This is a genomic window from Allorhizobium sonneratiae (assembly GCF_023700755.1).
GTDB classification, from domain to species: Bacteria; Pseudomonadota; Alphaproteobacteria; order Rhizobiales; family Rhizobiaceae; genus Allorhizobium; species Allorhizobium sonneratiae.
Genome location: NZ_JAMKOJ010000002.1, coordinates 401184 through 457802, shown reverse-complemented (window position 1 = coordinate 457802; position 56619 = coordinate 401184). Strand labels below are relative to the sequence as shown.

At 57.2% G+C, this 56619-nt stretch carries 55 protein-coding genes and 2 tRNA genes (2 of these 57 running past the window's edge); 28 read left to right on the top strand and 29 right to left on the bottom strand.

Annotation, left to right across the window (positions count from 1 at the left end; genetic code table 11):
- The 4 genes from ugpC to pyrF all read left to right on the top strand — a co-directional run.
- Nucleotides 1–613, top strand: partial view of a sn-glycerol-3-phosphate ABC transporter ATP-binding protein UgpC gene (gene ugpC / locus NAC44_RS05120; RefSeq protein WP_250938522.1) — the 3' portion only. Its footprint begins 488 nt before the window's first position; the window shows 613 of its 1101 coding nt (coding positions 489–1101); its start codon lies off the left edge, out of view; its stop codon occupies nt 611–613.
- Between the two features lie 133 nt (nt 614–746).
- Nucleotides 747–1382, top strand: a complete 636-nt coding sequence (locus tag NAC44_RS05115; protein WP_250938519.1) for a hypothetical protein — start codon at nt 747–749, stop codon at nt 1380–1382.
- A 240-nt stretch (nt 1383–1622) separates the two neighbouring features.
- Nucleotides 1623–2210: a phospholipid N-methyltransferase PmtA gene (gene pmtA / locus NAC44_RS05110; RefSeq protein ID WP_250938517.1), complete on the top strand. Its 588-nt coding sequence runs from the start codon at nt 1623–1625 to the stop codon at nt 2208–2210.
- A gap of 83 nt (nt 2211–2293) precedes the next feature.
- Nucleotides 2294–3001 (top strand): orotidine-5'-phosphate decarboxylase, encoded by a 708-nt coding sequence (gene pyrF / locus NAC44_RS05105; protein WP_250938515.1) that lies wholly within the window; start codon nt 2294–2296, stop codon nt 2999–3001.
- Here the strand turns inward: pyrF and NAC44_RS05100 are convergent.
- The gene (locus tag NAC44_RS05100) at nt 2991–4097 is read right to left on the bottom strand and encodes a right-handed parallel beta-helix repeat-containing protein (RefSeq protein ID WP_250938498.1); all 1107 of its coding nucleotides are present in this window, start codon (nt 4095–4097) and stop codon (nt 2991–2993) included. The two genes, pyrF and NAC44_RS05100, sit on opposite strands and share 11 nt — an antisense overlap.
- Nucleotides 4098–4340: 243 nt before the next feature.
- Here NAC44_RS05100 and NAC44_RS05095 point away from each other — a divergent pair, with 243 nt between their 5' ends.
- Nucleotides 4341–4631: a DUF1330 domain-containing protein gene (locus tag NAC44_RS05095; RefSeq protein WP_250938496.1), complete on the top strand. Its 291-nt coding sequence runs from the start codon at nt 4341–4343 to the stop codon at nt 4629–4631.
- Nucleotides 4632–4851: 220 nt separating this feature from the next.
- Here the strand turns inward: NAC44_RS05095 and NAC44_RS05090 are convergent, their stop codons facing one another.
- Both NAC44_RS05090 and NAC44_RS05085 read right to left on the bottom strand, forming a co-directional pair.
- Complete coding sequence (locus NAC44_RS05090) at nt 4852–7356, bottom strand: methyl-accepting chemotaxis protein (RefSeq protein WP_250938495.1); 2505 nt, start codon at nt 7354–7356, stop codon at nt 4852–4854.
- Between the two features lie 466 nt (nt 7357–7822).
- Nucleotides 7823–7912, bottom strand: a tRNA-Ser gene (locus NAC44_RS05085).
- 258 nt (nt 7913–8170) lie between these two features.
- Between NAC44_RS05085 and msrA the strand changes: the two genes are divergently transcribed.
- From msrA to NAC44_RS05035, 10 genes are all read left to right on the top strand, one after another.
- Nucleotides 8171–8821, top strand: coding sequence for a peptide-methionine (S)-S-oxide reductase MsrA (msrA, locus tag NAC44_RS05080; RefSeq protein ID WP_250938493.1), 651 nt, complete (start codon nt 8171–8173; stop codon nt 8819–8821).
- A 394-nt stretch (nt 8822–9215) separates the two neighbouring features.
- Entirely contained in the window at nt 9216–10211 is a 996-nt protein-coding gene (locus NAC44_RS05075; protein ID WP_250938491.1) for a BMP family lipoprotein, read from the top strand.
- Nucleotides 10212–10386: 175 nt separating this feature from the next.
- On the top strand, nt 10387–11913 hold the full coding sequence (locus tag NAC44_RS05070; protein ID WP_250938488.1) for an ABC transporter ATP-binding protein: 1527 nt from the start codon (nt 10387–10389) through the stop codon (nt 11911–11913).
- Between the two features lie 7 nt (nt 11914–11920).
- Nucleotides 11921–13024 carry an ABC transporter permease gene (locus tag NAC44_RS05065; protein WP_250938485.1) on the top strand — a complete coding sequence of 368 codons (1104 nt, stop codon included), beginning with the start codon at nt 11921–11923 and terminating at the stop codon, nt 13022–13024.
- A gap of 11 nt (nt 13025–13035) precedes the next feature.
- Complete coding sequence (locus tag NAC44_RS05060; RefSeq protein ID WP_250938483.1) at nt 13036–14007, top strand: ABC transporter permease; 972 nt, start codon at nt 13036–13038, stop codon at nt 14005–14007.
- Between the two features lie 3 nt (nt 14008–14010).
- The gene (locus NAC44_RS05055; protein ID WP_250938481.1) at nt 14011–14403 is read left to right on the top strand and encodes a cytidine deaminase; all 393 of its coding nucleotides are present in this window, start codon (nt 14011–14013) and stop codon (nt 14401–14403) included.
- Nucleotides 14404–14514: 111 nt separating this feature from the next.
- A complete protein-coding gene (gene deoC / locus NAC44_RS05050) occupies nt 14515–15288 on the top strand; it encodes a deoxyribose-phosphate aldolase (RefSeq protein WP_250938479.1) in 774 nt (257 codons plus the stop codon).
- Nucleotides 15289–15292: 4 nt separating this feature from the next.
- Nucleotides 15293–16603 carry a thymidine phosphorylase gene (gene deoA / locus NAC44_RS05045; RefSeq protein WP_250938477.1) on the top strand — a complete coding sequence of 437 codons (1311 nt, stop codon included), beginning with the start codon at nt 15293–15295 and terminating at the stop codon, nt 16601–16603.
- A gap of 65 nt (nt 16604–16668) precedes the next feature.
- Nucleotides 16669–17619 carry an aldo/keto reductase gene (locus NAC44_RS05040; protein WP_250938475.1) on the top strand — a complete coding sequence of 317 codons (951 nt, stop codon included), beginning with the start codon at nt 16669–16671 and terminating at the stop codon, nt 17617–17619.
- A gap of 2 nt (nt 17620–17621) precedes the next feature.
- Nucleotides 17622–18626 carry an aldo/keto reductase gene (locus NAC44_RS05035; RefSeq protein ID WP_250938473.1) on the top strand — a complete coding sequence of 335 codons (1005 nt, stop codon included), beginning with the start codon at nt 17622–17624 and terminating at the stop codon, nt 18624–18626.
- 79 nt (nt 18627–18705) lie between these two features.
- On the opposite strand, the gene NAC44_RS05030 is transcribed toward NAC44_RS05035, so the two are convergent.
- Nucleotides 18706–19626, bottom strand: a complete 921-nt coding sequence (locus NAC44_RS05030) for an AraC family transcriptional regulator (protein WP_250938471.1) — start codon at nt 19624–19626, stop codon at nt 18706–18708.
- A 268-nt stretch (nt 19627–19894) separates the two neighbouring features.
- On the opposite strand from NAC44_RS05030, the gene NAC44_RS05025 reads away from it, so the two are divergent.
- Nucleotides 19895–20599 (top strand): SDR family oxidoreductase, encoded by a 705-nt coding sequence (locus NAC44_RS05025; protein ID WP_250938469.1) that lies wholly within the window; start codon nt 19895–19897, stop codon nt 20597–20599.
- Between the two features lie 116 nt (nt 20600–20715).
- Here NAC44_RS05025 and NAC44_RS05020 read toward each other — a convergent pair whose 3' ends face one another.
- On the bottom strand, nt 20716–21585 hold the full coding sequence (locus tag NAC44_RS05020) for a helix-turn-helix domain-containing protein (protein WP_250938458.1): 870 nt from the start codon (nt 21583–21585) through the stop codon (nt 20716–20718).
- A gap of 148 nt (nt 21586–21733) precedes the next feature.
- On the opposite strand from NAC44_RS05020, the gene NAC44_RS05015 reads away from it, so the two are divergent.
- A complete protein-coding gene (locus NAC44_RS05015; protein ID WP_250938456.1) occupies nt 21734–22642 on the top strand; it encodes a DMT family transporter in 909 nt (302 codons plus the stop codon).
- 154 nt (nt 22643–22796) lie between these two features.
- Here NAC44_RS05015 and pheT read toward each other — a convergent pair whose 3' ends face one another.
- The 11 genes from pheT to infC form a co-directional block, all read right to left on the bottom strand.
- Nucleotides 22797–25220 carry a phenylalanine--tRNA ligase subunit beta gene (gene pheT, locus NAC44_RS05010; protein ID WP_250938454.1) on the bottom strand — a complete coding sequence of 808 codons (2424 nt, stop codon included), beginning with the start codon at nt 25218–25220 and terminating at the stop codon, nt 22797–22799.
- Nucleotides 25217–25657 (bottom strand): hypothetical protein, encoded by a 441-nt coding sequence (locus NAC44_RS05005; protein WP_250938453.1) that lies wholly within the window; start codon nt 25655–25657, stop codon nt 25217–25219. Before NAC44_RS05005 ends, pheT begins: the two co-directional genes overlap by 4 nt.
- Nucleotides 25654–26016 carry a BrnA antitoxin family protein gene (locus NAC44_RS05000; protein ID WP_250938451.1) on the bottom strand — a complete coding sequence of 121 codons (363 nt, stop codon included), beginning with the start codon at nt 26014–26016 and terminating at the stop codon, nt 25654–25656. The genes NAC44_RS05005 and NAC44_RS05000 overlap by 4 nt, the downstream gene beginning before the upstream one ends.
- Nucleotides 25952–26248: a BrnT family toxin gene (locus NAC44_RS21410; RefSeq protein ID WP_420839874.1), complete on the bottom strand. Its 297-nt coding sequence runs from the start codon at nt 26246–26248 to the stop codon at nt 25952–25954. The genes NAC44_RS05000 and NAC44_RS21410 overlap by 65 nt, the downstream gene beginning before the upstream one ends.
- 36 nt (nt 26249–26284) lie before the next feature.
- Complete coding sequence (pheS, locus tag NAC44_RS04995; protein ID WP_250938449.1) at nt 26285–27370, bottom strand: phenylalanine--tRNA ligase subunit alpha; 1086 nt, start codon at nt 27368–27370, stop codon at nt 26285–26287.
- Nucleotides 27371–27493: 123 nt separating this feature from the next.
- The gene (rplT, locus tag NAC44_RS04990) at nt 27494–27898 is read right to left on the bottom strand and encodes a 50S ribosomal protein L20 (RefSeq protein ID WP_250938448.1); all 405 of its coding nucleotides are present in this window, start codon (nt 27896–27898) and stop codon (nt 27494–27496) included.
- A gap of 41 nt (nt 27899–27939) precedes the next feature.
- Nucleotides 27940–28140: a 50S ribosomal protein L35 gene (rpmI, locus tag NAC44_RS04985; RefSeq protein ID WP_250938446.1), complete on the bottom strand. Its 201-nt coding sequence runs from the start codon at nt 28138–28140 to the stop codon at nt 27940–27942.
- 167 nt (nt 28141–28307) lie between these two features.
- Nucleotides 28308–29735: an ATP-binding protein gene (locus NAC44_RS04980; RefSeq protein ID WP_250938444.1), complete on the bottom strand. Its 1428-nt coding sequence runs from the start codon at nt 29733–29735 to the stop codon at nt 28308–28310.
- Between the two features lie 344 nt (nt 29736–30079).
- Nucleotides 30080–30742, bottom strand: coding sequence for a response regulator transcription factor (locus tag NAC44_RS04975; RefSeq protein ID WP_250938442.1), 663 nt, complete (start codon nt 30740–30742; stop codon nt 30080–30082).
- A 189-nt stretch (nt 30743–30931) separates the two neighbouring features.
- Nucleotides 30932–31366, bottom strand: coding sequence for a PepSY domain-containing protein (locus NAC44_RS04970; RefSeq protein ID WP_250938440.1), 435 nt, complete (start codon nt 31364–31366; stop codon nt 30932–30934).
- Between the two features lie 945 nt (nt 31367–32311).
- Nucleotides 32312–32848, bottom strand: coding sequence for a translation initiation factor IF-3 (gene infC / locus NAC44_RS04965; protein ID WP_250938772.1), 537 nt, complete (start codon nt 32846–32848; stop codon nt 32312–32314).
- Nucleotides 32849–33065: 217 nt separating this feature from the next.
- Between infC and NAC44_RS04960 the strand changes: the two genes are divergently transcribed.
- Nucleotides 33066–33863 carry an alpha/beta hydrolase gene (locus tag NAC44_RS04960; RefSeq protein WP_420839873.1) on the top strand — a complete coding sequence of 266 codons (798 nt, stop codon included), beginning with the start codon at nt 33066–33068 and terminating at the stop codon, nt 33861–33863.
- Nucleotides 33864–34037: 174 nt separating this feature from the next.
- The gene (locus tag NAC44_RS04955) at nt 34038–34670 is read left to right on the top strand and encodes a transglutaminase-like cysteine peptidase (RefSeq protein WP_250938438.1); all 633 of its coding nucleotides are present in this window, start codon (nt 34038–34040) and stop codon (nt 34668–34670) included.
- Between the two features lie 41 nt (nt 34671–34711).
- Here the strand turns inward: NAC44_RS04955 and mbfA are convergent, their stop codons facing one another.
- Nucleotides 34712–35695: an iron exporter MbfA gene (gene mbfA, locus NAC44_RS04950; protein WP_250938428.1), complete on the bottom strand. Its 984-nt coding sequence runs from the start codon at nt 35693–35695 to the stop codon at nt 34712–34714.
- Nucleotides 35696–36022: 327 nt separating this feature from the next.
- Here mbfA and NAC44_RS04945 point away from each other — a divergent pair, with 327 nt between their 5' ends.
- On the top strand, nt 36023–37426 hold the full coding sequence (locus NAC44_RS04945; RefSeq protein ID WP_250938426.1) for a nicotinate phosphoribosyltransferase: 1404 nt from the start codon (nt 36023–36025) through the stop codon (nt 37424–37426).
- Here NAC44_RS04945 and NAC44_RS04940 read toward each other — a convergent pair whose 3' ends face one another.
- The 3 genes from NAC44_RS04940 to NAC44_RS04930 form a co-directional block, all read right to left on the bottom strand.
- Nucleotides 37427–37780 (bottom strand): hypothetical protein, encoded by a 354-nt coding sequence (locus NAC44_RS04940; protein ID WP_250938424.1) that lies wholly within the window; start codon nt 37778–37780, stop codon nt 37427–37429.
- Between the two features lie 237 nt (nt 37781–38017).
- Entirely contained in the window at nt 38018–38644 is a 627-nt protein-coding gene (locus NAC44_RS04935) for a ribonuclease D (RefSeq protein WP_250938421.1), read from the bottom strand.
- Nucleotides 38645–38789: 145 nt separating this feature from the next.
- Nucleotides 38790–40304: an alkaline phosphatase family protein gene (locus NAC44_RS04930; RefSeq protein ID WP_250938419.1), complete on the bottom strand. Its 1515-nt coding sequence runs from the start codon at nt 40302–40304 to the stop codon at nt 38790–38792.
- A gap of 340 nt (nt 40305–40644) precedes the next feature.
- Here NAC44_RS04930 and NAC44_RS04925 point away from each other — a divergent pair, with 340 nt between their 5' ends.
- The gene (locus tag NAC44_RS04925; RefSeq protein WP_250938417.1) at nt 40645–41103 is read left to right on the top strand and encodes a YbaK/EbsC family protein; all 459 of its coding nucleotides are present in this window, start codon (nt 40645–40647) and stop codon (nt 41101–41103) included.
- A gap of 126 nt (nt 41104–41229) precedes the next feature.
- Here the strand turns inward: NAC44_RS04925 and NAC44_RS04920 are convergent, their stop codons facing one another.
- Entirely contained in the window at nt 41230–41547 is a 318-nt protein-coding gene (locus NAC44_RS04920; RefSeq protein ID WP_250938416.1) for a hypothetical protein, read from the bottom strand.
- Nucleotides 41548–42204: 657 nt separating this feature from the next.
- Between NAC44_RS04920 and NAC44_RS04915 the strand changes: the two genes are divergently transcribed.
- From NAC44_RS04915 to dnaJ, 4 genes are all read left to right on the top strand, one after another.
- Complete coding sequence (locus tag NAC44_RS04915) at nt 42205–44700, top strand: transglycosylase domain-containing protein (RefSeq protein WP_250938414.1); 2496 nt, start codon at nt 42205–42207, stop codon at nt 44698–44700.
- Between the two features lie 226 nt (nt 44701–44926).
- Nucleotides 44927–46843, top strand: coding sequence for a molecular chaperone DnaK (gene dnaK / locus NAC44_RS04910; RefSeq protein WP_250938412.1), 1917 nt, complete (start codon nt 44927–44929; stop codon nt 46841–46843).
- Nucleotides 46843–47304, top strand: coding sequence for a hypothetical protein (locus NAC44_RS04905; RefSeq protein WP_250938410.1), 462 nt, complete (start codon nt 46843–46845; stop codon nt 47302–47304). Before dnaK ends, NAC44_RS04905 begins: the two co-directional genes overlap by 1 nt.
- Nucleotides 47305–47308: 4 nt before the next feature.
- Nucleotides 47309–48451 carry a molecular chaperone DnaJ gene (gene dnaJ / locus NAC44_RS04900; RefSeq protein WP_250938409.1) on the top strand — a complete coding sequence of 381 codons (1143 nt, stop codon included), beginning with the start codon at nt 47309–47311 and terminating at the stop codon, nt 48449–48451.
- A 305-nt stretch (nt 48452–48756) separates the two neighbouring features.
- Here dnaJ and NAC44_RS04895 read toward each other — a convergent pair whose 3' ends face one another.
- The 5 genes from NAC44_RS04895 to NAC44_RS04875 all read right to left on the bottom strand — a co-directional run bounded on the left by NAC44_RS04895 (nt 48757) and on the right by NAC44_RS04875 (nt 50986).
- The gene (locus tag NAC44_RS04895; RefSeq protein ID WP_250938408.1) at nt 48757–48966 is read right to left on the bottom strand and encodes a SlyX family protein; all 210 of its coding nucleotides are present in this window, start codon (nt 48964–48966) and stop codon (nt 48757–48759) included.
- A gap of 61 nt (nt 48967–49027) precedes the next feature.
- Nucleotides 49028–49104 (bottom strand) — tRNA-Arg (locus tag NAC44_RS04890).
- 87 nt (nt 49105–49191) lie between these two features.
- On the bottom strand, nt 49192–49497 hold the full coding sequence (locus NAC44_RS04885) for an ETC complex I subunit (RefSeq protein ID WP_250938406.1): 306 nt from the start codon (nt 49495–49497) through the stop codon (nt 49192–49194).
- Nucleotides 49498–49651: 154 nt separating this feature from the next.
- Nucleotides 49652–50281: a CoA transferase subunit B gene (locus tag NAC44_RS04880; protein WP_250938404.1), complete on the bottom strand. Its 630-nt coding sequence runs from the start codon at nt 50279–50281 to the stop codon at nt 49652–49654.
- A gap of 3 nt (nt 50282–50284) precedes the next feature.
- Nucleotides 50285–50986: a CoA transferase subunit A gene (locus tag NAC44_RS04875; protein WP_250938403.1), complete on the bottom strand. Its 702-nt coding sequence runs from the start codon at nt 50984–50986 to the stop codon at nt 50285–50287.
- 381 nt (nt 50987–51367) lie between these two features.
- On the opposite strand from NAC44_RS04875, the gene NAC44_RS04870 reads away from it, so the two are divergent.
- Both NAC44_RS04870 and NAC44_RS04865 read left to right on the top strand, forming a co-directional pair.
- On the top strand, nt 51368–52933 hold the full coding sequence (locus NAC44_RS04870) for a putative bifunctional diguanylate cyclase/phosphodiesterase (protein WP_250938401.1): 1566 nt from the start codon (nt 51368–51370) through the stop codon (nt 52931–52933).
- A gap of 235 nt (nt 52934–53168) precedes the next feature.
- Nucleotides 53169–54161 carry an adenosine kinase gene (locus NAC44_RS04865; protein ID WP_250938399.1) on the top strand — a complete coding sequence of 331 codons (993 nt, stop codon included), beginning with the start codon at nt 53169–53171 and terminating at the stop codon, nt 54159–54161.
- Here NAC44_RS04865 and NAC44_RS04860 read toward each other — a convergent pair.
- A complete protein-coding gene (locus NAC44_RS04860) occupies nt 54154–54693 on the bottom strand; it encodes an SH3 domain-containing protein (RefSeq protein ID WP_250938396.1) in 540 nt (179 codons plus the stop codon). The two genes, NAC44_RS04865 and NAC44_RS04860, sit on opposite strands and share 8 nt — an antisense overlap.
- A 317-nt stretch (nt 54694–55010) precedes the next feature.
- On the opposite strand from NAC44_RS04860, the gene NAC44_RS04855 reads away from it, so the two are divergent.
- On the top strand, nt 55011–56015 hold the full coding sequence (locus NAC44_RS04855) for a 2-hydroxyacid dehydrogenase (protein WP_250938394.1): 1005 nt from the start codon (nt 55011–55013) through the stop codon (nt 56013–56015).
- Here the strand turns inward: NAC44_RS04855 and NAC44_RS04850 are convergent, their stop codons facing one another.
- Both NAC44_RS04850 and NAC44_RS04845 read right to left on the bottom strand, forming a co-directional pair.
- Nucleotides 56016–56492, bottom strand: a complete 477-nt coding sequence (locus NAC44_RS04850) for a GNAT family N-acetyltransferase (protein WP_250938392.1) — start codon at nt 56490–56492, stop codon at nt 56016–56018.
- A gap of 43 nt (nt 56493–56535) precedes the next feature.
- A protein-coding gene (locus NAC44_RS04845; protein WP_250938391.1) for a molybdopterin-synthase adenylyltransferase MoeB crosses the window boundary here: on the bottom strand, nt 56536–56619 show its final stretch. The gene runs 693 nt beyond the window's last position; 84 of the gene's 777 nt are visible here — the last part of the coding sequence; the start codon falls outside the window, past its right edge; its stop codon occupies nt 56536–56538.

Sequence of the window (56619 nt, the reverse complement as noted above, 5' to 3'; positions counted from 1 at the left end):
CAACCTCGACGCCAAGCTGCGCGTCTCCATGCGCGCCGAAATCCGCAAATTGCAGCGTCGCCTTGGCACCACCTCGATCTATGTCACCCATGACCAGCTCGAAGCCATGACACTGGCCGACCGGCTGGTCGTGCTGTCTGCCGGACGCATCGAACAGATCGGCACGCCGCTCGAGGTCTATCACCGCCCGGCCTCGACCTTCGTTGCCAGTTTTATCGGTTCTCCGGCAATGAACCTGATCACCGCCCGGCTCGAAGGCAGCCGTCTGACCATCTGGCCGACCACCTTCACTCTGCCGGTTGCTCCTGATTATTCCGGGGAAGTCACTATTGGCATCCGTGCCGAAGATCTGGCGCTGGCATCAGACGGTGATCCGGCAATCGATTTCAGAACCGATTATGTCGAGGAACTCGGTTCGACCCGGCTTGTGCACGGCTTTGTCGGTGATCAGGCCCTTTCCGTGTCGCTGCCTGTCGGCATGGCGATTTTGCCAGAGATGAAACTGGCGATCAGGCTGGAAAAATTGCATTTCTTCGGCAAGGACGGTCGCCGCCTTCCCATGCCGTTGACGGACAGCGCGGATGTCAAGGTTCTGGCGACAGAACAGGTCTGAAGCCATTCGGACACAGGGTGCAAACCCTGTGTAATTGCTAATAGGTTTGGCGCTGTACCAGTTGATACAGCGTCTTTGAACAGAAAATGCATCATCCGCAAGGTCCTGATTATTGAAAAAGGAGATTTGCAGGATGATGCGTTTTTTGATGAAAGCCCGGCTCTTTTTTGCCCTGATCGGCCTCTTATGTGCCGCACTTACCCAGAATGCTTATGCGGAAAAACGCCCGACCTATCCGTGGAAATCAGATTACCCGGTGGCATTGCCCGGTAACACGTCCAGGCATCATATGATCCCGTGGGATCAGTTGGTTCAGTTCGGCCTTTCCGCGATTGACACCGAAGAAAAAGCAAAAGCCTTTCTGAAAACCTATTCCGGCTTTGATGCGGCCAATCTCGGCACGTACGGTCAAGGCACCAAGGAAGAAAAAATCACGGCCTTATCAGAAGCCTATATTCAGAAGGTGCCGGATGCTGTCGAAACGATGAAGTCCTTGTTTGCCTGGATGCAGGGAAATCTGGTCGTCGGACCCAACCGTGGCACATCCGATCCCGGTGAAAAATTCGATGATGAGGCGTTTAACTGCCACCAGCATTATGCGGCACCAGCGGAGGCCGAAAAGTTTGAATATTTGAAGCAGAGATGGGATAAAAATTCGACAAAACCGGATGTTTTTGCAGTGTTATCAAAAACCCCTATGCTCGGACCTGACACCAGAACAGATCATCCTGCACCCCCCGAGCCTGCTTGCGTCTGGACCTTGCCATAAGGATAAAGGCAAAAAGCCGAAACCGTTGAATTGAACTGGAGGGTGAAATACGCTTCAGCCATCATGGCGCGCAAAGCCGCACGCGGCATCGCGCCGTGATATTTATTGCAGATGCATCCCATCTATCCACACAGGAAATCCTCGCTCGTCGTGGGAAATTTTCATAATCACGCCATTTTCTCTTGTTTTTGCGACAGTTGTTGCCAAATTGAATCGCAAGGCAATGAGGAGAGGGGCGCCATGACTCTGAAGAAACGGCTTGAAAAGAAGTTCGATGAGGAAATCCGTTTCTTCAAGGGCGTGATGCGGGGACCCAAGCTGGTTGGAGCAATCGTTCCGACCTCGACGATTACCGCCCGCAAGATGGCAAGTGTGGTCAATCCAGCCTCGGGACTCAAGGTTCTGGAACTGGGGCCGGGCACCGGTGTGATCACCAAGGCCATTCTGGCGCGCGGTCTCAAGCCGCAAAATCTTGTTTCCGTCGAATATTCCGAGGATTTTCATCGCCATCTCACCCAGACCATTCCGGGCGTGAATTTTATAAAGGGTGATGCTTTCAATCTGGGCGAAACGCTTGGCGATCTTGCCGGAGAAACTTTTGACAGCGTTATCTCCGCAGTGCCGCTGTTGAATTTCCCGATGGAGGCCCGCATCCGTCTGCTGGAAGACCTGCTGGATCGCCTTCCGCGCGGGCGACCTGTCGTGCAGATTTCCTATGGTCCGGTCTCGCCGATCATCGCCAAAGGTGGCAGCTACCATATCCGCCATCTGGATTTCATTGTACGTAATATTCCGCCCGCCCAGCTCTGGGTCTATAGCCGTCCCTGAACCTGTCTTTTCGTCCTTGACCCTTGCAGATTGGCCGTAGAAATGCCACTCCAGCACCGGTGATCATGGACAGGAGAGGGCACATGAAAGCACGCAACAGGCTGATCGTGGGACTGGATGTTCCAACCGTTGGCGATGCCGAGCATCTTGTCGACAGGCTGGGCGATACCGTGTCTTTTTACAAAATCGGCTATCAGCTGGCTTTTGCCGGCGGTTTTGCTCTGGCTGGAGAGCTGGCAAAAAGCGGCAAGCAAGTCTTTCTCGACATGAAGCTGCTTGATATCGACAATACTGTGGCCTCTGCCGTGGAAAACATCGTCCGCATGGGCATGACCATGCTGACGCTGCATGCCTATCCCAAGGCGATGCGTGCTGCTGTCGAGGCCGCAAGGGGATCGGGGCTCTGTCTGCTCGGCGTGACGGTGCTGACATCGATGGACGATGCCGATCTTCACGAGGCCGGTTATGACCGAACGGCGGAAAACCTTGTGCGGCTAAGGGCGCAGCAGGCGCGGGAAGCCGGCATGGGCGGCATCGTCTGCTCGGCGCAGGAAGCTGAAGCCGTGCGCTCCATCCTGGGGCCCGACATGGCGGTCGTCACGCCCGGTATACGCCCGGCAGGCGCCGACAAGGGCGATCAGAAACGGGTGATGACCCCGGCAGACGCGCTGAGCGCGGGGGCCAGCCATCTGGTCGTGGGCCGTCCGATCATTCGCGCCGAAGACCCGAAAGCGGCGGCTCTCGCCATTCTTCAGGAAATGGAGGCGGTCTCAGCGCCCGCTAAGGCTTGACCACTGTGCCGCTGATCTGGTTATGCGCGCCATTGTCGCGGATCAGGCTGGCGGTTCCGTCATCGATGACGGTGTTGGTTACGATATTGTTGTCGGCGAAATTGCCGTTATTGGCACCGCTGCCGAAAGGGGCAGGCGGATCGTCATAGCAATACAGCGACATGAAAGGCTCGTGCGCCCCAAGCCAGATAGCGGGATAAGGGCTTGTACCTTTGTCATAATCGAAGCGATTGTTGAGAAAACGGTTATATCTGGGCTCCTGATGCCGGATCGTGCCGCCCTCACCGCAATTGCGGAATACATAGATGCCGCCATGATCGGCATTGATGAAACTGTTGCCCTGAATGAGGTTGTTCGCCGATCCGTCAATCGCCATCATTTCCCGGTGTCCGTTACGGGTTTCAAACCGGGTATCGACAATGCTGTTATGTGCCGATTCGGCGTCCATATAGACGGCATGGGTTTTGACCGTACCGCCGATCACCGAATGGCTCAGCGTCACGTGGGTGACGCCGGGGGCGATGTAAAGCGCTTCCGGCCCTGCGGCGATAATCGTCACCTTGTCCAGTACAATGGACGTTGGGGCCACAGACTGGGCAAATTGCGTATGATTTCGGTTAAGTGAGGATTGACGCACTTCGTCTGCCTCGGCATTGGCCCCAAGGCCCATGATATGAACCGAGCCGTAAATGCGGCAGTTTTTGATGGAAATATCGTGGGGAACACTCCAGGCGCCGTTATCCTGATGCACGGAAGCGATCAGAATGGTGGGAGGCGCATCGCGTGGAGCCTTGCCCGGAATGCCAATCGTCCCGCCATGGCAGTCGATGGACGCGCCGCTGGCGCCCGCCCCGAAGAAAGCCAGATCCTGCGTCACCAGATCGTCCCTGTCGAGCGAAATCCGGCAGGTCACTGGAAATTGCACGGTCGGATCATCCGGTATATCGCGCAAAGTGGTGTAGACTGAGGCCGAGCAGGCCTGCGCTGCCGGAAGGCGCGACGCGGCATGGCTGCTATCGTCACAATAGCAAGCCGCAGACAGGGCCATCGCCAAAGCCCAACCTGCTGCATATCGTGCTTTTGCTTTTTCGCTCACACCCGTTTCCTTGCCGTTTCGATGCCGTCCTGCACGAGACCCTGGCAAATCAGCATCCTTTGCACCATGCACGAAAGACGCCGTAACATTTTAAATTTTGTGCAAAATTCCTTAAATCGACAGGGATTGAAGGGATCAGGCAGCCACTCCACGTTTTCATCCATGCCGTTGTCGCAAAACCGTTCCATGTTTTTGCGTGACATGCTTTATAATCGACAGGAAGAAACAGAAAGAGGTAATTTCATGGCGAAAGGCTATTGGATCGCGCGGGTCGATGTGCGCGATACGGAACGATACAAAGATTATGTTGCGACGGCCAAACCGGCTTTCGAGCGTTACGGTGCTGTTTTTCTGGCGCGGGGTGGGGAAACGAAGGCTGTGGAAGGGCAGGCGCGGGCGCGCAATGTCGTGATCGAATTCCCGTCCTTTCAGGCCGCTTATGATTGCTACCATTCACCGGAGTATCAGGCTGCCGTCAAAATACGCCAGGAGGTCGCCGATGGTGAAATCGTACTGGTTGAGGGCGTTGAATAAGCAGGAACATGCGAGGTCTTTACAGCGCCGTGCGCCAAATATGGCGCACAAAACTCGCTGTAACGCTTTTTATCTGCGGCATCATTTTCACCTCAAATCTCACCCGATTTAAGGAATGATGCAGTAAGCCGCCTCAGCTGTGACGCTCTGATATGAATGAAGTATCGCCTGCCGGGACTGGCTCGTGTGAGCCGTCAGGCGGGCGATGTTTCCTGCAAGCTTATGCAGCGGCCCAGGTTTGACGCCTGTGTGACTGAGCGTTCCCAGTCTGGCTGGTGATGAAATGGCTGACGACCTGATCGAGGTTTTCCGTTTCCTGTTCCAGTGAGTTGCAGGCAGCGGTTGCCTCTTCGGCCATGGCGGCATTCTGCTGGGTAAACTGATCCATCGAATTGGCCGCACCGGAGACTTCACGAAGCGAGAGGGACTGCTGGCGATTGTCCTCGGCAATATTGCGCACCAGATCTGACATGGCGGCAATTTCGGTGAGGATATCCTGGAAGGCTGAGCCGGTTGCCTGAACCAGTTCGCTGCCCAGATTGACCTGCTGGCGCGAGGCCGAGATCAGGCCACGGATATCCTGGGCGGCGGCGGCAGAGCGCTGGGCCAGATCGCGCACTTCCTGTGCAACGACGGTAAATCCCTTTCCGGCTTCGCCGGCGCGTGCCGCTTCGACACCCGCATTGAGCGCCAGAAGATTGGTCTGGAAAGATATCTCGTCGATCAGCACGATGATCTTGTCAATCCGCGATGCGGATTCCGCGATCTTTTTCATGGCATCGATGGCGGTTGAGACAACTGCGCCACCCTTTTCGGCCTTGCCATGAGCGTCGCGCGCTTTGTTCAGCGCTGTTTCTGCCTGGCTGGCGGTCTGGTCTACCCCATGTGAGACGACGGAGAGCGAACCGACGGTTTCCTCAAGGCTGGCGGCCTGCTGTTCCGTGCGCCGTGACAGGTCTGAGGCGGCCTGCACGATTTCCCGAAGGCCGTGACGGATCATGTTGGAACTGCTGACAACCGAACTCAGCGCCTCTTCGAGGTGGCCGACCGAGGTGTTGAAGCCCTGCCGGATCGGTTCATATTTGGCGGCAACCGGGCGCAGGCGGATGGTCAGATCGCCCTCTGCCAGTGCGTTAAGGCCCTTGGTTATCTCGCCGAAAGCCTGTTCCATGGCTTCCGCCTCCTGGGCGCGTTCTTCTTCACGTTCCAGACGCTGGCTTTCGGCCAATTTGCGTTCGCGTTCGGCAGCGGCTTCAGCCTGCATTTTGGCTTTGCCGGTTTCCCTGAAGACACGCAGAGCCCGCACCATGTCGCCGATTTCGTTCTTGCGCTCTTGCAGTGTCACATCTTCATCGGTTTCGCCGCGGGCCAGCCGGGTCATCGCCTGAGCGATCTGCAGCATGGGTCTGGCCACCGCACGGATGACGAAGAGGGCAATGCCGATGGCGAGAACGAGGCTGATGCCGCCGGCTCCCCACATCCAGCTACTGCCCTGACTGCCCTGACTGGAGGCTTTGGAAGCCGTTTCGCCGGCAATCTTGACGATGGATTCTGTGACATCGGTTGATGTCGAAACGGCGAGCGAGGCCTGTTTGTCGAAGGTGGCGACATTCGTCTTCAGCACGTCGAAGCTGGCATTGAGCTTTTGCAGACCATCTGAGAGATCGATCTCTGTCAGCCGGGTCAGCATTTTTCCAAACCCGGTGGCCTTTTTGAGACCGGTGGTGACGACGTCGGCCGTCTTGTCGGATGGCTCGAGCCGGTACCGCTCGACATTGACCAGCGCATCCTTCAAAATGTTGCTGACATTGCGCGAGGCGCCGAGAATGATACGGGCCTTGGAGCGCTCATTGTCGGTCTTTTCCTTGGTGGCAAGCTCGGCCTCTGCCGATTTGCGCAGCACAGCACCCAGTTGGCGTGATGACTGCGTCAGGGACTGAAACAGAGGCAGGCTATCCATCAATCCCGTTGCACCGCTGCCGGCTTCCTGCTTGAGAGCGGTCTGCAGGGCGTTGTAATCCGCTGAGATTTTCGCAGCGGTCGGCTGCACATCCGGCGTTCCGCCGAGACGCTGTATGACTTCCATGCCGGAGCTTGCCAGTTTCATGGCATCCTTCATCCGGCTCTGGGATACGGCCTCTGGCTTGCCGCCTGCCTGCAGGATGGTCATCTCCATCTCGTGAATGCCATCGCTGAACTGGCTGGCGCCCTGGGTCAGTTCCCGGATCCGGTTGAGCGAGATCAGGGCATAGTTAGAGTTGTTTTCGGCCTGGCTCACCATGTCGGTCGCCATTTTCTCGGCCTTGTCGGATAGCGTTAACAGCGAAGCTGTGGCTTTCTGCACATCGCTGCCTGCTGACTGGACCGCGGAATAGGAACTGGCCAGCGATCGCACCGCCGCAGACATGTTGGTGATGCCGCTTGTGACCTGTTCTTTTTCGGATGCCCCCAGACTAAGGGTGTTCAGCGTGCTCTGTGCCGATGCAAGTGCATTGACGGCGGCGTCGATCTGGGTCGTGTCCTTGGCGATCAGATACTGGATGATGGCGCCTTCGGCCTTGTTTGCCCCAATCAGCACGCGCGAGACATCCACGGTCTGGGAAACAGCGCCGGTCAGAGTATCAATACCGCGCAATCCCACACCGGCAACCACAAGAACGGAGGCGACAAGCAGTGTCATGCCTGTTGCCGCCCTGAAGCCTATCGAGTTCGCCTTGATGGCCATGTCTCCCCCGTATCCGCCGTGAACAGGCAGTCAAACCGTTTAAAGTGTTGGGGGGATTATAATGTGGGGCCATGAACAAAGTGTTTTCAAATGATGCCAGGGATGGGGCATGGGGACCGCCATCATCGTCTTCTTTGTGTTTTGAGAGATTGCTTGTCACTCTGGCCAGGATCCGACAAAAGCTCCGCCAAGTTGGGGAATACTGCATCATGGCTTAAAGCATGTCGGGTTTCATTGTCCTCAATGAAACGATAACGTATATGCGGCAAATCAAATATTTAAAGCGCGTTGCATGACGATGATAAGCCGCAACGTGCTTTAAATGGATCGATCGTTACATTGCCATTCAGTCGTCAGTCGTCAGTCGTCACTGACACACAAGGAATATATTTTAGACCAACCTGAGAGGAAATTTGAACCTGATGTGACTGAATTATTTTAAAAATCAATTGCTTGCTGGATTTGATGGCGGACAGGGAGGGATTCGAACCCTCGGTACGCTTTCACGCACACACGCGTTCCAGGCGTGCGCCTTAAACCACTCGGCCACCTGTCCATTCCGCCGCCCGTGATGCTTATCCGGGTCGGTTGGGCGCGACATATACCAAGGTTTCGGCAGCGATCAACCGAAATCTGACAGTTTTTCAACAATCCTGCTGAAAACTTTTGCTCGGTCATTTTTGCCTGGTCTCGTCGCAGGTTTTGCGATGTCGGCATGGCCCTTACAAGGCGGCACTTCGATGCTTAAATAGAACGGCATCAATCGTGCGGCGTCTGAAACGGTCGTCCGCCAACCGCACAGGGAGTGGAAATCATGCTGCTGAACGCTCTGCTTGGCAAGAAAACCATCATGCCGACTGTGGAAACCGCACTGCCCGGGCGCGCTGAGCCTCTCGCCACGGAGCGGGAGCATTATGTCACCGGCAGGCCGTTGAAAGGCCCTTATCCGGATGGATTGCGCACGATTTATCTCGGTATGGGTTGTTTCTGGGGGGCAGAGCGGCTTTTCTGGACAATGGAAGGGGTCTGGGTCACGGCTGTCGGCTATCAGGGCGGCATCACGCCCAATCCCACCTATGAGGAAACCTGCACCGGTCTGACGGGCCATGCGGAAGTGGTCAAGGTGGTTTACGATCCTGAGAAAGTGACGCTCGAAAAACTGTTGAAGCGGTTTTTTGAGGAGCACGATCCGACCCAGGGCATGCGTCAGGGCAATGATATCGGCACCACCTACCGCTCCGTGATCTATACGGAAAGCGCTGATGATCTGGACGCGGCCAGACGCATGGCCGAGGCTTTCGCCAGGGCGCTTGTCGAGGCGGGAGCGCCAAGATCCGTCACCACCGAGATCGCCGAAGCCGGTCCATTCTATTATGCCGAGGACTATCATCAGCAATATCTTGCCAAAAATCCTGGCGGTTATTGCGGTTTGCGTGGCACCGGCGTGTCCTGCCCGATCGTTTGATCAACGCAATACCAAGGTCAATCTATGTCCTACAGTCTCCGTCTCTCGCAGAGGCGGTGGATGTGGACTTTTGACGGAAAATCGGGGTTTTGCCTGAAAATTGACCAGTTGAAAAAAATTGGATGAATTTTACCCGCAGCCATGCAAGGATATTGTCTTGCCAGACCTTAAAAAAAGGGGGCGGGAACCCGTTCAGGGCGAAAAACAAGACAGGGGGAGCGCGTGGCCCACAAGGTTCATCGGCTGGATGGGCCTGAGTGCCACGCCTGCACAGCAATGTGAACGGCCGGTTTGCCTGCATGGCAGGCTAAGATGGCCGTGTTCCGGTTTTGGCATGAAATTCGCTTTATGACCGGGGACCTTGAACAGGATACGAGCAACACAGGGCTGCACAATGAAAAAATCCCTTCTGACGCTGTTTGCCATGGCTGCCATGGCTGCCACTGCCCACGCCGCCGACATCAAGCCGGCGCTGGTTTATGGAACGGGCGGTAAATTCGACAAATCCTTCAACGAAGCAGCGTTTCACGGGGCGGAGAAATTCACCAAGGAAACCGGCATCAAGTTCCGTGATTTCGAGCCGACCAGCGATACGCAGGGCGAGCAGGCAATCCGCAATTTTGCCCAGCGCGGCTATAATCCGGTTGTCGCCGTCTCCTTCGCCTGGACATCTGCCATGGAAAAGGTCGCCGCCGAATATCCAAAGACTGATTTCGTCATCATCGATGCCGAGGTCAAGCAGCCGAATGTTCGCTCCGTTCTCTTCCGTGAAGAGCAGGGCTCCTATCTCGTTGGCCTGCTTGCGGGCATGGCCTCGAAAACCGGTACGGTCAGCTTCGTCGGCGGCATGGATATTCCGCTGATCCGCAAGTTTGAATGCGGTTACGAACAGGGTGCCCGTGCGGCCAATCCCAAGATCAACGTGTTGCAGAACATGGTTGGAACCACCGGCGCTGCATGGAACGATCCGGTGCGCGGTGGCGAACTGGCGAAAAACCAGATCGATCAGGGCTCGGATGTGGTCTATGCTGCAGCCGGTGCGTCCGGTCTCGGCGCTCTTCAGACGGCGGCCGACAACAAGAAATACGGCATCGGCGTCGATTCCAACCAGAATTATCTGCATCCCGGTTACATGCTGACCTCCATGGTCAAGCGTGTCGATCTGGCGGTCTACAATGCCTATGAAGACACCAAGAACGGCAAATTCACCGCGGGCATCAATGTTCTTGGCGTCAAGGAAGGTGGTGTCGATGCTGCTATGGACCAGTATAACGCCAAGCTGATTACGCCTGAGATGAAGGCGGCCGTTGAAAAGGCCAAGGCGGGCATGATCGCCGGAACCTTGAAGGTTCACGATTATATGTCCGACAATTCCTGCCCGAAGGGCTAAAATCAATGGCGCAGACCGCTTGGCCGGTTTGCGCCCTTTTTCTGTCTGGCATAAGAAGATCGGGAAACGGGTGGAGAAAGCGTGAAACGCGGTCTTACTCGTATCCGGTTGATGTAAGCCGCCATGATCTGAATATGTGACAGCCCTGTGCAGCGGAGTCTGCCTTTCTGTCCTTGTGGAGACGCCTGTTTTGGACCAACCGCTTGCTATCGAACTCATCGGCATCGACAAGAAATTCGGCCCGGTTCATGCCAATAAATCCATCGATCTCAAGGTGAAGCGTGGCTCCATTCACGGCATCATCGGAGAAAACGGTGCCGGTAAATCGACGCTGATGTCCATTCTCTACGGCTTTTATCAGGCCGATGAGGGCGAAATCCTGATTGGCGGCAAGCCAACAGCTATCCGTGACAGTCAGGCGGCGATTGCCGCAGGCATCGGCATGGTGCACCAGCACTTCATGCTGGTTGAAAATTTTACCGTTCTTGAAAATATCATTCTCGGGGCCGAAGGCGGTGCCATTTTGGGGCAGGGCGTGCAAAAGGCGCGTGCGGCGCTGAAAAAGCTGGAAGAGGATTACGGTCTTGAGGTCGACCCCGATGCGGTGATCGAGGAATTGCCGGTGGGGCTGCAACAGCGGGTGGAAATTCTCAAAGCGCTTTATCGCGGCTGCGATATTCTGATTCTCGACGAGCCGACCGGCGTGCTGACGCCTGCCGAAGCCGACCATCTGTTCCGGATACTCGATGCGCTTCGCGCCGAGGGCAAGACGGTGCTGCTGATCACTCACAAGCTCAGGGAGATCATGGCGATCACCGATACGGTGTCGGTGATGCGGCGTGGCGAAATGGTGGCGACCCGCAAGACCGCAGACACCACGGTCGAGGAGCTGGCAGAGCTGATGGTGGGCCGCCGCGTGCTGTTGCGGGTGGACAAGAAACCGGCGGAGCCGAAGGATGTGGTTCTGTCGGTGCGCAACCTGACGGTCAAGGACAATCGCGGCGTCACCATGGTGGAGAATGTCTCCTTCGATGTCCGCGCCGGAGAGATCGTCGGCATTGCCGGCGTGGCCGGCAATGGCCAGAGCGAGTTGCTGGAGGCGATCACCGGCATTCGAAAACCTGTTTCAGGCGATATTCTGTTCGAGGGCAAGCCGATCAACGGTTTCGATCCTGCCCGTCTGCGGGCGCTCGGCATTGCCCATATCCCGGAAGACCGCCATCATATGGGGCTTGTGCTGGCGTTTGAGGAAAGCCAGAATGCGATCCTGGGTTATCATCGCGACCGGCGTTACAGCCGCGGCTTGTTCATGAACCAGAAGGCAATCCGCGCGAGCGCCGAGGCAGAGATTGCCAAATATGATATTCGCCCGCCCAATCCGCGATTGAAGACGGCGAATTTTTCCGGTGGCAACCAGCAGAAAATCGTCGTCGCGCGCGAAATCGAGCGCGATCCGAGCCTTCTGGTGATCGGTCAGCCGACCCGCGGCGTCGATATCGGCGCCATTGAATTCATTCATCGCCGTATCATCGAAACCCGCGATGCGGGCAAGGCGCTGCTGCTGGTCTCCGTCGAGCTGGATGAGATCCGGGCGCTGTCGGACCGGGTTCTGGTGATGTTTGCCGGTCAGGTCGTCGGCGAAAAACAGCCGGATGCCGATGAACAGACACTTGGCCTGATGATGGCCGGTATTGCCGCTTGAGGTTTTGATGAGTACCGCTTCCGTTCCCTTGCCTAACTGGATCACCTACGGGCTTCTGCCGCTGATCAACCTGATCCTGGCGTTCCTCGTCTCGGGCCTTGTGGTCTGGATCATTGGCGAGAACCCCTGGGAGGCGCTGAAACTGATGCTGACCGGGGCGCTGGGCCGCGGTGAAGGCATCGGTTTCACCCTCTATTATGCGACGAATTTCATTTTCACCGGCCTTTCCGTGGCTGTGGCCTATCATGCGGGCCTGTTCAACATCGGCTCGGAAGGTCAGGCCTATGTCGGGGGGCTTGGCGCGACGCTGGTGGCTCTGGCGCTCGATCATTATTGTCCATGGTATGTGACCATGCCCTTTGCCATTGCCGGTGCTGCCCTGTTCGGCGCGGCCTGGGCCTTTATCCCGGCCTGGCTTCAGGCCAAACGCGGCAGCCATATCGTCATCACCACCATCATGTTCAATTTCATCGGTTCGGCGCTGATGGTCTATCTTTTGGTGCATGTGCTGATCGTTCCGGGCAGCATGGCGCCGGAAAGCCGTGGCTTCCTGCCCGGCGGGATGTTGCCCGATATGAGCTGGTTCATGTCTCTCTTCGGTCTGAGCCTTGGTGCGGCCCCCTTCAACGTCTCTTTCCTGATTGCGCTCGTCATGTGCTATCTGGTCTGGCTGCTGATCTGGCGCACGCGCTTCGGTTATGAAATGCGCACGCTGGGCCTCAGCCGCTCGGCGGCAAGCTATGCCGGCATCTCCTATACGCGCATCGTCATTGTGACCATGCTGATGTCCGGCGCGCTGGCTGGAATGACGGCGCTCAACATCGTCATGGGTGCAACGGGGCGTCTTCAGGTGGAATTTGTCGGCGGTGCTGGCTTTGTCGGCATTGCCGTCAGCCTCATGGGGCGCAACACGCCGCTTGGCATCCTGCTTGCCGCCATTCTGTTCGGCGTGCTCTATCAGGGCGGTGCGGAACTGTCTTTCGACATGCCCAATATCAACCGTGATATGATCATCGTCATTCAGGGGCTGGTCATCCTGTTTGCCGGTGCGCTGGAATTCATGTTCCGGCCGCTGATCGTGAAGGCCTATCTGGCCATGAAAAAAGCCTGAGGAGTGTCGGCATGGATTATTTCGATATCTTTGTCAGCATGCTCGGCTCCACGGTCAGGCTGTCCATTCCGCTGATCTTCACCGCGCTGGCGGGCATGTTTTCCGAACGCGCCGGCATTTTCGACATCGGGCTGGAAGGCAAGATGCTGGCATCGGCCTTTGCTGCAGCCACGGTCGCCGCCCTGACCGGCTCGGCCTGGGCCGGGCTTTTCGGTGGTATTGCGGTGTCGATTGTCCTGTCTCTGGTGCATGGTTTTGCCTCGATCACCTGCCGCGGCAATCAGATCATTTCCGGGGTGGCGCTGAATTTTGTCGCTGCCGGCTTGACCGCCGTGCTGGGCCAGGCCTGGTTCAGCCAGGGCGGGCGCACGCCGCAATTGCCGCGCACGGCCCGTTTCGATTCCATCACGCTGCCCGGTGCCGAGGCTCTTCATAACGTGCCGGTGATCGGTCGGATTTATGCGGAAGTGATTTCCGGCAACAATCTTCTGGCCTATCTTGCTTTTCTCGCAGTTCCGCTCAGCTGGTGGGTGCTCTACCGCAGCCGCTTTGGCCTCAGATTGCGCGCTGTGGGGGAAAACCCCGGTGCTGTCGATACGGCCGGCATTTCGGTGACCTGGCTGCGCTATCGCTCGGTCATCCTTGCCGGTTTCCTCTGCGGTTTTTCCGGCACCTATCTTTCGATTGCCCAGTCGGCAGCCTTCATTCGCGACATGTCGGCGGGCAAAGGCTATATTGCGCTGGCCGCGCTGATCTTTGCCAAATGGAAGCCGGTGCCGGTGTTGTTTGCCTGCCTTCTGTTCGGTTTTCTCGATGCCAGCGGCAATTTCATGCAAGGCAAATCCCTGCCGCTGATTGGTGAAGTGCCGGTGCAGATTTTTCAGGCACTGCCCTATATTCTAACCTGCATTCTTCTGGCAGGATTTATCGGCTCGGCCAGATCGCCGAAGGCTGGTGGCGTGCCCTATGTGAAGGAGCGTTGATCCATGGCCCATGACCTGTTCGAAGCCGCCCGCGACGCCATGGTCTTTGCCCATGCGCCCTATTCAAAATTTCCGGTGGGGGCGGCGATCCGTGCCGATGACGGCAGGATCTATACCGGGGCCAATATCGAAAACCTCTCCTTCCCGCAGGGCTGGTGCGCGGAGCCGACGGCTATCGGCTGCATGATCATGGGCGGGGGCCGGAAAATTGTCGAAATCGCCGTGATTGCTGAAAAACTGGCGCTGTGCCCGCCCTGTGGCGGCTGCCGACAGAAAATCCGCGAGTTTGCCGTCGCAGAGACGAAAATCTATCTCTGCGACGAGGTTGGCGTGCAGAAAACCATGACCATGGATGAACTTCTGCCCTTCAGTTTTGACACGGATGTCATCGGCTGATCAACTCCACGCGATAAGCCTTTTGTTTGGGATCGGCGGGTGCCTTGAAAAATCATGGCCAGCCCTGCCCATCCCTGTTTATAAAGAAGCGGCAAAATGGAGGAGAAGATCTTGGATAGTCGTGAATTGCGCGAATGCGCTGCGCTCGCCCTGTCGGTTCTGGACCTGACCAATCTGAAAGATGACTGCACGCCGGAGGAGATCGAGGCCCTGTGCGAGAAGGCCCACGGTCCTTATGGACACACGGCTGCCATCTGCATCTGGCCGCGTTTCGTTGCGCAGGCGCGCAGCCTTCTGGGCGATGGCAATGTGGTGAAGATCGCCACCGTCGTCAATTTTCCCGCGGGCGACATGGATGTTGCCGCCGTGGTGAACGAGACGAAACAGGCACTTGCCGATGGCGCCGACGAGATCGATCTTGTCATTCCCTATCGAAAATTCATCGCGGGCGACGAGCAGGCGGTGGTTCAGATGATCCGTGCCGTGCGGGCGGCCATCCCGTCTCCGGCGGTGCTCAAGGTCATTCTGGAAACCGGCGAACTCAAGAGCCAGGCGCTGATCCGTCGTGCCAGTGACATTGCAATTGCCGAAGGGGCGGATTTCATCAAGACCTCCACCGGCAAGGTTGCCGTCAACGCCACGCTGGAAGCGGCAGACACGATGCTGCAGGCCATTCGCGACAGCGGCGGCAAGGTTGGCTTCAAACCCGCGGGCGGCATTTCCTCGGTTCGCGATGCCATTCTTTATTTCCGCCATGTCAGCGCCATTATGGATGAAAACTGGATCATGCCCTCCACCTTCCGCTTCGGCGCTTCCAGCCTGCTCAACGACATTGCCGCCGTGCTGAGCGGTCAGGACTCGACCCGACAGGCCAGCGGATACTAAAAAGATGCTGCCGCAGGAAATCATCCGGAAAAAACGCGACGGTCTCATTCTGTCCGCTGATGAGATTGCCGGTTTTATCCGGGCCTTGGCTGAGGACAGGCTGTCCGAAGGACAGATTGCCGCCTTTGCCATGGCGGTTTACCTGCGCGGCATGAGCGATGCAGAAACCGTGGCGCTGACGCTGGCCATGCGGGACAGCGGCACGGTGTTGACATGGCCGGGCGTGGAGCGCCCGATTGCCGACAAGCATTCCACCGGCGGCGTTGGCGATGGCGTGTCGCTCATTCTCGCGCCGGTGGCTGCCGCCTGCGGTTTGGCGGTGCCGATGATTTCCGGTCGCGGCCTTGGCCATACGGGCGGCACGCTGGACAAGCTGGAATCGATACCCGGCTACAATATTGCCCCGGATGCCGAACACTTGCGTGCGCTGGTGCGCAGCGTTGGAGCCGCCATCATCGGCCAGACCGCCGATCTCGCCCCCGCCGACAAGCGGCTTTATGCCGTGCGCGATGTGACGGCGACGGTGGAATCTGTGCCTCTGATTACGGCCTCCATCCTGTCGAAAAAACTCGCTGCCGGGCTTGAAAGCCTGGTGATGGATGTGAAGCTCGGCAACGGGGCTTTCATGACCGATCTTGCCGAGGCCCGCGTGCTTGCTGCCTCGCTGGTGGCGGTGGGCAATGGTGCGGGCATGAAAACTTCGGCGCTGATCACCGATATGAACGCGCCCTTGTCGAATGTGGCTGGCAATGCGCTGGAAGTGGCCTATGCGCTTTCCATCCTCAGGCGGGAGGTGAAAGATAGCCGGCTAGAGAAGGTTACGCTGGCGCTTGTGGCGGAGATGTTGGTCAATGCCGGTGTGGAACACGATTACGATCAGGCGTTGGCCCGTAGCCGTCAGGCGCTGGACAGCGGCACTGCCGCCGATCTCTTTGCCCGCATGGTGCATGGTCTGGGTGGTCCTGCGGATTTTCTTGAGCGGGCAGGGCATTATCTGCCGCATGCTCCGGTTATTCTGCCGGTCGTCGCAGACGAAAGCGGTTTTCTTGCTGATGTCGCCACCCGCGATCTCGGGCTTGCGGTGATCGGCCTTGGTGGCGGACGGCTGCGGCCGGATGATGCCATCGATCACGCCGTGGGCCTGAGCGACCTTTTGCCATTGGGCAGCGCGGTCAAGGCGGGCGATGTGCTGGCCCGCGTTCATGCGCGTGATGCATCAAGCGGAGAACGCGCAGTTCGGGATGTGTTGGCGGCTTATCACATCGCGGCGACAGCGGCTGATGCACGAGATCACATTCTGGAGCATATTCGATAGGTCGCTTGCCATCTGCGTCTCTGGCGTTAGTTTCTTTGCAAAGGATCAATCATCGGGAGATCTTCATGCAAAACCGTGCCCTTGGCCGCAGCGGCCTTTCCATCGCGCCCGTTGTCTTTGGTGGCAATGTGTTTGGCTGGACGGCGGATGGGGCCACCTCGTTCCGTCTGCTCGATGCCTTTTTCGATGCCGGTTACAATGCCATCGACACGGCGGATGTCTATTCGCGCTGGGTGCCCGGCCATTCCGGCGGCGAATCGGAAACGGTGATCGGCAACTGGCTGAAGCGCGGTTCCGTCGCCCGCGACAAGATGGTGATCGTCACCAAGGTCGGTATGGATATGGGCAAGGGCAGGCCGGATCTCTCGGCAAAATGGATCATTGAGGAGGTGGAAAATTCCCTTCGCCGGCTCAAGACGGATTATATCGATCTCTACCTCTCCCACACTTTCGACCCTGAAACGCCGCATGAAGAAACGCTCGGTGCCTATGCCAAGCTGAAGGAGGCAGGAAAAATCCGCGCCCTCGGCTCCTCCAATTTCACCGCTGAGCAATTGCAGGCCTCTTTCGATGCTGCCAAGGCGAATGGCCTGCCCGCCTATGACGTGATCCAGCCGGAATATAATCTCTACACCCGCGAGAGGTTTGAAGGCGCGCTGGCCGACCTTTGCATTCGCGACAATATCGGCGTGATCAGCTATTATGCGCTGGCGGCCGGTTTCCTCTCCGGCAAATATCGCACAAAGGCTGATACCGAAGGCAAGGCGCGCAGCTACCGGGTGGGGGATTACCTCAACGACAAGGGCTTCAAGATCCTCGCAGCCCTTGAACAGGTGGCGAAAGAAGCCGGCACCACGCCCGCAACCATCGCCATTGCCTGGGTCGCAGCCCGTCCCGGCATTACCGCGCCGATCGCTTCCGCCACCAGCCTCAGCCAGTTGGAGAGCATGATCGAGGCGGGCAGGCTGACCCTGACGGAAGCCCAGATGAACGTGCTGAACGCGGTAGGAGAATGACCATGAAACATCGCAGTCTCGGCAGCCTCACCGTTTCCAGCCTCGGCTTGGGCTGCATGGGCATGAGCCATGCCTATGGCACACCTCTGGCAGAGCAGGATGCCTTCGCGCTGATCGACCGTGCGGTCGAGCTTGGCGTGACCTTTTTCGATACGGCGGAGGTCTATGGCCCCTTCACCAACGAGGTTCTGGTGGGCAAGGGGTTGAAAAAACACCGCGACAAGGTGGTGATTGCCACCAAATTCGGCTTCAGGATCGACCCGACGAAAACAGACCGCAACGCCATGAACGGCACCGACAGCCGCCCGGAACATGTGAAAGAGGTGGCCGAAGCCTCGCTGAAACGGCTGGGTGTGGAGGTGATCGATCTGTTTTACCAGCACCGGGTGGACCCGAACGTGCCGATTGAAGACACGGTGGGAGCCATGGCCGATCTGGTGAAGCAGGGCAAAGTGCGCGCCCTTGGCCTCTCGGAAGCCAGCGCCGAGACTTTACGCCGCGCCCATGCGGTGCATCCCATTGCCGCCATTCAAAGCGAATATTCGCTCTGGACCCGCGAGGTGGAAGAAAACGGCGTGCTGGACACCTGCCGCGAGTTGGGCATCGGCTTTGTGCCCTTCAGCCCCTTGGGCCGCGGTGCCCTAACAGGTGCCTTGAAAAACCTCGATGGCCTGTCTGAAAACGATTTCCGCCGCGCCCTGCCGCGTTTTCAAGCCGAGAATTTCGAGGCCAATCTGGCCCTGATCACCGCACTGGAAGAGATGGCAAAAGCGAAAAACACCACCGCCGCCCAACTGGCGCTGGCCTGGGTGCTGGCCCAAGGCGATTTCATCGTCCCCATTCCCGGCACCACCAAAATTGCCAATCTGGAAAAGAATGTTGCAGCAGCCGAGATTGGGTTGACGAAAGAGGAAGCGACCGCGCTTGGGGATTTGCTGTCACCGGCCAAGGTGGCGGGTGGACGATATCCTGAGGCTATGGCGAAGATGGCGGGGCGGAGAGATTGAACTGATATTCATGATCTTGGACTCAGGGCGAGAGCATCGTGCTTTCCCCCTGTCATTGGCGGCGAACCGCTCCCGAAATCTAATATTCCAGTGAAGAACCATAAAGCAGCGACGGGTCCGAAGATACATTTGCCCGCAGCCCCCGAACATCGCGAGCGGGAGGAGTGCCAAATAGGCGTGCGTATTCGCGGGTAAATTGCGATAGGCTTTCATAGCCAACAGCAAGCGCAACGGAAGCAACATCACCTGATTTGGCAAAGAGAATCCTGCGGGCCTCATAGAGCCTGAGATGCTTTTGATACTGGAGCGGCGACAGACCCGTGCTGGCTTTAAAACCACGGTGGAAAGCTGACGGGCTCATGTTTGCGACATCTGCTAGGTGCTCTATACGAAAGGCTGTCGCATAGTTGGTTCTAATCCAGACCAACGCATTTCTGATTTGGTCAAATCGGCTGTCGATGCTTGCGACTTGTCGCAAAACAGCGCCATGTGGGCTGCGCAGCAATCGGAACAGAATTTCACGCTCCAAAAGTGGGGCCATGACCGCAATCTCCTCCGGCTGCTCTAGCAGTTGCAACATCCTCAACCAGGCATCGGCAAGTTTATCACTTGCCTGATTGACACAGAAGCTTCGAGTGTCAGCGGATTTTATCGGGCCTGATACATCGCGCAACAGGTCGGCGACAACGGCACGATCAAAGGTCAGGCGCAGGGCAAGGTATGGAGCGGTTGCGCTCGCTTGGGTGATCTCTCCAATGACGGGAAGCTCGACAGACGCAATGAAGATATGTCCCGCAGTGTAGTTCAGAATATGTTTGCCAATGGTGAGACGTTTCTCCCCTTGCAGGATCAGGCTAACCAAAGGCTGATAGATTTCGGGGAAAAGCTCCGTCGGCTCAGAGACTTTGAGTATATCAAACCGCGGTATTTTGGTCCGAGTTAAAACGTTTCTTGCACGTTCCTCTACCAAAAGTCTCATGGTGTCGATTGTGTTGTTCATAACACTACCTCTCGCATGATCTGACGTTACAATCAACGCATGAGCAGGAATGTGCAAACAATCGACCGGATCGGGCACGCGATGCGATCAACAACGGCTTATGAGTGCTTCATCGGAATTTCTTCGTGCGCCACACCGTAGCGGGTCGCAACAAGCTGCCCATTGGCTTGCACCGGAGTACCGACAGATCAATGACCGCAATCGTGAGGTCATAGGGTATCCAAACAAAGGAACATGTCTAATGGAAATAAGAAACGCAGTTGTGGTCGTGACCGGCGCATCGTCAGGTATTGGCAGAGCGACAGCACGCGCAGCGGCACAATCAGGCGCGCGTGTGGTCTTACTGGCGCGCCGGAAAGACCACATAGAGGCGCTGGCAGGCGAGATGGAAGATGCACTTGCGGTGGTTTGCGATGTCACCCGCCCCGAACAGGTGAAACAAGCCGTGCAGGAAACGATAGAAAAATTTGGGCGCATCGACGTGTTGGTGAACAATGCGGGGCAAGGGCTGCATGCCACTATTGAGAACATCAGCATTGATGATTTTCGAGAGTTGCTTGATATTAACAGTGTGGCTCCACTTGTTATGATGCAGGCAGTCATCCCATACATGCGAAAGCAAGGTGCTGGAAGCATTGTCAATATCAGCTCGGGCGCAACGCTTGCCACATATCCAGGCTCAGCAGCATATACCAGTTCCAAATCTGCGCTTAACATGCTTTCAAGCGTCGCACGTCTGGAGCTTGCGGATGCGGGTATTGTCGTGTCCACACTGCACCCGTTCATCACTGCGACCGAGTTTTACGGTTCTGTAAAGTCAGGTTTGGAATCAGCAAGGGCACAGGAAGCTGATACCGTGTCGTTCGCGCACTCACCCAAATTGGTAGCAAACACAATACTTCGTCTGATCAGGAGTGGCGAAGCGCAAGCCGATCTTGTTCCGAAGGAATACGGGGGCAGTTTCGAAGGTTAAACTATTGTCTGGTTCAATATGAACCTGCCAATAGTTTAAGCTCTGAGTGTTACACCCATCGTCTTCTCAATATTTCAAAGACAATCGACCTCTTACCGTCAAGAACGCTCGCCTCCTCAAACATCCCTCACCCGCCCACGGTAAACCGAGGGCGTACACCCCGTTGCCTCCTTAAACACCCGGGTCATATGGCTTTGGCTGCTAAAGCCGCAGGCCGAGGCGATTTGGGCGATGGGGTCTTGGGTGTAAAGCAGGGTTTTGGCTTTGGCGAGGCGGCGGCGCAGGAGCCAGTCGGCGGGGGAGAGACCGCAACTGAGGAGGAACATGCGTTGCAGGTGGAAGGGGCTGAGACCTGCGATATCTGCCAGTGTTTGCAGGGTGATGGGCAGGTGCAGGTGGTTTTCGATATAATCAATCAGCCGGTTGCGCATCAAAGGGGAAAGCCCGCCCTTGATGGTGATATTTGCAGCGCCGCCATAGCGGGGGTGGACAAACAGCTGGGTGAGGGCGGTGGCGGTGGCCTGTTCGGCGGCCAGGCTATCGCCGTTTTGCACGGCACAGGCCAGCCCTCGCAAAGAGCGCTCCAAGGCCGGGGCATTGTCAAAGGTCACTTCGGGCATGACCATCAGGCGGCAATCCTGATCAAAGGTTTCGGTATAGGCCCGGCGCAATTCCTGATCTTGCAGGTAAAGATGCACAAACCGGAAGGTTTCGGTGATTTCCCATTCCGATGAGGCTCCCTGTGGCATCACGCAGAGCGCACCCGGCCAGCCGTTTTTGGCCGCGCCATCCACGCGGCGCGTGCCCGTGCCGCCCTCAAGATAGAGGCTGATGGTATGGCCGTCGGGTCTGGAATAGCTGACCCGGTCATTGGCATTGCTCCAGGTTGCCGCGGATTGGCCAAAGCCCAGATCGAGCGATGCCGAAATTTTGGCACAGGGCGAGGCTCTGAGCGAACTGAAAACGGAAAACTGCGCAATCGACATGGGTGTATCCTGGAGCCTGATTGTCAGTTTAACGCAGGCGCTATGCACCGCAATCTGAGAATGCAACGGATACGTATTTCACCGCAAGAATCTGCAAGAAGACATAGAGCATTCAGTTCTAACTCGCGGGCAGACATGCGAGGTTTCTATGATCAATATTCTGCTTTTTGCCTCTACCGTTTTGATCTGGGGCACCACCTGGATTGCCATTACCATGCAGGTTGGCCCTGTGCCGGTGCTGGTGTCGGTGTTTTATCGTTTTGCCACGGCGGGGATTATCATGCTGGTGGCGCTGGCGCTGATGGGCAAGCTCAAGCGCCCGGCCCTGAAACATCAGCCTTTCATTGTGGCGCAGGCGCTGTGTCTGTTTAGCTGCAATTTCATCTGCTTTTACAATGCATCCAGCTATGTGCATTCCGGGCTGATCTCGGTGATTTTTTCGCTGGCGACTATCTATAATGCCATCAATGGGCGGATTTTCTTTGGCGAGCGCGTCAAGCCACGCACCTTTGTGGCCGGGGCCATTGGCGTAACGGGTCTTTTGCTGCTGTTTGGGCCGGATATTCTGGGCAAATTCGATGCCCATAGCTGGAAGGGTTTGGGGTTGGCTGCCCTTGGCACGCTGTTTTTCTCGCTGGGCAATATGGTGTCGCGGCGCAACAGCGCAGCGGGCATTTCGCCCGTCACCGCCAATGCCTGGGGCATGGGCTATGGAGCGCTGTTTCTGCTGGTGCTGATTGGGATTACCGGCACGCCCATCGTGGCACCGCCGGATGCGCGTTATATTTCTGCCATGCTGTATCTGGCTGTGTTTGGCTCGGTGGTTGGTTTTACCACCTATCTGATGGCGGTGTCGCGCATCGGCTCGGCCAAAGCCGCTTATATGACTGTGCTGTTTCCCGTGGTGGCGCTCACACTGTCCACCCTCTATGAGGGCTATCAGTGGACGCCGATGGCCATGATTGGTCTATGCCTGACGCTGCTCGGAAATCTTGTGATGTTCGCGCCGTCTTTGCGGCGGGAGAGTGCGGCGGTGTTACCGGTCGCGAAAGCCTGATAGCTTGATAAGGCCCTCTTCCCACGGATGTGGGAAGAGGGATTTCTAGAGCATTTCAGTGTTTCACCGAAACACTGAAATGCTCTAACTCTTTGTTTCTACGCATTTCCGGACGGAAAACCGCTTCACACTTTTCCTGGAAATGCTCTCATGCTTACGCCCGCAAGGCACCGCCAGTGGTTTTTTCCACATTGCCGACGATCTTCTTGGTCAGTGCGTCAAAATCCTCATCGGTCAGGGTCTTGTCCGATGGCTGGATCAGCACTTCGATGGCAACCGATTTCTTGCCTTCGCCCAGCGAGGTGCCCTCGAACACGTCGAAGACGTTGACGCCGGTGATCAGCTTGCGGTCGGCGCTGGTGGCGGCCTTGATGATTGCGCCAGCTTCCACCTGCTTTTCCACCACAAAGGCGAAATCGCGCTTGACCATCTGGAAGGGCGAGAGATCAAGTGCCGGCTTGGTGCGGGTGGGTTTTTTCTTCGGCTCCTGCATGGCGTCGAGATAGATTTCAAAGCCGCAGAGCACACCGGAGACATCGAGGGCTGCCAGTGTTTTGGGGTGGAACTCGCCGAAAGTGCCAAGCACAACCTTTGGCCCCATCTTGATGGTGCCGGAGCGGCCCGGATGGTACCATTCCGGCCCACCCTGCTCGATCTGCACATTGCCCATCGGCAGGCCACAGGCTTCCAGCACGGCCAGCGCATCGGCCTTGGCGTCATAGACATCCACCGGCTTGCCGCCGCCCTTGGTGGCGTTCGACCACATGCGACCAGCCCCTGCCAGCGATGCCGTGCCACGGCGCACGCCGCCTGCGACGCGGCGCTGACCTTCCGGCGTATCGCCTTCATAGGTGCCGGAGACTTCAAAAATCGCCACATCGCCAAAGCCACGGTCGGCATTGCGCTGGGCTGCCGTCAAAAGGCCCGGCAGCAGCGAGGGGCGCATGTCCGACATATCAGCGGCAATCGGGTTGGCAAGCTTCAGCGCTGCACTGCCGCCGCCGAAGAGCTTGGCCTGATCTTCCGGAATGAACGACCAGGTGACGGCTTCCAGCATGCCGCGCGCGGCCAGCGCACGTTTGGCCGTGCGGGTGCGGATTTGCAGCGTGGTGAGAATCCGGCCATTGACGCTGCCGGTCGGCGGCAGCGGCTCGGGCTTGATCTTATCCACGCCGTGAATGCGCATGACCTCTTCAACAAGATCGGCCTTGCCATCCACATCCGGCCGCCAGGAGGGAACGGCAACCTTGACTACCTCGCCATCGCCCTCAACCTCAAAGCCAAGGCCGGTGAGGATGGTGCGGGCTTCCGTATTGGAGACCGTCAGACCCGTCAGGCGCTTCACCTCCGAGAAGGGGAAGCTGACCACCTTCTTCTCATGGCCCTTGTAACCGACCACTTTGGATGCCGCCGCCGTGCCGCCGCACATATCGACGATCAGTTGCGTGGTAAGATCCAGTCCGGGGATCATGTATTCGGGATCGACACCGCGCTCGAAACGGTAACGCGCATCGGTGATGATGCCGAGGCTGCGGCCGCTTTTCGCAATATTGATCGGGTCCCACAGGGCCGATTCCACCAGCACGTTGGTGGTGTTTTCATCGCAGCCGGAATGCTCGCCGCCCATGATGCCGCCAATGGATTCGACGCCATTGTCATCGGCAATAACGACCGTATTCGGCGTCAGCTTATAGGTGCGGGTATCGAGCGCGAGGATTTCCTCGCCATCCTTGGCGCGACGAACCATGAGCGCACCCTTAACCTTATCGGCATCAAACACATGCATGGGCCGACCTTGATCAAAGGTCATGTAATTGGTCACATCCACCAGCGCCGAAATGGGGCGCAGGCCGATGGCCTTGAGGCGCTGCTGCATCCATTTCGGGCTCGGGCCGTTTTTCACACCGCGCACAAGGCGATAGGCAAAGCCGGGGCAAAGGCGGGCGTCATCCAGCTCTATGCGCACCTCCTGCGCTGTCTCGCCTTCCACCGCGAAGGACGGAGCCTTCGGCGTTTTCAGCTTGCCGAGGCCGGAGGCGGCAAGATCGCGGGCAATGCCGTAAATGCTGGTGCAATCCGGACGGTTCGGCGTCAGGTTGATCTCGATAACCGGATCGTCCAGCCCGATATAGGTGGCAAACGAGGTGCCGACCGGCGCATCCTCCGGCAGGTCGATGATGCCGTTATGATCCTCGGAGATGTTCAGCTCTTTTTCAGAGCACATCATGCCATGGCTCTCGACGCCCCGGATCTTGCCGACCGACAGCGTCACATCGATGCCCGGAACATAGGTGCCGGGCCGCGCCAGGGCACCGACCAGACCCGCCCGCGCATTCGGTGCGCCGCAGACGATCTGCACTGGTTTGCCATCGCCAGCGTCAACGGTCAAAACCTTCAGCCGGTCGGCCTCCGGGTGCTTTTCGGCAGTGAGGATTTTGGCGATGCTGAAGGGCTTATAGGCCGCACGGTCATCGACATCCTCGACCTCGAGGCCAATGGCCGTCAGCCGTTCGCAGATTTCGTCCAGCGTAGCATCGGTGTCCAGATGATCCTTCAGCCAGGAGAGTGTGAATTTCATTTCTGTTTGTCCCTATACACACGCAGATGAAAATTTTCACCTACCGCACCCTTTAGACCTAACTCACGTCTAATACTTGATTTGAGGCCCTTCAAAAGCAAATCTACCGATACACCCTTACCACTGCTAAAATCCCTACAGACTTCTTCCGCTAGCTTTACCTCGTTTGAGTGACCTAAGAGAATGATGCTTGCGATTGCTCCTTCAATCCCATCGGAAATGGAGTTCATATCTCTATAAGAGGTATCGTTGGGTGGTATTACTGAAGCCTCGATTTTACGCCACGCATCAATAAGTGTTTGAATGCGCAAATCCGCTAATTTACGGCTCCGCTCACGCCGAGCTGTCAACAAGTGATTCACTAATGCAACGACACCACCACCAATGAGCGCGCTTAAAAGTGACATTATTAAAGGTGTAATCTGTTCTGTAGTCACTTCCCATCCGCCTTCACATACCCCGCCAACACATCATTGATCCGGCTTTGCCAGCCCGGTCCCATCTTGCGAAAATGTTCGACAATCTCGTGATCGAGCCGAAGCCCGATCCGTTCTTTCACCGGGGCTTTCTGCTGGCCCCGCTGGCCCCGGGCGCGTTCAAACATGGCTTTCAGTTCGGGCACCTCCGACACGGAGAGCGCGCTCTTTGCACTGGCTTCGGTCAGTTCGGCAACGTCTTCGCCATGGGCAATCTCGTAATCGTCCAACGAGATCAAGCCCTTGTCCACGTCCTCAAGCGTCGGAAGATGGCTCCGTTGCTTTCCTGCGTTCTTCGTAGATTTTTCTTTCGCGGTCATTGATTTTCCTCAGCGAAATAATCCGAATACGTCCGTTTCTGGGTGTCCAGCAAAAGCAGCATGGCACACCACGCAGAGAGCCATAGGAGTTGAAACGCGGTTCACCGTAATCCGCTCGCTCATCGCGAAGTGTTATCACACTGTCCGGCTCAAACCACTTGACGTCAGCAAAGTCCAGTCCACGCTGTTTCAGATTTCGCTGACGCTTTTCCTCGTCCCATTCCAGTTCCATATTTACCACATATATTTATTTGTGGCCACAAATAAATCAAACGCTCAAGCCGCCAAACAGCGTCGGCACGTCCAGCGGACGAAAACCGTAATGGCTCATCCAGCGCACATCGGCGTTGAAGAAGTCGCGCAGGTCCGGCATGCCGTATTTCAGCATGGCGATGCGGTCGAGACCCATGCCCCAGGCAAAGCCCTGATACTCATCGGGGTCGAGGCCGCCGGCACGCAGCACGTTGGGGTGGACCATGCCGCAGCCGAGGATTTCCATCCAGTCCGTGCCTTCGCCGAATTTGACGATCGGACCGGAGGAGCGGTCGCATTGGATATCCACTTCGAACGAAGGTTCGGTGAAGGGGAAGAAGGAGGGGCGGAAGCGCATGGTGACGCTATCGACCTCGAAGAAGGCCTTGCAGAATTCTTCCAGAATCCAGCGCAGATGGCCAACATTGGCGGTCTTGTCGATCACCAGACCTTCAACCTGATGGAACATCGGCGAATGGGTGGCGTCCGAGTCCTGCCGGTAGGTCTTGCCGGGAATGACGATGCGGATCGGCGGCTTCTGGACTTCCATGGTGCGCACCTGAACCGGCGATGTATGGGTGCGTAGCACTTTGCGCTCGCCGTTTTCGTCCGGCTGGAGGAAGAAGGTATCGTGCATTTCCCGCGCCGGGTGACCTTCCGGGAAGTTCAGTGCGGTGAAGTTATAATAATCGGTTTCGATATCTGGGCCTTCGGCAATGGAGAAGCCCATATCGGCGAAGATCGCAGTGATCTCGTCAATGATCTGGCTGATCGGGTGAATGCGACCGCGCTCGGCGGGGGAGGAACGCACCGGCAACGAGACATCCAGCGTTTCGGCAGCCAGACGCGCGGCAATTGCCGCATCTTTCAACGCCGTCTTCTTGGTGTTCAGCGCTTCGGTGATCTCGTTTTTCAGCGCGTTGATCGCCGCTCCCCGCGTCTGGCGTTCTTCCGGGCTCATCGCGCCCAGCGTTTTCAGAAGCTCGGAGACCGAGCCCTTCTTGCCCATGGCGGCGACGCGCACAGCTTCGATGGAGGCTTCGTCGCCCGCGCCGGCAATATCGGCCAGAAGTGCGCTTTTCAAACTGTCGAGATCGGACATCTTCCGTTTTCCTGCCCAAAAGACGGCCAGCCGTGGCCATGCCGTATGATCACAAAGAAAAACCCGCGCCAGCCCTGCCAGCGCGGGTTTCCCAATACCAAAATTCAGTCTGGGAAGCGCTGGTTAGTTAACCGCGCTTTCAAACTCGTTGGCCGTACCGGCTTCCTTGAGGTATTCGAGAGCCTTCTTGGAGGCTTCGACCAGCTTTGCAAAGGCAGCCGGCTCATGGATGGCCATGTCGGAGAGAACCTTGCGGTCCACTTCGATGCCAGCCTTGTTCAGACCGTCGATGAAACGGCCATAGGTCAGGCCGAATTCGCGGACGGCTGCATTGATACGCTGAATCCACAGGGCGCGGAAATTGCGCTTGTTGTTCTTGCGGTCGCGATAGGCAAACTGCTTGGAACGGTCAACCGCAGCCTTGGCGGCGCGAATGGTGTTCTTGCGGCGGCCGTAGAAACCCTTGGCCTGCTTCAGAACTTTTTTGTGCTTGGCGTGAGCGGTAACGCCGCGTTTTACGCGAGACATGTCATGATCTCCTTAAAATGATCCTGGGGCCGGGCTGTGGATTAGCCGTTCGGCAGGTAGTTCTTGATGACCTTCTTGCCGTCGGGTTCGGCGAGGATCATCGTGCCGCGTGCGTCGCGGATGAACTTGTTGGACCGCTTGATCATGCCATGGCGTTTGCCAGCGGCAGCTGCAACGACCTTACCGGTCGCCGTCACCTTGAACCGCTTCTTGGCGGCCGATTTCGTCTTCATCTTGGGCATTTTGCTACTCCATTGTTTTTTAATCGAGGTCCGTTGACGAGACGGCCTCAAGCATAGAAACGGCCACGGCATGCCCTGCCGGACCGTTCGGACGCGCGCTTATAACCGCGAGCGGGTCAAAGCGCAACCGGATTCGCCGTGAAAGGATAAAATCCTGCCGCATAATCTCAAACCGGCTGTGGCGGAATGCGCCGCCCGCCCTTTAGCGGAAAGGAAAGCCGCACCAGAAGCCCTCCGATCGGGCTGTCATTGAGGAGAAGAGAGCCGCCATAGGCGGTGACGATATCCGAGCAGATGGCAAGGCCAAGACCGGAACCGCCCTGTTCGCTTTCGAGAAACTGGCCACGGCGCAGCACCTGTTGGCGATTTTCCTCCGGCACGCCCGGCCCGTCATCGCTGACGGTGATGATGACGTCGTCCTTCTCGCACCAGGCGGAGACGGCAATCAGGCTATGGGTCCATTTTACCGCATTGTCGAGAATATTGCCGAGCGCTTCGGCAAGATCGGCGGCGTCCGCCTCAAGAGACAAGCCGGGCGTGACGTTAACGGTCCAGTCGATATCCCGGCTGCGTGCGACGGGATCAAGCACATTGACCAGCTTTCGGATCAGGCTTTCGACATCGGTTGCCAGCATCTGCTCCACACCAAGCCGTGCCGCCTGCAATTGTCGGTCGGCGCGCTGACGCACAAGATCGATCTGGACGAAGGCCTCTTCACGCTGTCTGGCCGGAAGCGCCTCTACCAGTTGGGCCAGCACGGTCAGCGGTGTCTTCAGCCCATGGGCAAGATCGCTGGCGCGGCCGCGTGCCTTTTCCAGAGCCTTTTCCCGTTCCCGCAGCAGGAGATTAATCTCCTCGACCAGTGAGAGAACTTCGGTTGGAACGGAATCGTCCAGACGTTTGATCCTGCCATTTCTGACCTGGGCGACCTGTTCCTTGAGCTTGACGAAAGGCCTGAGGATTGCACTTGCCTGCAGCAGGGCGCCGATGAAGAGCAGCGTGGCGGCAATCATCATCACCAGCCGCGAACGCGCACGATGCTTGTCGAGGGGGGCGAGCAAATCGGCTTCGGGAAAGCCGGCATAAACAATGAAGGGATGGACAGTTTTGCCTTCCGTCAAAGACAGCTTGCTTTTGACCAGCAGAATACCATCCCCGCCGGGCCCCTCTAAGCGGATCAGGCCAAATGGTAGCTGAAGTGTTTTGTCATGGGCAGGGATCTCGACATCCCAGAGCGATCGTGAGCGAAAAATCCTTCCGTCATCGGTGATCACCTCCCAGTAACGTCCGCCGCTCATAGCGGTAAATTGCGGACCGGATGGTCGATCCGGCATTTCGAGCCTGCCGTTTTCAACCCGCATTCGCGAGGCGACCAGATCGGTAATCGTTGCCATTTCACCGCGATACTGCTGAACGATGTAATCGATGAACAGATGCCCGACAGCCATCCACAACAGCAGAAGGGCGATGCCGATGGTCAAGACGGAGGCGAGCGTCAGGCGAAAGCGCAAAGAGCGCAAGGTCAGCGGCGTGAGAGCGGGAAGAGAGGCAATGGACCGCTTCAGACGTGTAACGTCCTCTTTTCGCTTCAGCATTCTGTGTCCCGCCTTTGAGCATGGCTGCTGCATCATTCCTTAAACCGGAATCGGTTTAAGGAGAAAATGATGCAGCAAAGTTAAAGCGTTACAGCATCGTGCGTTTGATAAAACACACCTAAGATGCTATAACGCGCGTTTCGGCTTATCCGCCTCAGTCAACGTGCTGTAAGCCTTTGTTTTGTCGCGTGTCCGCTATCGTTTTATGGAGGACGATAAAACGCAACACGCTTTACAACGCCGTGCGCCCAATATGGCGCACAAAACTCGCCCTAACGCTTTTCATCTGCTGCTTCATTTTCATCTTAAATCCTACCTGATTTAAGGAATGATGCAGTAGCCTGTCACGCATCGTCGGGAATGTAATAGCCGAAACCGCGCCGTGTCGCGATCGCGTCGGGATCGGTCTTCTTGCGGATGCGCGCCACCATGGCTTCAACGGCATTTTTGGAGGCGTCGTCATCGCGTCCCTGGATCTGTGAGGCGATTTCATAGGCGGAAAAAACCCGCCCCTTGTTTTCAACAAGAAGCTGGATCAGGCGAAATTCCAGCGGGCTGACATCCAGGGATTGGCCGTCAAAACTGACGAGACGGCTGGTTTCGTCCACTTGAAACCGGCTGCTGGAGCGGATGGGCTGGCTGCGCTTTCCGGCACGACGCAGCAAGGCACGGAGCCGTGCCAGCAATTCTTCGGTGCGGAAGGGCTTTGGCAGGTAATCATCGGCACCGGCATCGAAACCATCCACCCGCTCCATCCAGGAACTGCGTGCCGTCAGAACCAGAACCGGCGTTTCGATATGATCGCGTCGCCAGCGGCGCAGGATTGACAAGCCGTCGAGACCCGGTAATCCCAGATCGAGAATGATGGCGGAAAAGCGCGGTTCTTCCCCCGCTTCGAGAACTTCCGGTCCGTCCTGCAGCGTTACCACCTCGTAGCCCTCGGCCTTCAAGGTATCGGCCACATGGCTACTGATGTTTGCATCGTCCTCTGCCAGTAAAATGCGCAAGTGTGTTTTCTTCCTTCAGCATCTGTCAATCGTCTGCTGCATCAACTCTTGAGCCTGGTGAGATTTCAGGCGGAAATCATGCAGAATATTTAAAGATTTACAGCGAAACCTTGCGTATCGCCTATGGTAACGGGATGTCGTTTTGCAGCACCCGATGCCTCGGCCTCGCATTCCATGTGTCAGTCTTTGTCAGCCCAGAAGATCTCCGGTTGTTGCGTTGATCCGAAATCTTTTAAGGGCACCGGAAGGCTCGCGGATGGTCATGTTATAAACGTCCTGGCCATGATCGGTCTTGATATCGATGCTGATTACGCGTGTTCCTTCGGGCAGGCCAAGATGGGAAATAACGTCTCTCAACGACATGTAGCGCCCGCTTTTCACGCCATCCAAGGCTTTCTGGTAATCGGAATTGGCAATGCCCTCGTCGAAATCTCCCTGCTGCTCCCAGTGGCTTGAGGAATGCGAGCGTCGGTTCTGAGGCACGCCAGGGGCGCTTCGGGGATCGGACGGGGATCTGTCATCAGGTGGGGACGAGCTTGATGGATGAAAGCCCTCCGCGTGTGGCGGCCCAGCAGGCGTGTTGAAGTCACTTGGGCCTGGATGGTCCGGTCTGTCGTCGTCCATGCCGCCGCGCGGAGAATCCGGACCGCCGCCGCCACAGCCGCCACAGCCTCCTCCACCCCCGCCATCAGACGGACCGTGGTCGCCCGGAAAAGCCAGGGCGGCAGACTGCAATGTCGGTACAACGCAAATAAGAAGAGCCAGAAACGATGCTAGGCAAAGACGACGAGACCGGGATTTGCTGTCTGTGTCATCCGCAAACACTTTTTTTGCCGGTGTGAGCGGCAACGACCCGAAACGCCCTTGGCCAAGGCCTGGGCCGGTATGTTTCTGGCATATCGTTTTAACCCATTGCCGCATGATCAACCTTGTGACGCGCCCCCGAACGGCATGTTTAAGGCTTTCAGCCAAAAACCGCAAAGGGGTTCTATCCTGACCACGTCCACCTTTGAAAAATGCAGCCTTTGCGTGTTTTGAACGGCGGCGTTCGGCCCTAACTATGGGGCCGTACCGCCGAAACGACAACTCCGTCGCGACGGCCGGTTGCGACGGAGTCATCAAAGGCTACATGCCTCTTTATCCATCCAGGGGCACAGAATGGATCGACCGAAAGGGACGTTGTGGGGACGTGGGGTTCCCTTTCGGACAGGCTTACTATGGCAAAGATGAGCTGACGGCACACTGATCGAGCTGTCAGGATTTTGTCAGAATGACGACAAGTGTTTTAAAAATTAAATCTATAGTTGTGTTTTGTCGTGAGTTCGACTGGACAGCATTCATGACATGACATGACATGACATGTCATGGAATGGCGTCTGCATAATTTAAAGTGCTAAAGCGTCCTTTGTGCGTGTTATAAAACGCACGGCGCTGTTGGCAAAAGGCAAAAAGCATGTTGCCGGATGTAATCCGGAAACATGATAGAGATGAAACGAAAGGCGTATTTTAAACCAAACAGCTGACGAAGGGCTGCTCTGCCGTGTGGAAACCGGCAGGGGCTTGTGCCGTTTATTTAGGAGCAAGAACCATCATCATCTGACGGCCTTCCAGCTTGGGCTCAGCCTCTACCTTGGCGATCTCAAGCGTGTCTTCCTTAACCTGCATCAGCAGCTTCATGCCCAGTTCCTGGTGCGCCATTTCGCGGCCACGGAACTTCAGCGTGACTTTCACCTTGTCGCCTTCTTCAAAGAAACGGCTCATCGCCTTCATCTTCACGCCATAATCATGCGTGTCGATGTTCGGGCGCATCTTGATTTCTTTGACTTCGACGATCTTCTGCTTCTTGCGTGCTTCAGCCGCTTTTTTCTGGTTCGCGTATTTCAGCTTGCCAAGGTCGAGGATCTTGCACACAGGCGGTTCGGCGTTGGGGGAGATTTCCACCAGATCAAGACCGGATTCTTCCGCAAGGCGGAGCGCCTGGTCTGTCGGCACGATGCCGAGATTCTGGCCTTCCTCATTAATCAACTGCACCCGTGGGATCCGGATTTCCCGGTTGGAGCGCGGCCCATCCTTCACGGGGGCATCGGCTTTGAACGGTCTGCGAATGGTCGTATTCTCCTAGAATGGTTTCGGGGGATGAAATAAGCGTGAAATCGTCTCTTGACAAGGGGAGAAAGACTATTCGCGCTCTGATCGTCATTGTAACAGGTTTTTTTTGAAAATCACCTGCTGCGGAGAGGGCGAATCTGTTTAATAGCGGTCGATTGACGCTTGATTGATGCAAAAGACGGTGATGCCCGGGCTTTGAAGAACGGAGATTATCATGACGGATGACCATGCTGAGGGGCGTGTCGAACGCTTGACTGTGGGAGAGGGTGAGGCCATGCGCGAGATTGCCTTCTGCCATCGTCCGCCATCGCGGTCTGAACTGCCAAGCCTGGTTTGGCTTGGCGGCTATCGTTCGGATATGGCTGGCACCAAGGCGCTGGAAATGGAAAAGCTGGCGGCGGAAACCGGGGCGGGTTCGCTGCGCTTCGATTACTCCGGCCATGGTCAATCCGGCGGTGCTTTTCGTGAGGGTACGATTTCGCGATGGCTGGAAGAGACCAGAGCGGTTCTTGCTCACACGGGCGTCTCGCGGATTGTGCTTGTCGGTTCATCGATGGGGGGCTGGATTGCGCTTCGTCTCATTCAGATATTGCGTCAGTCAATCGTTAGTGTCCAAGGTCTGGTGCTGATCGCACCGGCCCCCGATTTTACCTGCGAACTGATCGAGCCACAGTTGACGCAAGAGGCCCGGCAGACACTGGAGGAAAAGGGATATCTCGAGGAGACCTCGCTCTACAGCCCGGAACCGAATATCTTCACCCGGGCTCTGATTGAGGATGGTCGGGAAAACCGGGTTTTGCGCGGCATGATCGAAACCGGCTGCCCGGTGCATATTCTGCAGGGCATGGCCGATCCCGATGTGCCCTGGCGCCATGCGCTGAAACTGATCGAGCATTTGCCCGCTGATGATGTGGTGCTGACCCTGGTGCGGGATGGTGATCACCGCCTCTCGCGTCCTGAGGATATTGACCGTATGCGTGAGGCCATTCGCAGCATGATCCAGAATGCCTGAGATGGTCTGACGCCCGGTTTTCTCATGTGTCGGTCTGGGAAAATGAGACCTAATCTCCACACTCGTTAACAGAAATTAACCATAAGGCGCGATCAAGGCTGTTCCAGCCTGCGACAGAATTGACTCTGTTCCCAGAGTAATCTTAACTCTTTGTTAAGAATTTGTGGGACAGCCATGACCAAGACATTCATCTCCCGTTCGGCTTTTCTGGTCTGCTCTGCAGTGCTTGCCACCCTTCTTCTGTGTGTGGGGGCTGCCGGAGTGGAGGCCGCGCCGAAGGTGAGTGCTTCCATGGTCACGGGCGCCATCACCTCTCAGCCGATCGGGCATTATGAATTCTGTCAGCGCTACCGGGCCGAATGCGAGGTGCGCAGCAAGCCGGGACCGGCACGGCTGGTCACCGATCATGGCTGGGATGTGGTTCGTGAGGTCAATCTCAACGTCAATCACACCATCGAACCCATGACCGACATGCAGCTTTATGGTCGTGAGGAATGGTGGGAATATCCGACCTATGCCGGTGACTGCGAGGATTATGTGCTGTTGAAGCGCCGCCGTCTGTTGCAGGCCGGTTTTACCGAAGCCGATCTGCTGATCACGGTTGTGCGCAAGCCCGATGGCGAAGGTCACGCCGTTCTCACGCTCAGAACCTCCGAAGGCGATTTCATCCTCGACAATCTGACCGATGAGATCAAACCCTGGTATGAAACGCCCTATACCTATCTGAAGCGCCAGGCCACCTTTGATACCGGACGCTGGGTCACCATTGAAAACGGCCGTGATGTTCCGGTTGCCGCTCTGAAATAAAGCTGCCGTCAGGTATGTTTTCCCTGCGGCACGCTTTCATATCAGCCATTGCCGATCAAGATCCCCGCTGCCAGTACAAGTGAGCCGCCGAGCACCACCTGAAGTACGGCGCGGAAAAATGGCGTTTCCATATATTTATTCTGAATGAAGGCAATTGCCCACAATTCCAGAAAGACGATGATGGCCGCAGTGATCGTTGCTGTCCAGAAATGCGGGATGAGATAGGGCAGGGCATGGCCCAATCCGCCAAGTGCCGTCATGATGCCGCAGGCAAGGCCCCGCTTGATCGGCGACCCGCGCCCGGAAATCTTGCCATCGTCATGTGCGGCTTCGGTAAAGCCCATGGAGATGCCGGCGCCGACGGAGGCGGAAAGCCCGACGAGAAAGGTCTGCCAGGTCTGGCCGGTGGCGAAGGCGGCGGCAAAAATCGGCGCCAGCGTCGAGACGGAGCCGTCCATCAGCCCGGCAAGACCCGGCTGGACATAGGTGAGAACAAACTGGCGATGCGCCGTTTCGTCCTCATCCTTGCGAATGTCTTCAGGCCTGTGTTTCTCACCTAGCATGGCGGCAATGTCTTCGTGGCCCTGCTCGGCCATGGCAAGATCGCCCAGAAGCACACGGGTGCTGGCATCAGAGACCTGTTTTTGCGCCTCGAGATAAAAGCGATAGGCCGAGCGCTCCATCTCTTCGGCTTCCTGGCGGATCTGATCGAGGCTGAGATTGGCCTGAAGCCAGTCCGGACGGCGCTTGAGAAAGCCCTGCACATGCTCACGGCGGATCAGCGGAATATGCTCGCCAAAACGCTGGCGATGCATGTCGATCAGCATGTTGCGATGGGTATGCTCGACTTCTGCCATATCAGCAAACACTTTGGCTGATTGCGGATAATCCTGTTTCAGCCGGTCGGCATAGGCAAGATAGATGCGCGCATCGTCTTCTTCCGAAGAAATGGCGAGCGCCAGAATTTCCTGCTCGCTCAGACTGTCGAGACGGCGCAGGGGCGCAGAAAAAGAAAGGCGAAACATGATCGCAGTGCTCCAATTTAGAATTATTCTAATCTTAGAGTGAGGTGAAGCGCTGTTCAAGAGGCTTTTGCTTGCTTCGGTGAATAACAGCCAAAATTGCCTTCGCGTTGGAAGAGCCTATGGTCTGATGCGCGGCGAGAAAGACAAGGGGGTGAAAAGCGCTCCACTCAGTCTCTTTCTCCCTTTACAGCGCCGTGCGTCAAATATGGCGCACAAAGGTCGCTGTAACGCTTTTAATCTGCTGCATAATTTTCTCCTTAAACCGATTCCGATTTAAGGAATTATGCAGTAAGGTGACTGTGATTTAGGCTTATCACGGCAGGTGGCATGCGCGCTTACAATCCCATCCTCAATACGGATAGCTACAAGCTTGGCCAATTCCTGCAATATCCGCCGCAAACGCAGAAGGTGAGCGGCACGATCGTCACGCGTGACACATCAATGCGACCGGAAATCGTGTTTTTCGGCTTGCAGATGTTTCTGAAGGCTTTTCTGAGCGAGCCGGTGACGCAGGACCATATCGACGAGGCTGAGGAACTGGCCGATCTGCATGGTCAGCCCTTCGACCGGGCAGGCTGGGAACATATCGTTGCCGCCCATGGCGGGCTGTTTCCCCTGCGCATCGAAGCGCTGCCGGAAGGCTCCTTCATACATCGCGGCGTGCCGATGGTGCAGATCGTCAATACCGATCCCGCCTGTTATTGGCTGCCGGCCTATCTGGAAACGGCCTTGCTCAGGGCTGTCTGGTATCCGACGACGGTGGCAAGCCACCTGCGGCATGTCAAACAGACCCTGCTGCCGTTTTTAAAGGCCACCTGCGATGATCCGGAAACGGTGTTGCCGACGCGGCTTGCAGAATATGGCGCGCGCGGCGCAACCAGTCTGGAGCAGGCGGCCCTTGGCGGCGTGGCGAGCCTCCTTCATTTCGACAATTCCGATACGCTGGAAGCGCTGAGCTATGCCCGCCGCTATTACGGCGCCTCCATGGCTGGATTTTCCTTTCCGGCCAATGATTACACCACCGTCACCGCCTGGTCGCAGGACAATGAGGAAGAGGCCTATGGCCGCATGATCGACCAGTTCGGCGATTATCAGGCCATCTCGGTTGTGTCCGACAGTTACGATCTCGATCAGGCGATTGCGACGCTTTGGGCTGGTAGCCTCAGGGAAAGACTGCGTTCAATGCCGGCTCTACTCGTTCTGAGGGCTGATAGTGGCGATCCGATCGACCGCCCGGTGCAGGCGGTGGCGCAACTGGCTTATCATTTCGGCACCCGCCTCAATGGCAAGGGTTTCAAGGTTCTGGACGACAAGGTGCGGGTGCTGCAGGCCGACGGCGTGTCGCTGCGCGATATGACGATGATCCTCGGACGGCTGGAGGGCATGGGCTTTTCTGCCGAAAACATTGCTTTCGGCATTGGTGCCTCACAGGTGCACAAGGTCAGCCGCTCCACCTATGGCTTCACCATGAAATTCGGTGCGATTCAGGGGGAGGATGGGCGCTGGCGGGACATGTCGCGCCGTCCCGTATTGATGCAGGAACGTCTGCCTGAACCGGGCTTGCGCGCCGTGGTGGCCGAGGGTGAGGAATTGATGCCGGCCCGGCTGGATGAGCTCGGCGGCCGGAAAAATCATCTCGTTCCCGTGTGGGAAAATGGCCGCCTGCTGGTGGACTGGAGTTTTGACGAGATCCGTGCGCGTGCCCGTGCGCCGCACCGGCTGGATGTCTGATCAGGCATCGACGGCAAGAAACATCCGGTAAAGACCATTATCGTCGGCATTGAAGGTTGAGACGGGGCTCGCACCCGATGTATCCTGCCGGTCAGCGGGCATGGCATCGAGCCATGTCGCGGGAGGATGGGTTTCTTCTTCCTGTTGCGGCAACTCCGCTTGGTCTTCTTGCGCTGCGGCGATCATCTCCGCATCCAGTGGGGGTGGCGTTTCGGTTTGCCGTTCTCCCCGCGCTGTTGCAAACAGCAGGCCGAAGGATTGGCTGTCTTCGTGCGCGGCTCCGAGACGCAATGTGCGCTCCGGTCCGGAAAACGATGACGCCGTGTCAGTGATACGCACCGCAGAATCCATCATGATCACATCGTTTATGCGACGGCAGGGTCATTCCTGCCCGCTGTTCCTGTCTGTCGGGGAGGCCAGATTCGGGTTTCGAACGCGCAAGAAATCACCCCTACAGGTGAGGTTGCGCGTCGTTCCGTTTTCGTGGTCTTTCCTCCCTGGGTGTCATCACCCGGTCATCGGGTGATCCCGATGAAAGACAGAGGGACCCTATCGGCAAAAATTTAAGAAAATCCTGCCGAAACCGTTTCTTTAGCTGTGGGCGAAAATATCGGTTTCCTCCCAACCGAGAAGGTCGAGCTTGGCGCGTGTGGGCAGGAAGGTGAAACAGGCCTTGGCATGGTCCATGCGACCGTCGCGCAGCAGCCGTTCGGTCAGTTTGTCGCGCAGTGCGTGCAGGTAAAGAACATCCGAAGCGGCATATTCGAGCTGGGCCTGGGAAAGCTTGGCTGCCGCCCAGTCGGAAGATTGCTGCGCCTTGGAAATATCCACTTCCAGCATTTCCTTCAGATTGTCCTTGAGACCGTGGCGGTCGGTATAGGTGCGCGTCAGGCGTGAGGCAATCTTGGTGCAGAAGACCGGCGTGGTGGTGACGCCGAAGGTGTGAAACAAGACGGCAATGTCGAAACGGCCGAAATGGAAGATTTTTTCACGGCCCGGATCGGCCAGCATGGCGGTCAGATTGGGGGCCTGCGTCTGGCCGGCGGCAATGCGGATGACATCGGCCGTGCCGTCACCGGGTGAAAGCTGAACCACGCAGAGACGGTCACGGCGGGGAACCAGCCCGAGCGTTTCGGTGTCGATGGCAATGGCGCCGGTATAGCGGGCCGCATCCTCTGCAGCGATATCGCCTTCATGGTAACGAATGGGGGAAGTCATGCCAGTCTCCGCTCAACTCAATCGGTGGGAACGGGTCAGGCTATAAAGCATCGGACCGAAAAGTGGAAACCGGTTTTCGGGTTATTCCGATGCGCAACCAAAGACGATCATCGGACCGAAAAGTGGAAACCGGTTTCGTTCTTCTCTACTGTTTCGGCTGGCTGACCGGGCCTTGCTCCGTCAATTCCGTGTAGGCCAGCGTCTGGTCCAGATGTTCGGCGCGCAGGGTGAGGAGCTTTTCCGCATAGGCAAGACGCACGGACAGATAGGCCGGATCGTCTGCGACATTGGTCAATTCGCCGGGATCTTTGCCAAGATCGAAGAGAAGTGGCGGCAGGCCTGCCATATGGACATATTTGAAAGCCGCATCACGCAGGACGGCCAGATTGCACTGGCGGGAGGCAAGGCCCAGCGCCTGTTCCGGCTTGTTGGTGACGACATCGCGGAAATCGAACTCGAAAAAGGCGTGGTCGCGCCAATGTGCCGGTGTCTTGTTCTCTACGAAAGGCAGAAGCGAGCGGCCATCCTGATGGTTGAGCGGAGAAATGCCCATGCGTTCGGTAAGCGTCGGCATGACATCGGCGGCACTGGTAAAGGCATCAACCCTGCCGCCGCCTGCGATGGCCGGATCGCGAATGACGAGAGGAATGTGGTAGCTGCCGTCATAGACGCCGCCTTTGCCCATCATCCAGTGGTCGCCCATCATTTCCGCATGGTCGGAGGTGAAGACGATCACGGTTCTGTCCCAGTCGCCGCTGTGTTTGAGCGCGGCGACAATCCGTCCGAACTGGGCGTCCACTTCGGCGATCATGCCGTAATAGATCGAACGGATGGTGTCGATCTCCTCGGGCGACCAGTCCACGACACGACCCTTGGCGCCGTAGAGGAAGGAGGATTGCGGGATGGTGGGCAGGAGCAGGGCGGCCAGCGGGTGCACGGCCATTTCCTCGGCCAGCGTTGCATGACGGACTGGCCGCGGTGCGGTGCTGGCATCAAACATTCGATTGTATGGTTCAGGAACGCAGAAGGGCGGATGCGGGCGCAGAAAAGAGATATGGGCAAACCAGGGTACAGTCTGTTCTTCCCGCCAGGAGAGAAAGGCGTCGGTCAGAAAGGCGGTGGGGGTTTCGTCGGCGTTATAGGCGGGGGCGTCGCGGTTGGGCTGCACGGGGCGGGCGGTGCCGGTCAGGTGCAGGTTGCGATCCGGTCGGTCGCCGCCTCGCCGGTTTGCCAGCCAGCTCAGCCATTGTCGGTCGTCTTCCAGCAGCAATTGCCCAACGGTAAATCCCGGCAGAATGCCTTCATAGCTGGTCAGATGCGGATCATTGGCGTGGCGGCTGCGGGGGTCTGGCGCGACATCGGTATAGCCGAACAGGGTCGGATCATATCCCGCCCGCCGGGCAGCCAGCGCAATCGTATCCAGACGGGCATCCAGCGGCGATCCATTGCGGCAGACGCGATGGTTCATCTGATAAAGACCGGTATAGATCGATGCGCGCGCCGGGGCGCAAGGGGCGGCAGCGGCATAATGGCGGCTGAAGATCGTTCCGCTCGCGGCCAGCGCATCCACATGCGGTGTTTTCACAACCGGATGACCAAGGGCAGACAGGCAATCCCCACGCCATTGATCGGCAGTGATCAGCAGAATATTCGGCTTCAAGCAATATCTCCCATGCCGGAACAAGGTCTTAAAAGCGCCAGCAGGTCATCGGCTCTATCCCCGGCAGACATGAACGGCATGGGGCGAAGGCCACCCATGATCGCCATGCCCGCTCTTGCGCGCAAACCATCATAATGCTTTCTAGTCCTTGTGATGAAGACTGAAATTGGGACGAAGCAAAAAATGCGCTCGATTGTCGCTGACAAAGCTCTCCGTTTCAAAAGCGCGAAAAACAGGGTGTAACGGTTTGAATGGTCTGCTTGCCTTCTTGAACATCAGAAGGAATGAAGCAAGGAGCCATATCCAATGAGAGATAACCGGAAAAGACAGGAAGACAGAGATGAGCTTGCAATCCGTGCAGGATTATTTTGCCGCAAAGGCACCGGAGATCGACGTTATCGTTACCGAAGCGAGTTCTGCGACCGTTGATATGGCGGCAGAAGCGCACGGGGTGGAGCCGGACCGGATCGCCAAAACACTCTGCCTGCGGGTGGGAGATGAGGTCATTCTGGTGGTGGCGGCGGGGAAAAGCCGCCTCGACAACAAAAAATTCCGCGCTCATTTCGGAACAAAGCCGAAAATGCTCGATCATCACGAGGTCGAGACGATCACCGGACACCCCGTGGGTGGCGTGTGTCCTTTCGGGTTGGCAAACCCCTTGACCGTCTATTGCGATCTGTCGATCAAGGCGCATACCACGGTTTATCCGGCGGCTGGCGCGACCAATTCCGCTGTCGAGATCGCTCCGGAGAGACTGGTGGACCTGACAGGTGCCCGTTGGGCCGATCTTTGCCAGTAAAGACAGGATAAGTCTTGTTCTCACGCGAAAAAGCGCCCCCTATGACACAAGGGGCGCATGAAGGGCGATCGCCTGCCGGACGCGATATTGGCCCGCAAAGGTTCCTGTTTCTCTAGGGAAGGCAGGTCAATACCAGCGCCGACGGGTATCCTGCTGACTGGCGAGGAGGTAGCCGACGAGACCGCCGATCAGAGCAATGCCAAGAAGAGCTGATGAGGTGGCGGTTGGATGTTCACGCACCAGCCCGGCGACGGAGGAGGCCTCATCCCGTGCCTGACGGGCAACGTCTTCGGCCCGGCGGGCAGCAGAGTGCAGGGCGGAACTGGTTGTCTCCTTGACCTGTCCGGCAAAGGAATGGCCCTGGCTGGAAAGCCCGTTCCTCAATTCGGCGATCTGGCGCTGAAGCTCCTGCATATCTGCCTGAATACGGTTTGTATCGACCATGGGGGAAACTCCTTGATGTTTGCGGTTCCCCTCATAAACGGTTGATGGCGCGACTGGTTCCCGTCGATCAATGCCGGAAGTGCAGGCGTGGTCAACCTACCGTGATAAAACCTGCGTTATTGGCGCGAGAGGATCATGCGCTTTGACGTGCGGGGTGAATCCGGGTCTGGGGCTGGAGATTGGCCACGTATTTGCCGTGCAAAGATGGTTTTTACCGATTCATGCCGTAAAACCAGCACATTGGCGGTGCAATCCCTTGAACGGATATCGGGCTGTTTTGGGGAAATATCCTGAATGATCAGAAAAACCGGCGCGACAGAGCGCGCATTCCCACGGATTTTCGGTGTCATGGAAAAGTCTTTCCTCCAACATCAGGACGTTATAAGCAGAGGGGATCGGTTGATACCAGAGATCATGCGGCAGAGAGAATGGGCATGTCCCATGCAGCCGGCCCGATATGTCTTGGATGACTTTTATGTCTTGGATGATCTTTGGTATCGATGGAGGACTGCCGCTGTGGTGCTTCGGCTCCGGATTTTGATATCCGCTGGGCTGGTGGCGCAAAGGCTGAGGCCCGATTGAATGAGACCATTTTAGAAAAGACCCATTGACGATGTTTAACAGGCACAGGAATTGCCGGAGGTTGGCCAGCAGGCAATGGCAGGCATGAAAAGAAACCGTATCGAGCCGACCTTGGGCGATGACAAGCCCGAACAGGATGAAGACGAGATCCGGATCGACAGGAACGACCGCGTGTCGACCAGAGGAAAACTGGCGAAACGACGTATCGAGTCCTTTGACGAGGACGAGGACGACGATGAGGACGAGCCGCCGCGTCGTCGGCGTCGGCGTGCGGTGAAGCGCCGCTCCTCCGGTGGTGTGATCGGCCTTTTCAGGCGTTTTGTTTATTGGTGTCTGGTCATGGGCCTGTGGGGGGCTATTGCGGGCGGTGGTCTTGTTGCCTATTTTGCCGCCCAGATGCCAAGCGCCAGTACATGGACCGTCCCGGCGCGCGCCCCCAATATCAAGATCGTCGATGCCGATGGCTCGCTGATTGCCAATCGCGGCGCAACCGGCGGCGAGGCATTATCGATCGATGAAATGTCGCCTTATCTGCCCGAGGCCATCGTCGCCATCGAGGACAGGCGTTTTTATCATCATTTCGGCGTGGATTTCATCGGCGTCGGTCGTGCCTTCGTGACCAATATCATTGAAGGTCACAAGGCGCAGGGCGCATCCACTATCACCCAGCAGCTGGCGCGTAATCTGTTTCTGTCGCCAAAGAAAACCTTCGAGCGCAAGGTTCAGGAGGTTCTGCTGGCGCTGTGGCTGGAGCATAAATACACCAAGGACCAGATTCTCGCCATGTATCTGAACCGGGTCTATTTCGGTGACGGTGCCTATGGCGTGGAGGCGGCAGCAAGACATTATTTCAACAAGTCGGCCCGCGACGTCAATCTTGGTGAAGCAGCCCTTCTGGCCGGTCTCGTGCAGTCGCCGTCACGGCTGTCGCCAACAGTCAATCCGAAAGGGGCGGAAGACCGCGCCAAGGTTGTGCTGGGCGCCATGCGCGAACAGGGCTATATCACTGACAGCGACTTTAACCGCGCCATGAAACAGACCCCCGATCACGCCAAGCGGCAGACCGATGGGGCGGGTGAATATGTGGCCGACATGGTGATGGGTCAGTTGAAGGGCCTGATCGGCGACGTCAAGCAGGATATTGTCGTCACCACCACCATCGATCCGACCATGGAGAAAGAGGCGGAGGATGCCATCCGCACAACGATCGACAAGAACGGGACGAAATATCACGTGTCTCAGGGCGCACTTGTGTCCGTCGATGCTACGGGTGCTGTCAAGGCGCTGGTCGGCGGGCGCGATTATTCCACCAGCCAGTATAACCGCGCCGCAGTCGCGAAGCGACAGCCGGGGTCTTCCTTCAAGCCTTTCCTCTATGCCGCCGCCATGGAACAGGGTGATACGCCGGAAAGCATCCGCAATGACGCGCCAGTGAAGATTGGTAACTGGACGCCGGAAAATGACAACAAGAAATACAACGGCCCCGTGACGCTTGCCTATGCGCTGGCCAATTCTCTCAATACCATTGCCGCGCAATTGGTGATGGAGGTCGGCCCGGACAGGGTGGTGAAGATGGCGCATCGTATGGGTATCGATTCCGATATCCAGCCGAATGCCTCGATTGCGCTCGGTACATCGGAAGTCACGCTGATGGAGTTGACCTCGGCCTATGCGCCCTTCATGAATGGCGGCTACAAGGCGACGCCGCATTTCATCAGCCAGATCACCGATACCAGTGGCAAGGTGTTGTACAAGGCTGATTTCAGTGATCCGCCCCGTGTTCTCTCCCCCGAGGTCGTCAGTGAAATGACCCGGATGATGGAAGGTGTGATCACTTCGGGCACCGGCAAGGCGGCACGATTGAAAGACTGGCAGGCCGCGGGCAAGACTGGCACGACGCAATCCATGCGCGATGCGCTGTTTATAGGCTTTACCGGCACGTTGACGACCGGTGTCTGGTTCGGCAATGACGACAATTCGCCTATGAAGAATGTCTTTGGCGGTACACTGCCTGCCCGCACCTGGAAAGATTTCATGACCGCGGCGCTGAAGGGGACGACGCCTGTGCCGCTCATCGGCGACCCGCATGCCGGTCAAGGCAGCGATGGTTCTCTGACGTCGATGATCGAGCGGGTACTGAAGGGGTCAGACAGCAACGGCCAAGCCGACGACAATGCCTATCCGCCTGCACCGCCGCCGCCGGGTGTGCCGATGGGGCAAGCAGAGCCGGTGCAGGGGGCAGTGAATCAAGGTAATGGCAATACTGCACTGCCGGGCGTTCCGACGCAGCCGGGTGCGGTTCTTGCCCCGGGCGGCGAAGCGGCAGTCCCTCAGGGGCAATATCCGCAGGGCCAAGGTCAACAGGGTCAAGCTCAACAGCTCCAGGGTCAGCAGGGGCAGTATCCGCAGGGAAATGGTCCGCAGCAGGGCCCTTATAATGCAGCTCCGTCTCCAAATGCGCCGCCTGCCGGCGATGGTTTCACGCCGCCTGCCGATATCGGTCAGCAGGGCAATCCACCCCCACAGGGCGGCAACAAAACCACGCTCCTCGATATTATCATGGGACGATGAGCGAAAGGCATGGAACAAGCGGCGTCCACCAAGTGGCGCCGCTTGAAAAAATGCCCCGGGTTTGCGAGGTTCCGATGAATTTGGTGCCTTGCAGTCGCAAATACCGGTTCTTATATACGCGACATAAAGCAGCGTTGCTGCGCAATCGAGTAGATCATCCACGTCGAGGGGCTGTCACTGGAATGCCTTTTGGGGTTTCGACGGCCTGCTTCAAGGAGAGAATAAAATGGCAAAAGTAATCGGTATCGACCTTGGAACGACCAATTCCTGCGTTGCCGTCATGGACGGCAAGGATGCGAAGGTCATTGAAAATTCCGAGGGTGCACGCACCACCCCCTCCATGGTGGGTTTTTCGGAAGATGGTGAGCGTCTTGTCGGTCAGCCAGCCAAGCGCCAGGCCGTCACCAACCCGACCAACACGCTGTTTGCGGTCAAGCGCCTGATCGGGCGCCGCTTCGACGATCCGACCGTCGAAAAGGACAAGGGTCTTGTGCCTTATAACATCGTCAAGGGTGATAATGGCGATGCCTGGGTTGAAGCGAGCGGCAAGAACTACTCTCCGTCGCAGATTTCCGCCATGGTCCTGCAGAAGATGAAGGAAACCGCGGAAGCCTATCTCGGTGAGAAGGTCGACAAGGCCGTCATCACCGTTCCGGCTTACTTCAACGATGCCCAGCGTCAGGCCACCAAGGATGCCGGTCGCATTGCCGGTCTTGAAGTTCTGCGTATCATCAACGAGCCGACCGCTGCCGCGCTCGCCTACGGTCTCGACAAGCGTGATGGCAAGACCATTGCGGTTTACGATCTTGGTGGCGGTACCTTCGATATCTCCATCCTCGAAATCGGAGATGGTGTGTTTGAAGTCAAATCCACCAATGGCGATACCTTCCTTGGTGGTGAAGACTTCGACATGCGTCTGGTCGAATATCTCGCGGCTGAGTTCAAGAAGGACAACGGCATCGAGCTGAAGAACGACAAGCTTGCCCTGCAGCGCTTGAAGGAAGCCGCTGAAAAGGCGAAGATCGAGCTGTCCTCCTCGCAGCAGACGGAAATCAACCTGCCCTTCATCACCGCCGATGCCTCGGGTCCGAAGCACCTGACGATGAAGCTCACTCGCGCCAAGTTTGAAAGCCTGGTGGATGATCTGGTGCAGCGCACCGTCGCGCCTTGCAAGGCCGCGCTTAAGGATGCCGGCGTTTCCGCTTCAGAGATCGATGAAGTCGTTCTGGTCGGTGGCATGAGCCGCATGCCGAAGGTGCAGGAAATCGTCAAGCAGTTGTTCGGCAAGGAGCCGCACAAGGGTGTCAACCCGGATGAAGTGGTGGCCATGGGCGCGGCCATTCAGGCCGGCGTGTTGCAGGGCGACGTCAAGGACGTTCTCCTGCTCGACGTGACGCCGTTGTCTCTCGGCATCGAAACACTGGGCGGCGTCTTCACCCGTCTGATCGATCGCAACACGACGATCCCGACGAAGAAGAGCCAGGTCTTCTCCACCGCCGAAGACAACCAGCAGGCCGTGACCATCCGTGTATCGCAGGGTGAGCGCGAAATGGCAGCAGACAACAAGCTGCTCGGCCAGTTCGACCTCGTCGGTCTGCCGCCTGCTCCCCGTGGTGTGCCGCAGATCGAAGTCACCTTCGATATCGATGCCAATGGTATCGTGCAGGTTTCGGCCAAGGATAAGGGCACCGGCAAGGAACAGCAGATCCGCATTCAGGCCTCTGGTGGTCTCTCTGATGCCGACATCGAAAAGATGGTCAAGGATGCCGAAGCCAATGCAGAAGCCGACAAGAAGCGTCGTGCTGCGGTTGAAGCCAAGAACCATGCCGAAAGCCTGATCCACTCGACGGAAAAGTCGCTGAAGGATTATGGTGACAAGGTGTCTGAGGCCGACAAGAAAGCCATTGAGGATGCCTTGGCATCTCTCAAGACCGCTGTTGAAGCCTCCGAGCCGGATGCCGACGACATTCAGGCCAAGACGCAGACGCTGATGGATGTGTCGATGAAGCTCGGTCAGGCTATCTATGAGTCCCAGCAGGCCGAAGGCGGCGCTGAGGGGGCCCAGCATGATGGCAAGGACGATAATGTCGTCGATGCTGATTATGAAGAGGTGAAGGACGACAACGCGAAGAAGTCGGCTTGATGCGGATTTCCAAGCGATCGAACCGTTCCGGTTGGCTGGCCTTCGGGCCAGCCGCACTTGCTTTGACAGTAGGGGTTGCGGCTCATGCATCCCAGACTGTAGAAGTGTATAACAAGGTCAGCGCTGCTGAAGCGGCGATGCTCCAGGCGATTTCCCGCCACGATACGGGCTTGCTGCGTAAGACCATTGCCGGTCTCGGGCCGCTGATTGATGATGCATTGAAGCGAAAAAAAGCCGGTGGTCCGGTGTCGTCCTGCGATATGGCGGCTCACTCCCTGGGGTTTGCTGGCGTCAATCTTTCGGAAGCCATTACCCAGCGCGGACGCGAGCGGCAGGCGCTGATTGATGACGCAAGACGTGCGGCTCAGGATTTCAACAGGGACATGACAGCCTGCGATGCGCAGGCCGGCCGCAAGGCGGGCAACCACACAGGCGTGGAAAAGGCTTTGAGAGCTCTGTAAAACCATGGCAAAAGCAGATTTCTACGAGACCCTTGGCGTCTCCAGAACCGCAGACGAAAAAGAACTGAAAAGCGCCTTCCGCAAGCTGGCGATGAAATACCATCCCGACAAGAATCCGGGCGATGCGGAATCCGAGAAAAAGTTCAAAGAGATCAACGAGGCCTATGAAACACTGAAGGATCCGCAAAAGCGGGCCGCCTATGACCGCTTCGGTCATGCAGCCTTCGAGCAAGGCGGCATGGGCGGCGGTGGTATGGGCGGTGGCGGTTTTGCCGGCGGTGGTTTCTCCGACATCTTCGAGGATATTTTCGGCGAAATGATGGGGGGTGGCCGCGGTGGTGCCCGCTCCCGCTCCAGCGGCGGTCGTGAACGCGGTGCCGACCTGCGCTACAATATGGAGATATCGCTGGAGGAGGCCTTTACCGGCAAGACCGCACAGATCCGGGTGCCAACCTCAATCACCTGCGATGTCTGCTCCGGTTCCGGCGCCAAGCCCGGTACAAAGCCGACCACCTGCTCCACCTGTCAGGGATCGGGCCGCGTGCGCGCCGCTCAGGGTTTCTTCTCGATCGAACGCACCTGCCCGACCTGTCATGGGCGTGGTCAGACGATCAGCGATCCTTGCGGCAAGTGCCACGGTCAGGGCCGTGTGACGGAAGAGCGGCAATTGTCTGTGTCCATTCCGGCTGGCATTGAAGACGGCACCCGCATCCGCCTGCAAGGCGAGGGCGAGGCCGGTCTGCGCGGCGGTCCGGCAGGCGATCTCTATATCTTCCTCTCGGTCAAGCCGCACCAGTTCTTCCAGCGGGAAGCCGCGGATCTTTATTGCTCCGTGCCGATCTCGATGACCACGGCAGCGCTGGGCGGTACCTTCGATGTGACCACTCTCGACGGCACGAAATCGCGCGTGACGGTGCCGGAAGGCACCCAATCGGGCAAACAGTTCCGCCTGAAGGGGAAGGGCATGCCGGTGTTGCGCTCGGCCCAGACGGGTGATCTCTATATCCAGATCCAGATCGAAACCCCGCAAAAGCTGACCAAGCGCCAGCGTGAGCTGTTGCAGGAGTTCGAACAGATCTCGTCGAAGGAAAACAATCCCGAATCCACCGGCTTCTTCGCCCGGATGAAGGAATTCTTCGAAGGCTGATTATAGACAAACCCGGCAGAGATGCCGGGTTGAATTTTGACAGAGTTTTTCAGTTTGTTGACGTCATGCTCGGCCTTGAGCCGAGCATCTAATTCCGCTGGTTATTCGTCCATAAGGTAGATTGCTTTATTCAGCCACGGCAGATCCTCGGGACAAGCCCGAGGATGACGAATTGTCGTGACGAAAATCCATCAATAAGCCGCGCTTGTAGAGATGCCAGGTTTTTACAGCGCAGGGCGCCAAATATGGCGCACAAAGGTCGCTGTAAAACTTTTAATCTGCGGCATAATCCCTCTCACCCGCCATCAATAATGCGGCGGTTTCGTCACCGGGATGGCCTCGCGCGAACGCTCTTCCATGTCCAGAAAACGCTCGGTCAACCGCTCGATCTTCAGCCGGCTCTCTTCGATCAATCGCCATTGCCGGGCAATTTCATCGGAAAGATCCTCAATCGTTCGGGCCTGATAGGCTACAGTTTCCTCCAGCCGGATCAGGCGGTCGTCATCGTTGGTCATGGGGTGGCTCCTGCCAATTTGACGAACTCAGATAAGTCTGCTCGTGCTATCATGGATAAAATGGCGACTCCTGCAGGATTCGAACCTGCGACCTAGTGCTTAGAAGGCACTTGCTCTATCCAACTGAGCTAAGGAGCCACAAAGCCCGCATAAAGGGCAATAAATAAGATGCCGCGAACATTCTCAATCGCGGCAGGGGTCACATAAACAGGAAGCTGTCAGACCTCAATGGGTCCAGGGCTGGTTACGCGTATATTTGAAATTGTCGGAATAGGACACGCTCTGGCGGCGCGGCTCTTTTGGCTGGATGACGCGATAATCGATACCGTAGCGCTTGGCGTAATCCTCAGCCAGTTCCTGGGTTTCGAAGGTCAGCTTGACCTGCTGCAGCATGTCGCCCGAAGTGGTGTAGCCCATCATCGGATCGATCTTGCGCGGTTCGGACGGATCGAATTCCAGCACCCAGATATGGGTCTTTGCCTTGCCGGACTGCATGGCCGTTTTGGCCGGACGATAAATCTTTGCAGACATGCCTTATTCCTCGTCATTGCGAAGATGATCACGGAACGCTTTCGCTGCCTGACAGGTTGCAGACCCGGCGAACCATTTTTCTGTTGAATGACCTGACTTGACCCTGGAGTCAAGGCGCTTGTCCACTGAGAGTGAACAAGCGCCCCGCTTCTTGTTACGAAACAATCTTCGCGTCGGTTGCGGCGCGCAGATCTTCCTCGCTCACATCCGGTGCCAGTTCGACGATCTTCAGCCCGCCCGGCACCACATCGAGAACGCCGAGATTGGTGACGATGCGATGCACGACGGCCTTGCCGGTCAGCGGCAGGGTGCATTCCTTCAACACCTTGGATTCGCCCGTCTTGCTGGTGTGATCCATGACCACGACGACACGACCGACGCCGGCAACGAGGTCCATCGCCCCGCCCATGCCTTTGACCAGTTTGCCCGGGATCATCCAGTTGGCGAGGTCGCCGGTTTCCGAGACTTCCATGGCGCCGAGAATGGCCATGGCGATTTTGCCGCCGCGGATCATGCCGAAGGAGGTGGCGCTGTCGAAATAGGCCGTCTGTGGCAGTTCGGTAATTGTCTGCTTGCCAGCGTTTATCAGGTCCGGGTCTTCTTCGCCCTCATAGGGAAAGGGGCCCATGCCGAGCATTCCGTTTTCCGATTGCAGCATCACATCGATGCCTTCGGGAATATAATTGGCGACCAGCGTTGGAATGCCGATGCCAAGATTGACATACCAGCCGTCCTGCAGCTCCTTTGCGGCGCGCGCGGCCATCTGATTGCGATCCCAAGACATGGTTCAGCCCTCCCGCTTGCGGACAGTCCGCTGCTCGATACGTTTTTCATGCGCGCCCTGCACCAGCCGATGCACGTAAATGCCCGGCAGATGGATGTGATCGGGGTCGAGACTGCCGAGCGGCACGATCTCCTCCACCTCGGCCACACAAATCTTGCCGCACATGGCCGCCGGAACGTTGAAATTGCGTGCCGTCTTGCGGAACACCAGATTGCCGCTCGGGTCGGCCTTCCATGCCTTAATGATCGCCAGATCGGCAACGATGCCACGTTCGAGGATATAGGTCTGGCCGTCGAAATCCTTGTGCTCCTTACCCTCGGCAATCACCGTGCCAACGCCGGTGCGGGTATAAAAGCCCGGAATGCCGGAGCCACCGGCGCGCATTCTCTCCGCCAGCGTTCCCTGCGGATTGAATTCCAGCTCCAGTTCACCCGACAGATATTGCCGCATGAATTCGGCATTTTCCCCGACATAGGAGGAGATCATCTTGCGGATCTGCCGCGTCTTCAGCAACACGCCGAGACCGAAATCGTCCACGCCGCAATTGTTTGAGGCGATGGTGAGGTCTTTCGTCCCCGCATCGCGAATGGCGGCAATCGACAGTTCAGGAATGCCGCAAAGGCCGAAACCGCCAGCGGCGACGAACATGCCGTCAAACAGCACGCCCTCCAGCGCCTCTGTTGCGGAAGCAAAGATTTTGTTCATCAGGTCACTCCAACCCTCTTTCGCCTCATGTCATGACAGGCCGCCCAGCAACAAGCGCCCGCCATCATCTCTTGACCGGGAACAGCATGTGAAAACCCGCATGGCGGATTGGTACGGCCCGGTTCTTCCTCCATCATGCTGTCGTACAGGTCATGGCCCGGCACGGCAGCTGATGAGCAAACTGAACCATCGGAATGAAAAAGAAAAGGCCTCTGCTGATGCTTCTGCCGCTCAATTTTGCGATGCAATATGACGGGGCCGTCTCACATGGATTTCATTAATGAATACTTATTTAGCGTCGATTTTAACATGAATTTTACATCAGTCCGGCATGATGGGCTGATTGACAGCTGACACAGTGTTTGCAGGAGGCTTCAGACAATGCGGTTTTCGCCCATTCCCCGCACGGCGGCAGGCAGGGATGCATTGGTTCTGGCTGTTGTTGGCATTGGTCTCTGGATGTTGATTGTCTTCTTGAACATAAACGATGTCTGGGATGGTTTGCTGTCCCATCAAAACCTGCTGGAACTTGACGAACTGTTTGATGTTGCCGCGTTTACCGGTATCCTGGGCTTTATCTATGCCTATCGCCGCCTGCGCGATCTGCGGCTTGAAATGCAAAAACGCAGCCAGGTTGAGAGTGAAAAGGAATGGCTTGCCAACCATGATCCTTTGACCCTTCTGCCGAACCGGCGCGCGCTTGAAACCCTGACGAGCCAGGGCGTGAATAGCCAGAGCGACAAACGCTATGTGATCTATGCCATCGACCTCGATGGCTTCAAAGGCGTCAATGATCTGATTGGTCATCAGGGAGGTGATCTGCTGTTACGGGCTGTTGCAGACCGCTTGCAGCAAGGTCTGCCTGACTCCACGGTCTATCGCCTGGGGGGCGATGAATTTCTGGTGATCGCAGAACGTCAGGAAGGGGTGGATGCCGGACAGGCGGGTCTGCAGCTGCTCAAACGGATCAGCGCCCCCTATGACATCGGCGGCATGACGGCGGAAATCGGTGCGAGCATTGGCTTTGCACTCTATCCGGAAGACGGAAACGATCTGGACGATGCCGCTCATTGCGCCGATGTGGCGATGTATGTGGCCAAACGCAGCGGTCGCAATCACGTCTATGGCTTTGAGCGGATCATGGAGGATCAGGTGCTGCGCCGGGCTGAAACAGAGCTGGCGCTGAAAAATGCCATCCGTGAGGGGCTGATCAAGCCCTATTATCAGCCGCTGATCGATCTTAGATCAGGGCGCCTGCGCGGTTTTGAGGCGCTGGCGCGCTGGCAGACCGGCCCCAACAATTACGTGCCGCCGGGCGATTTCATTGAACTGGCCGAGGCTGCGGGCTTGATCGGGGAATTGTCCGACAGCCTGTTGCGGCAGGCCTGCCGGGATGCCGCCCGTTGGCCGGAGGCACTGCTTCTGGCCTTCAACATTTCGCCCACACAATTGCTTGATCGCGGATTTGTCGAGAAAACCTGCGCGCTTCTGCAGGAAACCGGCTTTCCACCCAAGCGCCTCGAACTGGAAATCACCGAAACGGCGCTGGTGCGGGACACCGAGACGGTGATCGCCATTCTGACGGAGCTGCAAAATCGTGGCGTGCGCATTGCGCTGGATGATTTTGGCACCGGCTATTCCAGTCTGTCGCAACTGTCGAAATTCCAGTTCGACAAGCTGAAAATCGACCAGAGCTTTATCGCAGGCGTGATGAGCGACAAGAAGCAGGAAGACATCGTTCGCGCCATCATGCATCTTGGCAAGGGGCTTGGCATTGTGACGACAGCCGAAGGCATCGAACGCAATCAGCAACTGGAATTCATGAAGGATCTCGGTTGCGATATCGGTCAGGGCTATCTTTTTGGCAAGGCCATGCCTGCCGATCAAACGCTTGATCTCATCGCGTCTTTTTCCAAGACCGAGATGCAAAGAAAAATTGCCGGGTAATTCTTCCTGCATCAATCCATAACCTGGGCGCGATATCTGACTTTTTCTGGAAAGCGCCTGTCAATACCTCAGGTTCCGCTCGACTCTGGCGAGATTTTATCCTTTCGCGTCTGCGAAAATCCGCTATGAGATTTTTGAGTGCGTTTGTCCGGCAATATCGGGGAACGTGGCACAGGAACCGAGCGCCGTCCGCTGAGACGGTCTGGCGTTCATCACGCGGAGCAGGTCTTCTTTCATGACGCAATTCGATGTTTTGACCATCGGCAACGCCATCGTTGATATCATCACCCGCTGCGATGATGATTTTCTTGTCAGGAACGAGATCATCAAGGGGGCGATGAACCTGATCGATGCCGAGCGCGCCGAGCGGCTTTACGCCCTGATGGGTCCTGCCATTGAAACGTCGGGCGGAAGTGCCGGCAATACGGCCGCGGGCGTTGCCAGTCTCGGCGGAAAGGCGGCTTATTTCGGCAAGGTTGCAGAGGATCAGCTGGGCGCAATTTTCGCCCATGATATCCGGGCCCAGGGCGTGCACTATGCCACGCCCGCAATGGGCCAGGAGCCGCCAACGGCCCGGTCTATGATTTTCGTCACCCCGGATGGCGAGCGCTCGATGAACACCTATCTTGGCGCCTGTGTTGAGTTCGGTCCCGAAGATGTCGAGCCTGAGGTCGTGGCCGGCGCGAAAGTGACCTATTTCGAAGGTTATCTCTGGGACCCGCCGCGCGCCAAGGAGGCCATGGTCGAATGCGCCCGCATTGCCCATGCGCATGGGCGCGAGGTGTCGATGACGCTGTCCGACAGTTTCTGTGTGCATCGTTATCGGGCGGAATTTCTCGATCTGATGCGCTCCGGCACGGTCGACATCGTTTTCGCCAACCGTCAGGAAGTGCTGGCGCTCTACGAGACTGAGGATTTTGAGGCCGCCTTGAGGCAGATTGCCGCCGATTGCAAACTGGCGGCCGTGACCATGAGCGAAGATGGCGCAACAATCCTGCGCGGTGACGAAAGGGTGACGGTGCCGGCAGATGCGATCGAGGAACTGGTCGATACGACAGGTGCAGGCGATCTTTTCGCCGCCGGTTTTCTCTACGGATATACGCAGGGCCTGTCACTGGAGCGCTGCGGCCAGCTTGGCTGTTTTGCTGCCGGATTGGTTATCCAGCAGATAGGCCCGCGCCCGACACTTTCTCTGGCTGATGCCGCGAAAGAAGCCGGTCTTATTTGAAGGCTTCACCGGGATAGGCGCCCCAGATCTGGTTCTGGGCGACCCAGCCCTTGGTGTCGCCGACTTCGCCACGACACCATTTCCCGGTGCATTCGCTCAGGCGAATGATGACGCCCGGCTGCAATTTGGCGATGACCGTTGCTGAGGAATCGGCAGAATCGTGCATGTTGACAAAGACATCGTCGCCCTTGCCGCGCATCCAGGGTGCGGCGAGCGCGGTACGGTCCCCGGACAGCAGGATCTGGTTCACCCAGCCTTCTGTGCCATCGGAATCGCGGATCTTGCGCCAGTTGTCGTATTCCTGAATAATTTCCACCGGCAAACCGCCTTTTTGATAGGTCCAGGCGGTGGCGTAATCGGTGCCAGGGCCGATGCGCAGATTGACACGGGATGATTTCAGACTGACGAAACGCGGCAGCGGCAGGCCGCTTGGCCCCTTTGTTGGCCCCTCGGCCATGGCGCTGGAGCCGAATGTCAGCAAAGCGCTTATCAAAAGCAGTCCAAGGCAGGAGCGTAAAAAACCGTCAGGCATGGATGTATCCAGTGGTCATGTTCCAGAAGAACCCAAAGCCCCCGCCACGGTTCCACTGCAAGAATGAATCTTAATCGTCATGAAACAGATCGATCCTCGATATCGTTGTTTCTTTGTCTTCAGAAAAGACTGGTACCCGCTTTCCCTGAGCAAACTGTCATGCAAATGTGTCAAAGCGAAGCTGCGTCGGCATCTTCCGCGCCCTGGCGCAAAATGGGATGTTGGTCTTCTCACAAGGGTTTGGTAGAAAACCTACTTATGGATATATATCCGTCCATCCTGGTTAAGAACTTCTTTACAAGGCATCGAAACACCCCATGACCCAGAGAAAAAAGACCAAGGTCTTCATCACTCGCAAATTGCCCGAGGCCGTGGAGACCCGCATGCGGGAACTGTTCGATGCGCGTTTGAATATCGATGACCGGCCGCTGGAGCGGGCCGAATTGCTGGCGGCGATGCAGGAGGCCGATGTGCTGGTGCCAACGGTGACGGACCGTATCGACGCCAGCCTGATTGCCGAGGCGGGAGCCCAGCTCAAGCTGATTGCCAGTTTCTCCAACGGCACCGATCATATCGACATCGATGCCGCCGCCCGCAAGGGCATCACCGTCACCAACACGCCCAATGTATTGACGGAAGACACCGCCGACATGACCATGGCGCTCATACTGGCCCTGCCCAGACGGCTCTTGCAAGGCGGACGCATTTTGACCGAGCAACCGGGAGAATGGAGCGGCTGGTCGCCGACCTGGATGTTGGGGCGGCGCATTCACGGAAAACGGATTGGCATTGTTGGCATGGGGCGCATCGGTACGGCAGTTGCCCGGCGCGCCAAGGCCTTTGGCCTGTCCATTCATTATCACAATCGCAAGCGCGCCAATCCGCAGACTGAGGATGAGCTGGAGGCGACCTATTGGGACAGTCTGGACCAGATGCTGGCGCGAGTGGATTTCGTCTCGGTCAATTGTCCCTCGACGCCGGCCACCTATCATCTGATTTCAGCCCGCCGCCTCGCCCTGATGCAGCCGACCAGCTATATAGTCAATACCGCCCGCGGCGGTATTATCGACGAATCCGCCCTGATCCAGTGCCTGCGCGACGGCAAGATCGCCGGGGCCGGCCTCGATGTCTTTGAAAACGAGCCGGTGATCAACCCGAAACTGCTGAAACTGGCGGAAGAAGGAAAAGTCGTGCTTCTGCCGCATATGGGCTCGGCCACCATCGAGGGCCGGATCGACATGGGTGAAAAGGTGATCATCAACATCCGCACCTATTTCGACGGTCACAGGCCGCCAAACCGGGTGCTGCCGGGACGGGATTGATCAGTTCAACCGTTTCTGCATCGTCACATAGGTGGCGTGGTCGTAACCGGGATGGGATTTTTTGGCGATGGTCTGAAAACCCCATTTTTCAAACCGCCGATGGTTGTGGTCAAGTTCGATGCGGGTTTCCAGCTCCAGCACCCGAACGCCGCAGGCATGGGCAACGCCTTCTGCGGCTTTCAGCATGGCGCGGCCTATGCCCTGTCCCTGCATATCCGGCAAAACCGCGACCTTGCCCAGATAAAGCGTTTCCGGCTCATGCAGGCGACAGAATAGGCAGCCAACCAGCGCGCCATCGATCATGGCGGCATAGCCGATCTCCTCATGTGCCTTGGCTTTCAGCGCCTCTGGCGTCAGTTTCAGGGCTGAAGAGGGTGGGTCGATCAACGGGTGCATGTAATCAAAGGCTTTGAGCACCAGAGCCAGAAGGCTCTGCCAATCCTCGAAATGCTCGTCAATCTGTATGATCTCGACCATGGCCATTCCTTGTAAATGCAGGGGCCTTATAGATGGATTGCCCTTATAATTTCAGGGGCCGCCTCTTATAGCGCACAATATCGAACCGCGCCGATAGAGAATCGTAAATTAGCAAACGACCTACTAA

What these genes read in the sequence shown, in the direction of transcription:
- NAC44_RS04940 (WP_250938424.1), bottom strand. Translation starts at nt 37,780, where the DNA reads ATGATGGATTCTGCGGTGCGTATCACTGACACGGCGTCATCGTTTTCC.
- NAC44_RS05055 (WP_250938481.1), top strand. Translation starts at nt 14,011, where the DNA reads ATGGCCCATGACCTGTTCGAAGCCGCCCGCGACGCCATGGTCTTTGCC.
- NAC44_RS05030 (WP_250938471.1), bottom strand. Translation starts at nt 19,626, where the DNA reads ATGAACAACACAATCGACACCATGAGACTTTTGGTAGAGGAACGTGCA.
- NAC44_RS04880 (WP_250938404.1), bottom strand. Translation starts at nt 50,281, where the DNA reads ATGTCTTGGGATCGCAATCAGATGGCCGCGCGCGCCGCAAAGGAGCTG.
- NAC44_RS05115 (WP_250938519.1), top strand. Translation starts at nt 747, where the DNA reads ATGATGCGTTTTTTGATGAAAGCCCGGCTCTTTTTTGCCCTGATCGGC.
- NAC44_RS04915 (WP_250938414.1), top strand. Translation starts at nt 42,205, where the DNA reads ATGGCAGGCATGAAAAGAAACCGTATCGAGCCGACCTTGGGCGATGAC.
- NAC44_RS04870 (WP_250938401.1), top strand. Translation starts at nt 51,368, where the DNA reads ATGCGGTTTTCGCCCATTCCCCGCACGGCGGCAGGCAGGGATGCATTG.
- NAC44_RS05020 (WP_250938458.1), bottom strand. Translation starts at nt 21,585, where the DNA reads ATGTCGATTGCGCAGTTTTCCGTTTTCAGTTCGCTCAGAGCCTCGCCC.
- dnaK (WP_250938412.1), top strand. Translation starts at nt 44,927, where the DNA reads ATGGCAAAAGTAATCGGTATCGACCTTGGAACGACCAATTCCTGCGTT.
- NAC44_RS04925 (WP_250938417.1), top strand. Translation starts at nt 40,645, where the DNA reads ATGAGCTTGCAATCCGTGCAGGATTATTTTGCCGCAAAGGCACCGGAG.
- NAC44_RS05015 (WP_250938456.1), top strand. Translation starts at nt 21,734, where the DNA reads ATGATCAATATTCTGCTTTTTGCCTCTACCGTTTTGATCTGGGGCACC.
- rpmI (WP_250938446.1), bottom strand. Translation starts at nt 28,140, where the DNA reads ATGCCCAAGATGAAGACGAAATCGGCCGCCAAGAAGCGGTTCAAGGTG.
- pheS (WP_250938449.1), bottom strand. Translation starts at nt 27,370, where the DNA reads ATGTCCGATCTCGACAGTTTGAAAAGCGCACTTCTGGCCGATATTGCC.
- NAC44_RS05040 (WP_250938475.1), top strand. Translation starts at nt 16,669, where the DNA reads ATGCAAAACCGTGCCCTTGGCCGCAGCGGCCTTTCCATCGCGCCCGTT.
- NAC44_RS04935 (WP_250938421.1), bottom strand. Translation starts at nt 38,644, where the DNA reads ATGACTTCCCCCATTCGTTACCATGAAGGCGATATCGCTGCAGAGGAT.
- NAC44_RS05090 (WP_250938495.1), bottom strand. Translation starts at nt 7,356, where the DNA reads ATGGCCATCAAGGCGAACTCGATAGGCTTCAGGGCGGCAACAGGCATG.
- NAC44_RS04945 (WP_250938426.1), top strand. Translation starts at nt 36,023, where the DNA reads ATGCGCGCTTACAATCCCATCCTCAATACGGATAGCTACAAGCTTGGC.
- NAC44_RS05065 (WP_250938485.1), top strand. Translation starts at nt 11,921, where the DNA reads ATGAGTACCGCTTCCGTTCCCTTGCCTAACTGGATCACCTACGGGCTT.
- NAC44_RS05075 (WP_250938491.1), top strand. Translation starts at nt 9,216, where the DNA reads ATGAAAAAATCCCTTCTGACGCTGTTTGCCATGGCTGCCATGGCTGCC.
- NAC44_RS05000 (WP_250938451.1), bottom strand. Translation starts at nt 26,016, where the DNA reads ATGACCGCGAAAGAAAAATCTACGAAGAACGCAGGAAAGCAACGGAGC.
- NAC44_RS05095 (WP_250938496.1), top strand. Translation starts at nt 4,341, where the DNA reads ATGGCGAAAGGCTATTGGATCGCGCGGGTCGATGTGCGCGATACGGAA.
- NAC44_RS04970 (WP_250938440.1), bottom strand. Translation starts at nt 31,366, where the DNA reads ATGGACGACGACAGACCGGACCATCCAGGCCCAAGTGACTTCAACACG.
- NAC44_RS04895 (WP_250938408.1), bottom strand. Translation starts at nt 48,966, where the DNA reads ATGACCAACGATGACGACCGCCTGATCCGGCTGGAGGAAACTGTAGCC.
- pmtA (WP_250938517.1), top strand. Translation starts at nt 1,623, where the DNA reads ATGACTCTGAAGAAACGGCTTGAAAAGAAGTTCGATGAGGAAATCCGT.
- NAC44_RS04860 (WP_250938396.1), bottom strand. Translation starts at nt 54,693, where the DNA reads ATGCCTGACGGTTTTTTACGCTCCTGCCTTGGACTGCTTTTGATAAGC.
- NAC44_RS04885 (WP_250938406.1), bottom strand. Translation starts at nt 49,497, where the DNA reads ATGTCTGCAAAGATTTATCGTCCGGCCAAAACGGCCATGCAGTCCGGC.
- NAC44_RS04905 (WP_250938410.1), top strand. Translation starts at nt 46,843, where the DNA reads ATGCGGATTTCCAAGCGATCGAACCGTTCCGGTTGGCTGGCCTTCGGG.
- NAC44_RS04955 (WP_250938438.1), top strand. Translation starts at nt 34,038, where the DNA reads ATGACCAAGACATTCATCTCCCGTTCGGCTTTTCTGGTCTGCTCTGCA.
- pyrF (WP_250938515.1), top strand. Translation starts at nt 2,294, where the DNA reads ATGAAAGCACGCAACAGGCTGATCGTGGGACTGGATGTTCCAACCGTT.
- NAC44_RS04865 (WP_250938399.1), top strand. Translation starts at nt 53,169, where the DNA reads ATGACGCAATTCGATGTTTTGACCATCGGCAACGCCATCGTTGATATC.
- dnaJ (WP_250938409.1), top strand. Translation starts at nt 47,309, where the DNA reads ATGGCAAAAGCAGATTTCTACGAGACCCTTGGCGTCTCCAGAACCGCA.
- NAC44_RS04875 (WP_250938403.1), bottom strand. Translation starts at nt 50,986, where the DNA reads ATGAACAAAATCTTTGCTTCCGCAACAGAGGCGCTGGAGGGCGTGCTG.
- mbfA (WP_250938428.1), bottom strand. Translation starts at nt 35,695, where the DNA reads ATGTTTCGCCTTTCTTTTTCTGCGCCCCTGCGCCGTCTCGACAGTCTG.
- NAC44_RS04920 (WP_250938416.1), bottom strand. Translation starts at nt 41,547, where the DNA reads ATGGTCGATACAAACCGTATTCAGGCAGATATGCAGGAGCTTCAGCGC.
- NAC44_RS21410 (WP_420839874.1), bottom strand. Translation starts at nt 26,248, where the DNA reads ATGGAACTGGAATGGGACGAGGAAAAGCGTCAGCGAAATCTGAAACAG.
- rplT (WP_250938448.1), bottom strand. Translation starts at nt 27,898, where the DNA reads ATGTCTCGCGTAAAACGCGGCGTTACCGCTCACGCCAAGCACAAAAAA.
- NAC44_RS05060 (WP_250938483.1), top strand. Translation starts at nt 13,036, where the DNA reads ATGGATTATTTCGATATCTTTGTCAGCATGCTCGGCTCCACGGTCAGG.
- NAC44_RS04850 (WP_250938392.1), bottom strand. Translation starts at nt 56,492, where the DNA reads ATGGTCGAGATCATACAGATTGACGAGCATTTCGAGGATTGGCAGAGC.
- deoA (WP_250938477.1), top strand. Translation starts at nt 15,293, where the DNA reads ATGCTGCCGCAGGAAATCATCCGGAAAAAACGCGACGGTCTCATTCTG.
- NAC44_RS04855 (WP_250938394.1), top strand. Translation starts at nt 55,011, where the DNA reads ATGACCCAGAGAAAAAAGACCAAGGTCTTCATCACTCGCAAATTGCCC.
- NAC44_RS04980 (WP_250938444.1), bottom strand. Translation starts at nt 29,735, where the DNA reads ATGCTGAAGCGAAAAGAGGACGTTACACGTCTGAAGCGGTCCATTGCC.
- NAC44_RS04960 (WP_420839873.1), top strand. Translation starts at nt 33,066, where the DNA reads ATGACGGATGACCATGCTGAGGGGCGTGTCGAACGCTTGACTGTGGGA.
- msrA (WP_250938493.1), top strand. Translation starts at nt 8,171, where the DNA reads ATGCTGCTGAACGCTCTGCTTGGCAAGAAAACCATCATGCCGACTGTG.
- NAC44_RS05035 (WP_250938473.1), top strand. Translation starts at nt 17,622, where the DNA reads ATGAAACATCGCAGTCTCGGCAGCCTCACCGTTTCCAGCCTCGGCTTG.
- pheT (WP_250938454.1), bottom strand. Translation starts at nt 25,220, where the DNA reads ATGAAATTCACACTCTCCTGGCTGAAGGATCATCTGGACACCGATGCT.